At 53.8% G+C, this 56,653-nt stretch carries 58 protein-coding genes and 1 tRNA gene (2 of these 59 running past the window's edge); 34 read left to right on the top strand and 25 right to left on the bottom strand.

Going from position 1 to position 56,653, the window contains the following annotated elements; translation table 11 throughout:
• The 4 genes in view from JAO79_RS09975 to cydC are tightly spaced (each overlapping or abutting the next) and all read left to right on the top strand, a layout consistent with a single transcriptional unit that may run on beyond the window.
• On the top strand, positions 1–1,378 hold the 3' portion of the coding sequence (locus JAO79_RS09975; protein WP_199007101.1) for a cytochrome ubiquinol oxidase subunit I. The gene continues 68 nt to the left of window position 1, outside the view; 1,378 of the gene's 1,446 nt are visible here — the last part of the coding sequence; its start codon lies beyond the left edge, outside the window; its stop codon occupies positions 1,376–1,378.
• Positions 1,378–2,379: a cytochrome d ubiquinol oxidase subunit II gene (gene cydB / locus JAO79_RS09970; RefSeq protein ID WP_199007100.1), complete on the top strand. Its 1,002-nt coding sequence runs from the start codon at positions 1,378–1,380 to the stop codon at positions 2,377–2,379. The genes JAO79_RS09975 and cydB overlap by 1 nt, the downstream gene beginning before the upstream one ends.
• The gene (cydD, locus tag JAO79_RS09965; RefSeq protein ID WP_199007099.1) at positions 2,380–4,053 is read left to right on the top strand and encodes a thiol reductant ABC exporter subunit CydD; all 1,674 of its coding nucleotides are present in this window, start codon (positions 2,380–2,382) and stop codon (positions 4,051–4,053) included.
• Positions 4,046–5,647: a thiol reductant ABC exporter subunit CydC gene (cydC, locus tag JAO79_RS09960; protein ID WP_199007098.1), complete on the top strand. Its 1,602-nt coding sequence runs from the start codon at positions 4,046–4,048 to the stop codon at positions 5,645–5,647. The genes cydD and cydC overlap by 8 nt, the downstream gene beginning before the upstream one ends.
• A gap of 4 nt (positions 5,648–5,651) precedes the next feature.
• Here cydC and JAO79_RS09955 read toward each other — a convergent pair whose 3' ends face one another.
• A complete protein-coding gene (locus JAO79_RS09955) occupies positions 5,652–6,890 on the bottom strand; it encodes a saccharopine dehydrogenase family protein (protein WP_199007097.1) in 1,239 nt (412 codons plus the stop codon).
• Between the two features lie 167 nt (positions 6,891–7,057).
• Between JAO79_RS09955 and JAO79_RS09950 the strand changes: the two genes are divergently transcribed.
• Together JAO79_RS09950 and JAO79_RS09945 are read left to right on the top strand one after the other, a co-directional pair.
• Positions 7,058–7,387 carry a hypothetical protein gene (locus JAO79_RS09950; protein ID WP_199007096.1) on the top strand — a complete coding sequence of 110 codons (330 nt, stop codon included), beginning with the start codon at positions 7,058–7,060 and terminating at the stop codon, positions 7,385–7,387.
• 11 nt (positions 7,388–7,398) lie between these two features.
• Positions 7,399–7,854, top strand: coding sequence for a hypothetical protein (locus JAO79_RS09945; RefSeq protein ID WP_199007095.1), 456 nt, complete (start codon positions 7,399–7,401; stop codon positions 7,852–7,854).
• 27 nt (positions 7,855–7,881) lie between these two features.
• Here JAO79_RS09945 and JAO79_RS09940 read toward each other — a convergent pair whose 3' ends face one another.
• Both JAO79_RS09940 and JAO79_RS09935 read right to left on the bottom strand, forming a co-directional pair.
• Entirely contained in the window at positions 7,882–8,823 is a 942-nt protein-coding gene (locus JAO79_RS09940; RefSeq protein ID WP_199007094.1) for an electron transfer flavoprotein subunit alpha/FixB family protein, read from the bottom strand.
• On the bottom strand, positions 8,824–9,573 hold the full coding sequence (locus JAO79_RS09935; protein ID WP_199007093.1) for an electron transfer flavoprotein subunit beta/FixA family protein: 750 nt from the start codon (positions 9,571–9,573) through the stop codon (positions 8,824–8,826).
• Between the two features lie 331 nt (positions 9,574–9,904).
• On the opposite strand from JAO79_RS09935, the gene JAO79_RS09930 reads away from it, so the two are divergent.
• A complete protein-coding gene (locus JAO79_RS09930; protein WP_199007092.1) occupies positions 9,905–11,557 on the top strand; it encodes an electron transfer flavoprotein-ubiquinone oxidoreductase in 1,653 nt (550 codons plus the stop codon).
• A 114-nt stretch (positions 11,558–11,671) separates the two neighbouring features.
• On the opposite strand, the gene JAO79_RS09925 is transcribed toward JAO79_RS09930, so the two are convergent.
• The 7 genes from JAO79_RS09925 to JAO79_RS09895 form a co-directional block, all read right to left on the bottom strand.
• Positions 11,672–12,133 (bottom strand): FKBP-type peptidyl-prolyl cis-trans isomerase, encoded by a 462-nt coding sequence (locus tag JAO79_RS09925; protein ID WP_114333738.1) that lies wholly within the window; start codon positions 12,131–12,133, stop codon positions 11,672–11,674.
• Positions 12,134–12,332: 199 nt separating this feature from the next.
• The gene (locus tag JAO79_RS09920; RefSeq protein WP_199007091.1) at positions 12,333–12,899 is read right to left on the bottom strand and encodes a DUF1285 domain-containing protein; all 567 of its coding nucleotides are present in this window, start codon (positions 12,897–12,899) and stop codon (positions 12,333–12,335) included.
• A 33-nt stretch (positions 12,900–12,932) separates the two neighbouring features.
• Positions 12,933–13,829: a radical SAM protein gene (locus tag JAO79_RS09915; protein ID WP_199007090.1), complete on the bottom strand. Its 897-nt coding sequence runs from the start codon at positions 13,827–13,829 to the stop codon at positions 12,933–12,935.
• Positions 13,830–13,871: 42 nt separating this feature from the next.
• The gene (sixA, locus tag JAO79_RS09910) at positions 13,872–14,321 is read right to left on the bottom strand and encodes a phosphohistidine phosphatase SixA (protein ID WP_199007089.1); all 450 of its coding nucleotides are present in this window, start codon (positions 14,319–14,321) and stop codon (positions 13,872–13,874) included.
• 27 nt (positions 14,322–14,348) lie between these two features.
• Positions 14,349–15,380: an NAD(P)H-dependent glycerol-3-phosphate dehydrogenase gene (locus JAO79_RS09905; RefSeq protein WP_227664539.1), complete on the bottom strand. Its 1,032-nt coding sequence runs from the start codon at positions 15,378–15,380 to the stop codon at positions 14,349–14,351.
• An 81-nt stretch (positions 15,381–15,461) separates the two neighbouring features.
• Positions 15,462–15,953, bottom strand: coding sequence for an STAS domain-containing protein (locus JAO79_RS09900; protein WP_199007087.1), 492 nt, complete (start codon positions 15,951–15,953; stop codon positions 15,462–15,464).
• A gap of 16 nt (positions 15,954–15,969) precedes the next feature.
• Positions 15,970–17,178, bottom strand: a complete 1,209-nt coding sequence (locus JAO79_RS09895) for a PP2C family protein-serine/threonine phosphatase (RefSeq protein WP_199007086.1) — start codon at positions 17,176–17,178, stop codon at positions 15,970–15,972.
• A 114-nt stretch (positions 17,179–17,292) separates the two neighbouring features.
• Here JAO79_RS09895 and JAO79_RS09890 point away from each other — a divergent pair, with 114 nt between their 5' ends.
• Positions 17,293–18,774, top strand: coding sequence for an HD domain-containing protein (locus tag JAO79_RS09890; protein ID WP_199007085.1), 1,482 nt, complete (start codon positions 17,293–17,295; stop codon positions 18,772–18,774).
• A gap of 15 nt (positions 18,775–18,789) precedes the next feature.
• On the opposite strand, the gene JAO79_RS09885 is transcribed toward JAO79_RS09890, so the two are convergent.
• Positions 18,790–19,806 carry an NAD(P)/FAD-dependent oxidoreductase gene (locus JAO79_RS09885; RefSeq protein ID WP_199007084.1) on the bottom strand — a complete coding sequence of 339 codons (1,017 nt, stop codon included), beginning with the start codon at positions 19,804–19,806 and terminating at the stop codon, positions 18,790–18,792.
• Between the two features lie 8 nt (positions 19,807–19,814).
• On the opposite strand from JAO79_RS09885, the gene JAO79_RS09880 reads away from it, so the two are divergent.
• The 10 genes from JAO79_RS09880 (at position 19,815) to JAO79_RS09835 (ending at position 28,285) form a co-directional block, all read left to right on the top strand.
• Positions 19,815–20,777, top strand: a complete 963-nt coding sequence (locus JAO79_RS09880; protein WP_199007083.1) for an acyl-CoA desaturase — start codon at positions 19,815–19,817, stop codon at positions 20,775–20,777.
• Positions 20,774–21,244: a nuclear transport factor 2 family protein gene (locus JAO79_RS09875; protein ID WP_199007082.1), complete on the top strand. Its 471-nt coding sequence runs from the start codon at positions 20,774–20,776 to the stop codon at positions 21,242–21,244. The genes JAO79_RS09880 and JAO79_RS09875 overlap by 4 nt, the downstream gene beginning before the upstream one ends.
• Positions 21,241–22,029 (top strand): SDR family NAD(P)-dependent oxidoreductase, encoded by a 789-nt coding sequence (locus tag JAO79_RS09870; RefSeq protein ID WP_199007081.1) that lies wholly within the window; start codon positions 21,241–21,243, stop codon positions 22,027–22,029. Before JAO79_RS09875 ends, JAO79_RS09870 begins: the two co-directional genes overlap by 4 nt.
• 25 nt (positions 22,030–22,054) lie before the next feature.
• Positions 22,055–23,320, top strand: coding sequence for an NAD(P)/FAD-dependent oxidoreductase (locus JAO79_RS09865; RefSeq protein WP_199007080.1), 1,266 nt, complete (start codon positions 22,055–22,057; stop codon positions 23,318–23,320).
• 2 nt (positions 23,321–23,322) lie between these two features.
• The gene (locus tag JAO79_RS09860) at positions 23,323–24,219 is read left to right on the top strand and encodes a DUF1365 domain-containing protein (RefSeq protein WP_199007079.1); all 897 of its coding nucleotides are present in this window, start codon (positions 23,323–23,325) and stop codon (positions 24,217–24,219) included.
• Entirely contained in the window at positions 24,207–25,481 is a 1,275-nt protein-coding gene (locus JAO79_RS09855) for an SAM-dependent methyltransferase (protein ID WP_199007078.1), read from the top strand. Before JAO79_RS09860 ends, JAO79_RS09855 begins: the two co-directional genes overlap by 13 nt.
• Entirely contained in the window at positions 25,478–26,002 is a 525-nt protein-coding gene (locus JAO79_RS09850; protein WP_199007077.1) for a DUF2878 domain-containing protein, read from the top strand. The genes JAO79_RS09855 and JAO79_RS09850 overlap by 4 nt, the downstream gene beginning before the upstream one ends.
• A complete protein-coding gene (locus JAO79_RS09845; protein WP_199007076.1) occupies positions 25,999–26,736 on the top strand; it encodes a hypothetical protein in 738 nt (245 codons plus the stop codon). Before JAO79_RS09850 ends, JAO79_RS09845 begins: the two co-directional genes overlap by 4 nt.
• Positions 26,737–26,824: 88 nt before the next feature.
• Positions 26,825–27,637: an exodeoxyribonuclease III gene (gene xthA, locus JAO79_RS09840; RefSeq protein ID WP_199007075.1), complete on the top strand. Its 813-nt coding sequence runs from the start codon at positions 26,825–26,827 to the stop codon at positions 27,635–27,637.
• A gap of 18 nt (positions 27,638–27,655) precedes the next feature.
• The gene (locus JAO79_RS09835) at positions 27,656–28,285 is read left to right on the top strand and encodes a TetR/AcrR family transcriptional regulator (protein ID WP_199007074.1); all 630 of its coding nucleotides are present in this window, start codon (positions 27,656–27,658) and stop codon (positions 28,283–28,285) included.
• Positions 28,286–28,292: 7 nt separating this feature from the next.
• Here JAO79_RS09835 and JAO79_RS09830 read toward each other — a convergent pair whose 3' ends face one another.
• Entirely contained in the window at positions 28,293–28,715 is a 423-nt protein-coding gene (locus JAO79_RS09830; protein WP_199007073.1) for a phasin family protein, read from the bottom strand.
• Positions 28,716–29,066: 351 nt separating this feature from the next.
• On the opposite strand from JAO79_RS09830, the gene JAO79_RS09825 reads away from it, so the two are divergent.
• The 4 genes from JAO79_RS09825 (at position 29,067) to hemH (ending at position 31,585) form a co-directional block, all read left to right on the top strand.
• Positions 29,067–29,504 (top strand): YeeE/YedE family protein, encoded by a 438-nt coding sequence (locus tag JAO79_RS09825; protein ID WP_199007072.1) that lies wholly within the window; start codon positions 29,067–29,069, stop codon positions 29,502–29,504.
• Positions 29,505–29,508: 4 nt separating this feature from the next.
• The gene (locus JAO79_RS09820) at positions 29,509–29,937 is read left to right on the top strand and encodes a DUF6691 family protein (protein WP_199007071.1); all 429 of its coding nucleotides are present in this window, start codon (positions 29,509–29,511) and stop codon (positions 29,935–29,937) included.
• A gap of 77 nt (positions 29,938–30,014) precedes the next feature.
• Complete coding sequence (locus JAO79_RS09815) at positions 30,015–30,449, top strand: TIGR01244 family sulfur transferase (protein ID WP_199007070.1); 435 nt, start codon at positions 30,015–30,017, stop codon at positions 30,447–30,449.
• 23 nt (positions 30,450–30,472) lie between these two features.
• Entirely contained in the window at positions 30,473–31,585 is a 1,113-nt protein-coding gene (gene hemH / locus JAO79_RS09810; protein ID WP_199007069.1) for a ferrochelatase, read from the top strand.
• 28 nt (positions 31,586–31,613) lie between these two features.
• Here the strand turns inward: hemH and JAO79_RS09805 are convergent, their stop codons facing one another.
• The 8 genes from JAO79_RS09805 to glpK all read right to left on the bottom strand — a co-directional run bounded on the left by JAO79_RS09805 (position 31,614) and on the right by glpK (position 39,627).
• Entirely contained in the window at positions 31,614–31,835 is a 222-nt protein-coding gene (locus JAO79_RS09805; RefSeq protein ID WP_227664487.1) for a hypothetical protein, read from the bottom strand.
• Positions 31,836–31,968: 133 nt separating this feature from the next.
• On the bottom strand, positions 31,969–33,717 hold the full coding sequence (locus JAO79_RS09800; RefSeq protein WP_199007067.1) for an ABC transporter substrate-binding protein: 1,749 nt from the start codon (positions 33,715–33,717) through the stop codon (positions 31,969–31,971).
• 173 nt (positions 33,718–33,890) lie between these two features.
• The gene (locus tag JAO79_RS09795; protein ID WP_199007066.1) at positions 33,891–34,166 is read right to left on the bottom strand and encodes a DUF2160 domain-containing protein; all 276 of its coding nucleotides are present in this window, start codon (positions 34,164–34,166) and stop codon (positions 33,891–33,893) included.
• An 11-nt stretch (positions 34,167–34,177) separates the two neighbouring features.
• Complete coding sequence (locus JAO79_RS09790) at positions 34,178–34,984, bottom strand: carbohydrate ABC transporter permease (RefSeq protein WP_199007065.1); 807 nt, start codon at positions 34,982–34,984, stop codon at positions 34,178–34,180.
• A gap of 10 nt (positions 34,985–34,994) precedes the next feature.
• Positions 34,995–35,861 (bottom strand): carbohydrate ABC transporter permease, encoded by an 867-nt coding sequence (locus tag JAO79_RS09785; protein ID WP_199007064.1) that lies wholly within the window; start codon positions 35,859–35,861, stop codon positions 34,995–34,997.
• The gene (locus tag JAO79_RS09780) at positions 35,861–36,961 is read right to left on the bottom strand and encodes an ABC transporter ATP-binding protein (RefSeq protein WP_199007063.1); all 1,101 of its coding nucleotides are present in this window, start codon (positions 36,959–36,961) and stop codon (positions 35,861–35,863) included. Before JAO79_RS09780 ends, JAO79_RS09785 begins: the two co-directional genes overlap by 1 nt.
• Entirely contained in the window at positions 36,961–38,055 is a 1,095-nt protein-coding gene (locus tag JAO79_RS09775; protein WP_199007062.1) for an ABC transporter ATP-binding protein, read from the bottom strand. The genes JAO79_RS09780 and JAO79_RS09775 overlap by 1 nt, the downstream gene beginning before the upstream one ends.
• A 99-nt stretch (positions 38,056–38,154) precedes the next feature.
• On the bottom strand, positions 38,155–39,627 hold the full coding sequence (gene glpK / locus JAO79_RS09770) for a glycerol kinase GlpK (RefSeq protein WP_199007061.1): 1,473 nt from the start codon (positions 39,625–39,627) through the stop codon (positions 38,155–38,157).
• Positions 39,628–39,840: 213 nt separating this feature from the next.
• Here glpK and JAO79_RS09765 point away from each other — a divergent pair, with 213 nt between their 5' ends.
• Positions 39,841–40,599, top strand: a complete 759-nt coding sequence (locus tag JAO79_RS09765; RefSeq protein ID WP_199007060.1) for a DeoR/GlpR family transcriptional regulator — start codon at positions 39,841–39,843, stop codon at positions 40,597–40,599.
• 132 nt (positions 40,600–40,731) lie between these two features.
• A complete protein-coding gene (gene glpD / locus JAO79_RS09760; RefSeq protein ID WP_199007059.1) occupies positions 40,732–42,219 on the top strand; it encodes a glycerol-3-phosphate dehydrogenase in 1,488 nt (495 codons plus the stop codon).
• Positions 42,220–42,341: 122 nt separating this feature from the next.
• Here the strand turns inward: glpD and JAO79_RS09755 are convergent.
• Positions 42,342–42,432: transfer RNA gene (locus JAO79_RS09755), tRNA-Ser, on the bottom strand.
• A gap of 289 nt (positions 42,433–42,721) precedes the next feature.
• Between JAO79_RS09755 and JAO79_RS09750 the strand changes: the two genes are divergently transcribed.
• The 5 genes from JAO79_RS09750 to JAO79_RS09730 all read left to right on the top strand — a co-directional run bounded on the left by JAO79_RS09750 (position 42,722) and on the right by JAO79_RS09730 (position 44,931).
• Entirely contained in the window at positions 42,722–43,441 is a 720-nt protein-coding gene (locus tag JAO79_RS09750; protein WP_114333706.1) for a Bax inhibitor-1/YccA family protein, read from the top strand.
• A 104-nt stretch (positions 43,442–43,545) separates the two neighbouring features.
• A complete protein-coding gene (gene tusD, locus JAO79_RS09745) occupies positions 43,546–43,956 on the top strand; it encodes a sulfurtransferase complex subunit TusD (protein ID WP_199007058.1) in 411 nt (136 codons plus the stop codon).
• A gap of 1 nt (position 43,957) precedes the next feature.
• Positions 43,958–44,308, top strand: coding sequence for a DsrE family protein (locus tag JAO79_RS09740; RefSeq protein WP_199007057.1), 351 nt, complete (start codon positions 43,958–43,960; stop codon positions 44,306–44,308).
• 12 nt (positions 44,309–44,320) lie between these two features.
• Positions 44,321–44,602 (top strand): sulfurtransferase complex subunit TusB, encoded by a 282-nt coding sequence (gene tusB, locus JAO79_RS09735; protein WP_199007056.1) that lies wholly within the window; start codon positions 44,321–44,323, stop codon positions 44,600–44,602.
• A 2-nt stretch (positions 44,603–44,604) separates the two neighbouring features.
• On the top strand, positions 44,605–44,931 hold the full coding sequence (locus tag JAO79_RS09730; protein ID WP_199007055.1) for a TusE/DsrC/DsvC family sulfur relay protein: 327 nt from the start codon (positions 44,605–44,607) through the stop codon (positions 44,929–44,931).
• 39 nt (positions 44,932–44,970) lie between these two features.
• On the opposite strand, the gene JAO79_RS09725 is transcribed toward JAO79_RS09730, so the two are convergent.
• Positions 44,971–46,185 (bottom strand): DUF445 family protein, encoded by a 1,215-nt coding sequence (locus JAO79_RS09725; RefSeq protein ID WP_199007054.1) that lies wholly within the window; start codon positions 46,183–46,185, stop codon positions 44,971–44,973.
• 216 nt (positions 46,186–46,401) lie between these two features.
• Positions 46,402–46,989, bottom strand: a complete 588-nt coding sequence (gene nfuA, locus JAO79_RS09720; RefSeq protein WP_199007053.1) for a Fe-S biogenesis protein NfuA — start codon at positions 46,987–46,989, stop codon at positions 46,402–46,404.
• Positions 46,990–47,230: 241 nt separating this feature from the next.
• Here nfuA and metH point away from each other — a divergent pair, with 241 nt between their 5' ends.
• The 4 genes from metH (at position 47,231) to JAO79_RS09700 (ending at position 53,685) form a co-directional block, all read left to right on the top strand.
• Positions 47,231–50,929 carry a methionine synthase gene (gene metH, locus JAO79_RS09715; protein ID WP_199007052.1) on the top strand — a complete coding sequence of 1,233 codons (3,699 nt, stop codon included), beginning with the start codon at positions 47,231–47,233 and terminating at the stop codon, positions 50,927–50,929.
• A gap of 15 nt (positions 50,930–50,944) precedes the next feature.
• Positions 50,945–51,187 (top strand): DUF2970 domain-containing protein, encoded by a 243-nt coding sequence (locus JAO79_RS09710; RefSeq protein WP_199007051.1) that lies wholly within the window; start codon positions 50,945–50,947, stop codon positions 51,185–51,187.
• 346 nt (positions 51,188–51,533) lie between these two features.
• Entirely contained in the window at positions 51,534–53,186 is a 1,653-nt protein-coding gene (locus tag JAO79_RS09705; RefSeq protein WP_199007050.1) for a nitrite/sulfite reductase, read from the top strand.
• Positions 53,179–53,685 (top strand): DUF934 domain-containing protein, encoded by a 507-nt coding sequence (locus JAO79_RS09700; RefSeq protein ID WP_199007049.1) that lies wholly within the window; start codon positions 53,179–53,181, stop codon positions 53,683–53,685. Before JAO79_RS09705 ends, JAO79_RS09700 begins: the two co-directional genes overlap by 8 nt.
• 54 nt (positions 53,686–53,739) lie before the next feature.
• On the opposite strand, the gene sohB is transcribed toward JAO79_RS09700, so the two are convergent.
• Complete coding sequence (gene sohB, locus JAO79_RS09695) at positions 53,740–54,792, bottom strand: protease SohB (RefSeq protein ID WP_199007048.1); 1,053 nt, start codon at positions 54,790–54,792, stop codon at positions 53,740–53,742.
• 230 nt (positions 54,793–55,022) lie between these two features.
• Here sohB and JAO79_RS09690 point away from each other — a divergent pair, with 230 nt between their 5' ends.
• Positions 55,023–55,337: an SCP2 sterol-binding domain-containing protein gene (locus JAO79_RS09690; protein ID WP_199007047.1), complete on the top strand. Its 315-nt coding sequence runs from the start codon at positions 55,023–55,025 to the stop codon at positions 55,335–55,337.
• A gap of 77 nt (positions 55,338–55,414) precedes the next feature.
• Here JAO79_RS09690 and JAO79_RS09685 read toward each other — a convergent pair whose 3' ends face one another.
• Positions 55,415–56,653 carry the 3' portion of a chemotaxis protein gene (locus JAO79_RS09685; protein WP_199007046.1) on the bottom strand. The gene runs 468 nt beyond the window's last position, so 1,239 of the gene's 1,707 nt are visible here — the last part of the coding sequence; its start codon lies beyond the right edge, outside the window; its stop codon occupies positions 55,415–55,417.

Here is a 56,653-nt window from a genome sequence, read left to right as displayed (position 1 = left end):
CCCAGTGTTCTCTATCGGGCTTGCATCCTTTATCGCCCTGCTTGAAGGCCTTGGCTATAAAACCAAAAACCCGGTCTGGATCACCCTGTCCGCGTTCTGGACCAAGGTGTTTGCGGTGGTGTTCGGTATGGGAGTGGTGTCGGGCATTGTTATGTCGTTCCAATTTGGCACCAACTGGAGTAATTTCGCGCAGGCATCAGCCAACTTCCTGGGTCCTATCCTCAGCTATGAAGTGCTAACGGCGTTTTTCCTGGAAGCCGCTTTCCTCGGGGTTCTGCTGTTTGGCCGCGACAGAGTCCCGCCTGGGGCGCATCTGTTTTCCGCCATTATGGTGGCCATCGGTACGCTTATATCAACATTCTGGATTCTCTCTGCGAACAGCTGGATGCAAACGCCCGCCGGCACGGAATTCAGAGACGGTGCGTTTCACATTTTGTCGTGGGGAGATGCCATTTTTAACCCTTCCTTCAAGTTCCGCCTGATGCACATGGTGCTGGCGTCTTTCCTGACGGGTAGTTTCGTCGTTGCCGGTGTAAGCGCTTGGTACCTGCTCAAAGGGCGCGAAGTGGAAGCGAACAAGAAAGCGCTGTCCATGTGTTTGTGGCTGCTGCTATTCATCGCACCGGCGCAAGCGGTTGTGGGTGATTTTCACGGCCTGAACACGCTGGAACATCAGCCAATGAAGGTGGCAGCAATGGAAGGCCATTGGGAAACCTCCACCAATGTGCCCCTTTTGCTGTTTGCGATTCCGGATCAGGAAAACCAGACCAACCATTTCGAAATTGGCATTCCAAGCCTCGCCAGTTTGATTCTGACTCACGATATTGATGGTGAGATTCTTGGCCTGAAAGAGGTGCCGGTTGAAGAGCAACCGCCGGTCGCAATTGTGTTCTGGTCGTTCCGGATTATGGTCGGCCTTGGCATGCTGATGATTTTGTTTGCCATTACCGGTCTGATTCTGCGTAAAGGTGGCCGTTTGTATAAAGCCCGTTGGTATTTGCAGGGGCTTCGGGCCATGAGTATTGCGCCATTCATTGCAGTACTTACCGGCTGGTTTGTCACCGAAACAGGCCGTGCCCCTTGGTTGGTGTACGGCATGATGACGCAGGCTGAATCGGTGACTCCGTCTCTTACCGGTGGCATGGCTCTGTTTACATTGATTGGCTACATTCTGGTGTATGCCTCCATTTTCACTGCCGGCCTGTACTACCTGATGCGGGTTCTGTACGTGGGGCTGGAAGGCGATGGCGGTCATACCGAAGACGAGGCCGACCGCCCTGCCCGACCACTGTCTGCGGCGCACGTCCAGTTCGAATACGATTCGGAAGAGAACTCGGCAAACCCGGCGAAAACCGCCAATGAAGGAGGGCAGCAATAATGGAAGTGTTCGATTTGGCCCTCATTTGGGCGTTTATTATCGGTTTCGGAATCATCATGTACGTGCTGATGGATGGTTTCGATCTGGGCATTGGCATCCTGTTTCCCTTTGCCCCGTCGGAAGAAGACCGAGACACCATGATGAATTCAGTGGCCCCTGTCTGGGACGGTAACGAAACCTGGCTGGTGTTGGGCGGAGCCGGTTTGCTGGCTGCGTTTCCAATGGTGTACAGCATCATTCTGCCCGCCATGTACATTGGCGTGTTTTTGATGCTGGCCGGTTTGATTTTCCGGGGCGTTGCTTTTGAATTCCGGTTCAAAGCGCGTAGCTCGCGTTACCTATGGAACTGGTCATTCGCGGGTGGCTCTACTATCGCCACCTTCGCTCAGGGCGCCGTGGTTGGTGCTTACATTCAGGGCTTCAACACCGTAGACGGCGTGTACGTTGGCGGCGCACTGGATTGGTTAACGCCCTTTACCGTTTTGACGGGTTTGGGCACCCTCGCGGGCTACGCTCTGCTGGGCTCCACCTGGCTGATTCTAAAAACCGAAGGCCGTTTGCAAGACTGGGCTTATCGCATTACTACGCCGCTTTTGGTCACCGTTCTGGTGGTATTCGGCATTATCAGTGTGTGGACACCGTTCGTTGATAATATGGTTTGGGAACGCTGGTTCTCGAATCTGGGCATTATCTGGGTGCTGCCAGCCATCACGCTGCTGTGTGCGTTCCAGATCTGGCGGTCGGTGCGCAATCGGTTTGAAGGCATGCCGTTTGTGGCCACCATGGGGCTGTTTATCACCACATACCTCGGTTTGATCGTGAGCCGTTGGCCTTATGTAGTGCCACCCAACTATACCCTTTGGGATGCGGCCTCTGCCCCGGAAGCGCAGCTGTTCTTGCTGCTCGGCTTACTGTTCGTGATTCCCATCATTCTGGTTTACACCGCCTGGACCTATTGGGTATTCCGCGGCAAGGTGCGCGCCGGAGAGGGGTATCACTAAGTGGAATCGTCGGACCCGGCTCGTGTCCGGCGCTGGCTCTCGGAGTTAACCAAGAGCAGTCAGCGTTGGATACGAGCCACGGTTTTAGCCGGCGTTTGGGTTGGGCTGACAACCATTGCCCAGATGGTATTGTTGGCCTGGCTGGCCTACCAAGGGGTTATCGAGCAACAACCGGTAACCGGCCTGACTCCCGCCTATCTATTACTTATCGCAGTACTGCTGCTGCGCGCCATTGGCCAGGGCCTGCAAACCCGCTTTGCAGCGCGCTGTAGTGAAGAAGTACGCCGCGATGTGCGTCGGCAGCTTCATCGCAAGTGGCAATCCCTTGGTCCAGTAGTTTTGGCTGACGCCTCGGCAGCATCTCTTACCCGCGAATGGCTGGATCATGTAGAAGCCCTGCACGGCTACTTTGCCCGCTTCCTGCCCCAAATGATGTTGTCGGTGATTGTGCCGCTTTTGATTCTGGCGGTGGTGTTCTGGCTGGATTGGCTTGCGGGCATTTTCCTGGTGTTGTCTGCACCCCTGATTCCTTTATTTATGGCGCTGGTGGGGATGGGCGCTGAAAAGGTTAACCAGCAGCATTTCGAAACCGTCAGCCGGCTTTCAGGGCAGTTTCTCGATAAGGTACGAGGGCTGACCACCCTTCAGTTGTTCGGTCAAACGGCGCAAGCCAGCTCCACGCTTCACCATCGCTCAGATCAGTTTCGGCTGATTACGCTCAAAACCCTGAAAATTGCCTTCCTTTCGTCTGCGGTACTGGAGTTCTTTGCATCGGTTGCGATTGCCGTAATCGCCATCTACATCGGATTCGGGCTGCTAGGCTACATCTCGTTCGGGCCAAGCTCGGAGTTAACGCTGTTTTCGGGTTTGTTGATTCTGTTGCTGGCACCGGAGTTTTTCCAGCCGCTGCGTACACTGTCCCAACATTACCATGACCGGGCCGCAGCCCTTGGTGCCAGCGCCGAAATTATTGCCCGGCTTGACCAGCCCGTAACACCCACAAAAAAAACCACTTTGGCGACTGCCACCGATGCCTCGGTTATCGCGCTTCAGCACGTATCCCTCTGCTACGACGTCGGCCCTGAAGTCATCCGAAGTGTCACGCTTACGGTCAAGCAAGGTGAAACCATTGTACTGACCGGCCCCTCCGGTGGCGGAAAATCTTCGCTTTTACATATGCTGGCGGGGTTCCTTCAGCCGGACTCCGGTTCCATTTCGGTATTTGGCCAGCCTGCTGGTGAGCAGCCTTTTGGCTGGTTAGGCCAGAAAGGCTTCTGGATTCAAGGCACCTGGGCGGACAACCTACGGATGACTTGCCCGGACGCCTCAGACATTGCCATTGAAAAAGCCCTTCACCAAGTGGGCTTGGCCGATCTGGTGGAACACCGGGAACATGGTATCTACAGCGTCATTGGCGAGGATGGCCAAGGGTTATCGGGCGGTCAGGCCCGGCGTTTGAGTCTGGCGCGCATTTTTCTGGCTGACTACGATCTGGTACTTCTGGATGAACCCACCGCCGGGTTGGATGCCACCAGTGAAATTCATGTATTGGACGCGCTTCACAAACTGTCCGAAGCAGGCAAAACCCTGATTCTGTCCACTCACCATCAGGCCTTGTTCACGCTCGCCGACAGGCTACTGATCGTCAACGATGGCGAGGTAAGAGATGCGTGATCTTCGCCCCTGGTTCCATTTGATTCTACAGCGCCGTGGGCGTCTGTTTGTCGGCGCACTTTTGCTGTTAGCCACGCTGATTTCCGGCATTGCCCTGCTTGCGTTGTCCGGCTGGTTTTTGACCGAAACTGCTCTGGTGGGCTTGTTGTTTGCGGCGGGCATTCAGGCCTACATCAATTTATACGTGCCCGGTGGTGGCATTCGATTCTTCGCGGTGTCGCGCACGGTTGCCCGGTATCTGGAACGGCTTTATAACCACAATACGGTTCTGCGCTTGTTAACCGACATTCGGGTTGCGCTGTTCGATCGCATGGCCCAATCGGGGCACAGAGACAGAGGCCGCCACAAAGGCGCTCATTGGCTGTCCCGGCTCACCTCCGACGTGGATGCTCTCGATACTTTGTACCTTCGCCTTGTGGCGCCTGCGGCTTTGGCAGCGGTAGTAACATTGCTCGTGGTGGCGTTGGTTTGGCTGCTGTTCACGTGGCAAATTGCCTTAATCCTGCTGGCGATGCTGGCTACAGCTTTTTTGATTGCCAGCTGGGCTTTGTACTGCCGAACACAGACACTTGCCGGCAAATTGAATGAGCGCCAGGAACACCTGCGCAGCGAAGTCATCGAACATCTGGAAGGGTTTTCAGAGCTGACGGCTGCTGGCCGGATCGGTAAGCACGCAGCCCTCTTGAAGCGGCAATCACTAACGCTGGACAAAGACCAGGCGGTTATCGAGACCCGGACCGGCTGGCACTTAGCCTTCACTCAGTTACTGATCAATGTCAGCGCAGTGTTTGTGCTTTGGGCCGGATTTTCCTTGTTTCAAAACGGATCTGTCTCGGGCCCCGTGTTGGTCATGCTGCCCATCGTTTTGCTGGGGCTGAACGAAGTGTACGCCATGCTCCCGGATGCTTTTGGCAAACTCGGTGCAACAGTGGCCGCTGCCAGGCGGTTGAATGAGGAAATCACACCCTCGGGCGTGCAGCCGGCTAACACAGCGGCGGGCACCACACTGGCGGCATCTGATCTTTCCATCGGTCACCCCGGCAGCGCACCTGTCATGACGCACTTTTCGCTGTCGGTTCAGGCCGGCGATCGCCTCGGTATTGTTGGGGTATCTGGCAGCGGGAAATCCTCCTTGGCTGATACCTTTGCGGGCGTGATTCCAGCGCTGTCAGGCACCATAGAACGGCCCGATTGCGTCTATCTGACACAACGTACCGTGGTGTTTGAGGATACGGTGAAAGCCAATCTCCTGCTGGGTAACCCAAAGGCAACAGACGCAGATTTATGGCGAGTCTTGGAGCTGGTGGAACTGGCAGAGAGGTTTAAGCGGGAAGACGCAGCACTGGACACGTGGCTGGGCAGCGGTGGTAATCGATTATCAGGCGGAGAAGCCCGGCGTTTGGTTCTGGCCCGGGTGCTGCTATCAAGCGCTCCCTTGGTGATACTGGACGAGCCGTTTACCGGCGTAGATGCCGATACCCGGGCCCGCATCGCGCCACTGATTGACCGTTGGCTGGAAGGCCGCACGGTCATCAGTCTGGGCCATGGGCCGGAAGCACTGCTGCCTTCCGACCACATTCTGCACCTGAGTTAGGCGCTTACCGGGTTTCCAGTACTTCAAAGGTCAGGCCCGCATTGCTGGTCAGGCGCTCATGAAGTTTACCGTTCATCGCCGAAGACGGCGTCCAGAAACCGCCGGACAGTTCTTCACCGATATCCTGTGCCATACACACACCGGCTTCACCCAGCATTTTCGCGGTCGAACCGTAGCCCGGGTCGCGGTCGCCGGTCACTTTGGTGATCATGGTTTTGCCATCTTGAGTACGGCCAATAAAGCGAATGTCGTAAAAGCCGGCTTCCTGCGCTTCCGGTGTTGGGCCTTCACCAGGCTGAGGTACCAGCTTCTCGACCACCCAACGGGTTGGCTTTATCGCCGAAGCAGTCAGGAAAGCACCCAAAGCGGCTACCACACCGTAGGCCGTCAACCGGCCTTTAGTGCCCTTCCCTGTCATGATCGCTTCATCGTAGGTGAACTCTTTGCCGTAGCGAGTACCTTGTACCGCGTTCGAACGGTGAACCACTCGGGTGTTGATGGCTCCCATCACGAACGGTGCCAACCATGCGCCGAAGTCTTTGTCGTACTCAGCAGATTTCAAGTTCGGCTGCCTTACCTTTGAGCGATGCTCCGGCGGACAGATGGAGAACGGGTTGGCCAGCTCTTTACGCAATTTGGGATCGGCACCCACTTCTTTCGCGATATTGATCATGGACGCAACCGTGCCGCCCGATAGGCCACCCTTGGCCACCTTAACTCGCATACGAACGTCCTGGCACGGTTTGCCAAAGGTTTCCTCAGCATTCTTCTGAAGGAACCAAACGCCCATATCCGATGGAATCGAATCAAAACCGCAACAATGCACAATGCGCGCGCCGCTCAGTTTGGCTTGCTCTTCGTAACGTTTGATCATGCGGCTGATCCACTGGACTTCACCAGTCAAATCGCAGTAATCGGTACCGGTACTTACACAGGCTTTGATCATCGGCTCACCATACAACGCGTAGGGGCCGACCGTTGAGATCACTACTTTGGTTTGCTCGCACAGGGCAAACAACGCCGTTTCGTCGCTGGCGTCGGCAATCAGCACGGGCAAGTCCGCCGCTTCAGCACCCAACGTAGCTTTCAGATCATTCAGTTTGGCTTCGGAGCGGCCGGCAATGGCCCATTTCACACCACCGCCCACGCCATAGTTTTTGGCGAGGTAATCGGTGAGTATCTGGCCTACGAAACTGGTGGCACCAAATACAATCAGATCGTAATTTGCCTGTGTCTTAGTCATTGCGTGTCCTTGTCTTTATTGGATTTTATGATGGAAACGATGGTAACAGGTTTAATCGTGCGTGTTACTTTCATCTTTTTATGAAAACAGCGTCCTTCCGGCCAATCGTTTCGCAGTGATGCAGGTTCACACTGGTCACACCTTAACAAACACCCCGGAGGACATACGTGATTGTATTCCTGCTTGTAACGAGTTTCGTGCTGGCCTGCATGAGTGGCATTCTGCTTTGGCAACTGATGGTGCAGCGCAAAATGATTCAACAAATGCTTGAGCGTGAAAATATACCGGAGCACCAACCCGAGCCGGAGCTGGCGATCGTCCTGAAGGTGCTGGACCCTATCGGGCTGGCAAAACGGGAATCAAAAGCTGGGCGGCTGATCGGAGACCGCTTGCCAACAACAGCAACTAAAATGGTGTATCAGGAAGTTCTGAAGGAATTGACGAGCGAACTGGAAGCGCGCGAAATTGATGTTGATATGCAAATCGAATATCGCTGAGGTAACCCATCATGGTCATTTTGATAACCGCCGGAGTGTGTCTGGCTCTGAGCGCTGGTTTGCTGGCTGCGGGCTTCAGGGAATCGGCCACTACCCGCAGTCAACTTCGTATACTCAACGCCAGCCGGCTGCATGCACAAAGCGAGATCCAGCGAAAAAGAATGGAGCTGCTCGAGGTGCGTCATCGCGCCAAGCTGATGGAAGACACTGTATCCGGTGGCGCAACTGCCGTTGAAAAAGTGCACAAGGTTATTGCCAATACCACATTTGGCCTGATTGACCGGTTCGCCAAGGATGAAGAATTCAAGAACACGGCCCGAAAGGTAAAGAAGACCCATCACGAAAAAAGCGAGCAGGTGTATCAAGTGGTACGAACCACGAACCGAGCCGTACACATACTGGCCGACAGCTTGTTCATCGGCAAAGCCGAGAAACGCATTATCTCAAAAACAAAAAAGGCACCCTAGGGTGCCTTTTTTAAAGAGATCAGAAAGTTACAGAACTTTCTTCAACTCTTCTTCAAGCTGAGGAACAGCTTCGAACAGGTCCGCTACCAGACCGTAATCGGCAACCTGGAAGATCGGAGCTTCTTCGTCCTTGTTGATCGCAACGATCACTTTGGAGTCAGACATACCTGCCAAGTGCTGGATAGCACCAGAGATACCAACCGCTACGTACAGCTGAGGCGCAACGATCTTACCTGTCTGGCCTACCTGCATGTCGTTCGGTACGAAGCCTGCGTCAACTGCGGCACGGGAAGCACCTACAGCAGCGCCCATCAGGTCAGCTACTTGCTCAAGCATCTTGAAGTTTTCGCCGTTCTGCATACCACGGCCACCGGAGATGACGATGCCGGCAGAAGCCAGGTCAGGACGGTCAGAAGCTGCTTTCTCTTCACCTACGAAAGAGGACAAGCCAGCGTCTTTAACAACGTCCAGCTGTTCTACAGAAGCAGAGCCGCCTTCAGCAGCTACCGGATCAAAACCTGTCGGACGAACAGTAACAACTTTGATGCTGTCGCTTGCTTTAACAGTCGCGATGGCGTTACCCGCGTAGATCGGACGTACAAACGTGTCTTCAGACTCAACACGGATGATGTCAGAAACCTGGGCAACGTCCAGCAGCGCAGCTACGCGAGGCATGAAGTCTTTACCAGTGGTGCCGGCAGAGGTCAGGATGTGGCTGTAGCCCTTACCTACTTCTGCAACCAGCTCACTCAGGTTTTCAGCCAGGAAGTGGCCGTAGGCTGCGTTGTCAGCAACCAGAACCTTGTTTACGCCTTCGGCTTTTGCAGCGGCTTCGGCGACGGCACCTACGTTTTCACCAGCAACCAGCACGTCGATGTCACCACCGATAGCCTTGGCTGCCGCTACAACGTTCAGAGTAGCCTGCTTCAGGCTGCTGTTGTCGTGTTCAGCAATTACCAGGATGCTCATTTAGATCACCTTCGCTTCGTTCTTCAGTTTATCCACCAGTTCAGCAACATCAGCCACCTTGATACCAGCCTGACGTGCTGCAGGCGCTTCTACCTTCAGGGTGGACAGACGAGGTGCAACTTCAACACCCAGGTCTGCTGTGCTTACTGTCTCGAGGGGCTTCTTCTTCGCCTTCATGATGTTCGGCAGAGAAGCGTAGCGCGGCTCGTTCAGACGCAAGTCAGTGGTAACAACCGCAGGCAGGTTCAGAGCAACAGTCATCAGACCGCCGTCTACTTCGCGGGTTACGTTAACTTTTTCGCCGTCAACAACGACTTCTGAAGCGAAAGTACCCTGACCCATGCCGGTCAGAGCGGCCAGCATCTGGCCCGTCTGGTTGTTGTCGGAATCGATGGACTGTTTACCCAGAATAACCAGCTTCGGCTCTTCTTTCTCAACGACAGCTTTAAGCAGCTTGGCCGCTTCGAGGGATTGGACTTCTTCGTCAGTCTCGATGTGGATACCACGGTCAGCGCCCAATGCCAGAGCAGTACGAATTTGCTCCTGGGAGGCCTTCGGGCCAATGGATACAACAACGATTTCGGTGGCAACGCCTTTTTCTTTCAAACGAACCGCTTCTTCAACTGCGATTTCGCAGAACGGGTTCATTGCCATTTTGACGTTGGCGAGGTCAACACCGGTGTTGTCCGGCTTGACGCGCACCTTTACGTTGTAGTCGATAACTCGTTTTACAGCGACCAGAACCTTCATAGATTCCTCGTTCTTCTACAATGGGTTTAATGATGCACAGTACTAAAAAGAGCGCCTGCCACATAAAGCATGACAATACTGCAGGTTAAAACAGAAGGGGGAATTGCCCCATCCGACGCTCCAGGCCTGCGTTCACAGCCAATCGACCGGGTTGACCCGGCCAGGCAATGAGACGATACTAAAAATCGACTCAAAACACACGTTATTTCGGTGTATACGTACAATGCCAAAGGTGAGTGCAAATTTCAAACAAACGTTTGTTTGATTTGTCAAATGCGTTATCCTTCGGAAAATAACATTCATTAAAGCTGTATGAGATGAGGAGACCAACGTGGAACGCGAATCGATGGAATTTGATGTTCTGATCGTAGGCGGCGGCCCTGCGGGACTGTCGGCAGCCTGCCGAGTCATGCAACTGGCCCAAGAAGCCGGTGAAGAACTGACTGTTTGTGTAGTAGAAAAAGGTTCCGAGGTTGGTGCACATATCCTCGCCGGTACCGTTTTCGAGCCAACCGCCCTGAACGAACTCTTCCCTGACTGGAAAGAAAGAGGCGCGCCTCTGAACACTCCGGTTACCCGGGACGATATTTTCCTGCTGAAAGATCAGGAAAAAGCCACCAAGATTCCGAACGCGTTTGTGCCCAAGAATATGCACAACCACGGCAACTACATCATCAGCCTTGGCAACCTGTGCCGCTGGTTGGCCGAACAGGCCGAACAGCTGGGCGTAGAGGTATACCCAGGCTTCGCCGCTTCAGAAACCATCGTAGAAGATGGCCAGGTCAAAGGTATTATCACTGGCGATATGGGTGTAGCCCGTGACGGCTCCCAGAAAGACGGCTACATGCCGGGCATGGAACTGCGCGCCAAGTACACCCTGTTCACCGAAGGCTGTCGTGGTCACCTGGGCAAGCGCCTGATTAACGATTTCAAGCTCGACGAAGGCAAAGATCCACAGCATTACGGCATCGGCATCAAAGAACTGTGGGACATCGACCCGGCTAAGCACGAGCCAGGCCTGGTTGTTCACACCACTGGCTGGCCGCTGAACGAATCCGGCTCTACCGGCGGTTCTTTCCTGTATCACCTGGAAGGTGGTCAGGTGTATGTGGGTCTGATCACGGACCTGTCTTACAGCAACCCGCACCTGAGCCCGTTTGAAGAGTTCCAGCGCCTCAAGCATCACCCAGAAGTGAAGAAGTACCTGGAAGGCGGTAAACGCGTTGCTTACGGTGCTCGCGCTATCACCAAAGGCGGCTACAACGCTCTGCCGAAGATGAGCTTCCCGGGTGGTCTGCTGCTGGGCTGTGACGCCGGTACGCTGAACAGCTCCAAGATTAAAGGTTCCCACACTGCAATGAAGTCTGGCCTGCTGGGTGCTGAAGCAGTATTTGAAGCACTGAAAGAAGGCAAGAACGGCGAAGAAATCACCAGCTTCGCGAAGCGTTTCGAAGACAGCTGGTTGTACAAAGAGCTATACGCCGAGCGTAATTTTGGTCCGGCCATGCACAAGTTCGGTAACTTTGTGGGCGGTGCAATTGCGTTCTTCGAGCAGAACATTCTGCGCGGAAGCCTGCCCTTCACGTTCCGTGACACCACTCCGGATTACGCAGCCATGAAGCCTGCAGCGGACTGCAAGAAGATCAACTATCCGAAGCCGGACAACGTACTGACCTTCGATCGCTTGAGCTCAGTGTTCATCTCGAACACCAACCACGAGGAAGACCAGCCGATTCACCTGAAGCTGACCGACCCGGACATTCCGTTGCAGGTTAACCTGCCGAAGTACGACGAGCCCGCGCAGCGTTACTGCCCGGCTGGCGTATACGAGGTGGTTGAAGCCGAAGACGGAAGCGGCAAGAAGTTCCAGATTAACGCCCAGAACTGTGTTCACTGTAAGACCTGTGACATCAAGGATCCTTCGCAGAACATCACCTGGGTAACGCCGGAAGGTAGCGGCGGTCCGAACTATCCGAATATGTAATAAAATCTTCGGATATGACCAAAAAGCCGGGATCGTCCCGGCTTTTTGGCGTTTAGCAGTCACAAAAAAAACGGCTCCCGAGGGAGCCGTTTTTGATCACCCTTTCGGAAGAGATCAGTGCACGTGGCCGTGCTCTTGCTCTTCGTCAGTTGCTTCGCGAGCTTCTACAACTTCTACGTCGAAGTGCAGAGTCTCACCCGCCAGCGGGTGGTTTGCGTCTATAGTAACCGTTTCTTCGCTTACTTCAACAACACGAACAACCTGAGGGCCGCCCGGAGTCTGTGCTTGGAACTGCATGCCCGGCTCGATGGTGTCTACACCTTCGAAAGCGGAGCGAGGAACAGGCTGGATCAGCTCTTCGTTAACTTCGCCGTAGCCTTCAGCAGGCGCTACAGACACTTTAACCTGATCGCCAGCGTTCTTTTCGTTCAGTGCGCTTTCCAGTCCACCGATGATGTTCTGTGCACCTTCCAGGTAAGACAGAGGCTCACGGCCTTCTACACGGGAGGAGTCAAGCTGCTCTCCCTGGTCGTTGGTAAGCGTGTAATGGATGGTGACAACACGTGGTTGGGCCATGTGATCTCCTTGCAAGTCGCAGTGACTATGTATTTAAAATGGAGGTAATCGAAAGGAACGTGAACAGATGCACTGCACAGAGGGACTAACGACCACCGGCCTCGTTAGAGAGCCTGGCTCGATAACAAGAAAGAAACCACAGTTTAACAAGTGACAGACTGCGTTTTCTACCTTCTTTATGGAGACGCCTCGGGGCTTTTCAACCGCCCTGCCCGATTTTCCAGAAATTTCCGTGGCTCATTACACCAAGGGTGGTAATTCCGTCGATTTCACGCTCTTCAGCAACCGCAACCAAATCGTAGAATGCGCTGGTTTGCAGGCGTGCTTCAACACCATGACGCACAGTAATGATCGGCCTTGGCTCATCAGAATCCGGATAGCTTTCAACCTTTAAAACATGGTCGTTGCCAATCTCGAGAGTTTCGCCCATGTTGGTGGTCAAACTCAGAATCTGACCTTCGCCCTCCTCGGTGGCCGTCAAAGTATGTGCCAGCAAGGGGGTATCCTCAACTTGAATGCGCCATTTTTCTACGGGGGTAAGCAAGTAATAGTGGCCATCGTCTTCGCGGCGCAAAATCGTCGAAAACAACTTCACAATCGCTTCCCGCTCGATGGGGTTGCCCTTGAAAACCCACTGACCATCACGAGTGATCACCAAATCCATGTCACCTGAGAGCTCAGGGTGCCATTTATCCAGCGGTGGCAGGCTGCGCTCTTTCGAGTGCTCGCTAACAACTTTGGCAATGTCTTCTGGCTTTGTGCTCACGGGCGAACTCCTTTTGCTTGAAAACGGAAAGTATCAAAGGCCCCGCATAGACTCCGGCCTTAACGGCACGGCACCCGGCTTTGTGATAGCGAGGTTTACCTGATCCAGCAAACGCTGTTTGTCTTGCCCTAGCGTACCTTTCAGCACCAGATAGTTTGAGGCGTGATCGCTTCGGAAGGTGGTGTTTTCTAACTCCAGATGCTCAAGAAACACCTGGATTTCCTCAAACAAACCTTGCTGGTCTAAAGGTTCGAAATCGTCTCCAAACCCTTCGCGGAACCGCTCCTCACCCTGCGGGAAGCTCACCACCAATGTGGAGAGGAAATCCGGCTGTGTTTCGTTGCACAAGGTTGCGGTGTTGATAGCGTGTTGGCGCGACAAGGTTCTGCCACCTAGCCCGTTAAGCACCATTACAGAGCTGGTTAAACCCGCTTGCTTGATTTTCTCCAGTGCGGAACGGGTAGATTCCCAGGTTTCACCTTTGTTGATACGGCGCAACACTTCGTCATCGCCGGATTCCATACCAACGTACAAAATTCCTAACCCGGCCTCACGCAGCGCCACCAAGTCTTCGACGGACTTCTTGGCGAGGTTTCGCGGTAGACAATAGCTGGACACCCGTTGAAGCCCCGGAAACGCGCCTTTCAACTCATGGAGGATTTCGAGTAACCGCCGGGTCGGCAGCACCATGGCATCGCCATCAGCCAGAAACACCCTGGGCACGCTGCCAAATGCTTTGGCAGCTTTTTCGATGTCCGCCCGAACATCCGCGGGCTTTCTGGCCCGGAATTTCTTCTGGGGCTGGGTATACATCTCGCAGAACGTGCACTGGTTCCATGAGCAACCATTGGTGACAGGCAAAATAAGAGACCTTGCCTCACTCGGCGGCCGGAAGACCGGCTCAATGTATTCGATCGGGAAACTGTACATAACGGCTCAGTTAACGTGAGAAAAAGATAGCAGTATCAATAATCAGGGCAAGAACTGCGTTTTCAAGGTGGCGCAGTCCGGCCCGGCAACAGGCATGTCGAGCACCACAGCCTGAGCGGTCATAAACGGCATACCGTTACGATGCCCTTCTGATAACAAGGTGGTGAGGCTGCCCACCAAGGGCATGTGAGACACCAGCATCAGCGGCGACTCCTTGTTTTCGAGCAGCGCATCCAGACACCGGCCAGGATCATCGTCTGGCGTGATGAACGACTTCTCCTGCACAGGAACGCCCAGTATGTCAGCAACAATGGCTGCGGTCTGGCGAGCGCGGATGTAGGGGCTACACCAAATGACACCGGGCTTTGAATCGGATTTGGCGATTTGCTCTGCTACATTGGCGGCTTGCTTTCGCCCCACCTCGGTCAGCTCCCGCTCATGATCAAGGGAGTGTCTGCCTGCCTCACCGTGGCGCATGATGATCAGTTGCATAACAATCTCCTCGTTCAGTTGACGTGATTACTGAGCCACCGTACGAGGCAAAATGAACTCTACATCCGAATTCTGAACAGCGTTCATCAGATTCTTGATGACCGCCTCAATCGGGGCACCGTTGTAGAGAATCTCGTACAGCCCGCGCACCAGCGGCATGTGGATTCCGATCGCCTCGGATTTTTCCCGTACTAACTTCAGAGTATAGATGCCCTCAGCCACCTGCCCCAGTTCTTCGGCTGCCTCATCCAGTTTTTTACCCGTGCCTACAGCGTAACCCACACGGAAGTTGCGGCTTTTGCTGGAGGTACAGGTTGCGATCAGGTCGCCCACACCGGCCAGGCCCATGAACGTCATAGGATTTGCCCCCAGGCTCACTGCGAACCGGCTCATTTCCGCCAGCCCACGGGTAATTAGCATCGCTTTGGCGTTTTCACCGAGGTTCTGTGCAGATGCCAGGCCGGCCACTATGGCGTAGATGTTTTTCAGAGCGCCCGCCAGCTCAACGCCGTAGACATCAACATTGGCGTAAACGCGGAAATAATCACAACCGAGCAATTGCTGAACGGTTTGTCGAACCTCCGGATCCTTCGCGGCGATAACCGTTGCTGTCAACTCACGATTCACAATCTCAGCAGCCAAATTTGGGCCACTCAACACACCAGACCGGCAGCGCGGGATTTCTTCAAGCAGGATTTCACTCATCAGCTTGAAGCCTTGCTGCTCAATGCCTTTGGTCAGGCTGACAACGATCTGTTCGTCTTTGAAGGCGCTGCTGTTATCGCGAACCACCGAACGGAACGCCTTGGAGGGAATGGCCACAAAAACCACATCAGCGTTATTCACGGCCCCGGCAAAGTCGGTAGTGGGCAGGATCTCGCCTTCAAGGACGATACCGGGCATGTAACGGCCATTCATGCGCGTTGTACGGATTTCTTCAACCTGACCCTCATCGCGCATCCAGAAATGCACGGTATGGCCGTTTTCACCGAGAACCTTGGCCATAGCAGTTCCGAAACTGCCGCCACCAAGGACTGCAACGTTTTGCGTTTTCGCCAAATCAGATTTCGGCGTTACGTTTTCTGGCATAGTCTTTCCGTAGGTTCGTGTTAGGCATGACCCGGCGCCAAAGAATATCGATCAGCCAGGTTCTTCACACTCCAGAGCCCGAACGAGATTCTTGAACTCTTCCCGGTTTTTGCTGTTCATGCCCATTAATACTCTATGAGCGTCCAGCACTTTCTCGCGTACTTGTTGTTCGCTCGCTTTCAGGACAGGGATTTCTTCAAGATCTTCAATTCGGGAAGCCGGCTCGCGGACAATGATAAAAATCTTGTCGAAGCCCATAGACGAGATGATGCGAGTCACATCAGGGTTGGTGGAGATCAGAGTCGGAAGAAAATGGCTCTGTTTGTACGCTGCCAACGCAATTTTGGCCAGCAGCCCGAGCGTTGTGCTATCGACTATCTCGGTTTCCGTGAGATCGATGACGACGGTTTTGAAGTCTGGGTCCCGAGTGATGGACTCAACGAGATTATCCAGCGTCGAACACAGGTTCAGCCGAATTTCTCCGATAAACTTCAGGACGTATATTCCCTGCTTATCTGCTTGCAGGATTTTATAACCAGCCATTTTTTTCACAGTGCCACTAAGTCGACGACGTTTGATCTGAACCAGTTAACTGGTCAGTTACCGATACTATCGCTATATCGTCAGGCAGCTCCGAGATACTTTTTAATCCCAAGGCCTCGCTCAGCGATGCGATAGTGTGACTACCTCCTGATACGAGTTCAAGTAGCGTTCGTTCCTTTTCATCGAGACTTTTGTCGGGAATGACCTCCAAAATGCCGTCAGAGAACAATAAAAGACGGAAGGGGCGATCCAGTTTCACCTCGTACAACTCCCATTCGGGGTCTTCAAACAACCCTACTGGCAGGCCACTGCCTTCGAGAAACCGGGTCTCGCCGTCTTCAAACGACAATATCGGCATCGGAAAGTGCGCACCCACTGCGTAACTAAGGGTTCGTTCTGACAAAGTAATAATGCCGACAAATACGGTGACGTGTTTCCCGAGCCCTGTGTCCATCAACTCAGAATTTATACGCTCGAGAATCCGCCGCGGATGCATGATGTCATCGCTGGATTGCCTGCGCAGATTACGCTTCAGGCGGTTGGTGAGGTTCTTGAGTAAAACGGTGACAAAGGCCGAACTGGCACCGTGGCCCGACACGTCGGCGATATACACCAGCACCTTGTCTTTTGTAAGGCGGATATAATCCAGAAAATCGCCGCTCAGATACAAAGACGGCTTGATCAGGTAATCGGCCTGCAGCCCGCATATCTCTTGATTATGTTCGGGCAGCATCTTCAGCTGGACTTTACGGCCTGCGTTTTGGTCAGCCCGTAGTTCGGCAATGCCACTGCGCAGATCCCGGTTTGCCTCCTCCAGCTCTTCCCTATAGAGCTTGTTGAGTCGATTGACCCGAATACGATCAAACAGTTTTTCGATAACGTCATCGAGCGCATCTTTGCTGGAAGAGCAGGGTTTGAGCACAATGTCTTCGGCGCCTGCACGCAGCAACTCTACCACTTGAGCGCTGGACGTACTTTGGGTATACGCGATGATGGGCGTATAGCTGTCGGCCGCGTCAAGGCGACGGCAAAGATCGTCTATAACGGTGGGAGCCAGGTCGGCAAAAATGGCGTCGGGCATGTTCGCGGCGAACAAACTGCGGGCCGTGCCAATGTCCGGACAAACGCTCACATAGAAGCCTCTGGCATCCAGGTATCGTGACAGGTCAGAACGGGCCTGCTCATTGGCGTCGATGATTAAAATGCGCTCGGTGCGCGAGGTCATGTTAGTTGCCCTAAACTACCAGCGGTAAAAGAAAAACAGGCGTTATAAGGTCTATTCTGGCATGACCTTGTGATATAACAAGGCCATACTGATCTTTTTGGGGGATTTGTAACCATGCGACGTGCCGTCAACGACCTTCTGGGTGCCTACGACAAACTGATCATGGACCCGGTCCATGGCGGGATTCCGCTTTACCGGCACGAAATTCAGGTTATTGACCACCCACTGTTCCAGCGTTTACGCAACATCTGCCAGAACGACATCCTCAGTTTGGTGTTCCCGGGCGCTACCCACTCCCGCTTCCTGCACAGCGTTGGCGTGATGCATGTCGGCACCCGTATGTTTCGCGCCATGATTGATGCCTATCTGCGGGAGCGTCAGCTCAGCGAGCAAACCGAACTGAGCCTCAATCAACTGGACGCCATCGATTATCTTGCCAAGATTATTCGCCTGGGATGCCTGTTGCACGACAGCGGCCACTCCAGTTTTTCGCACCAGTTCACTCAGGCCCGACGTATTCGCGAACTCATGTCACGCCCAGAACGTTTTCGTGAGCTGTGGCGAGGCGAAGACTTCAGTCGTTATCACCCCGAGGAACCGGATGAGCTGGAACACGAACACTACTCGGTGCGGGTCGCTCACGAAGTACTCTCGTCCGTCGATCTGGAGGCTGCGGGCCTGCATGCCGAAGACATCATCGGCATTATGGAAACCACTCAGGTAACGCCGAGTGATACCTTCTGCCGCCATGCCCACACCTTCCTGAACTTCATCGCGGGCGATCAGGCATTGGTGGAATCCAGCGGGGAGCACAAGGTGCCGGCGCTGGTTATGGGGCTGCTTTCATCCATTGTCTCTGGCGAAATCGATGCAGACCGCGCCGATTATATGCTGCGGGACGGGTTCCACAGTTCCGTCACTATCGGTGGCTTTAACCTGGATCACTTGCTGAGCAACTTACGCTTTGGCTGGGATGTTTCAGAGCCGTGGATGGGGCTGGCCATCACCCACAAAGGCTTGGGAGCCTTGGAGGATTTCGTTTACAGCCGCTATCAGATGTACCGCAAAGTGTACGGTCACAAAACGGCGCTCGGGTTTGACTGGCTTCTGCGTGAAGCCATCAACGAAGTGTTGGAAGATGCCGAGAGTTTCGAGTGGATTGATACCTGCCTCAGCGATATGAGTTTTTTCGCTGAACTGACCGACAGTTTCTTCTGGGAGGCCTTCCGAAAGGTTGCCCGTAAACAGCCCAAGAGCTACTCGTTTTTGATTGTGAACCGGGTAAAGCTCAGTCATCTCGATACCCGGGAAAATTTGAGCCAGGCCGAGATTCAGGCTCATAGCCAGTGGCTGGCACAGGAACTTGGCTTGTCGGCTGACGATGTGGTGACCTGCACGATGAAGGCTCGATTCTCGAACATTCAGGACAACTTCAACGGCATCAAGGTGCTGGATAAAGACCCGATTAGCCGAAAGCGCTCACTGCGCAAGATTACCGATGTGAGCGCCTTCTTCTCGAAATTCGGGGACGGAACCATCATCCATTTTTACCGCCAGCCTGACGTTGCGGCTAAAGCGCCAGACCTCTCAGAATAACCCGAGCACCAGAGCTTAATCCGCCAGCATGGCTTCCGTCAGCAGGCTGGCGCTGTCCCAAGCCCCTTCAACTCGGCCACCAACCAGCCAATCACCGGCGATCCCCACGCCTTGGCTAGGGTCCCACAAGAAACCGGGGCGAATACTTGATGCAGATCGAGCGTACAACCAGCGGTGTGCCACCGAATCTGTGGGCTCACCATCCAAGCCGGTCAGCTGTTTAAACTCCGCCAGCAAAGCGCTACTCACGTGTTCCGGGCTGGCATCGACGTTGGCATCGGTCCACTCAGGCGTTGCGTGAAGAACCCACCACTGGCCGTCATCGTTCCGCTCCGGCTTTGAGGAGTTGTTTGCCACCCAATAAAGCACGTCGGAATCCGGGCGCATCGCATCAAACCGAGCCGCAGGGGCATTCCTGAAATGCACTGCGACAGCCCAACACGGCAGAATATCGCCGCCGGGCGCTCGGGTTTCCTCCAGCAAAGATGCCAAGCCACTGGCTTTCAGCAGATCCTGTGTTTGAGCAGGAGGCGCGGTTACCACCACTTGATCAAATTCCCCGTGATCTTCATCCTCGGTACAGATTAACCGCCAACGCGAACCTGAGCGGTTCATTTGGGCAATCCGAACCTGCGTGGTGAGCTCCACATGCGCTGAAAGCCCACGGGTAATCGCGGTCATTCTGGGGGTACCGACGTAACGAGTCTCGTCCGGGAACGACTGCCAGCTTTTATCCGCTTTCTGGAACCCGAAGCTCGCAGGCCACCGGGCGAACGAGTCTGAGCCCGCATGGTTCTCGAGGAAAGTCAGGAACCCGGGGTTCCGGCTTGTGAAATATTGCGCACCGATATCGACCGCTCCGTCTGCTACTCTTTTTGAAGACATACGACCACCAGGCCCCCGGCTTTTTTCGAACACCCGGACACGATGGCCTGATTTGCCAAGCAAAATCGCTGCGGTTAAGCCCGCCAGACCTGATCCGATAACAGCAACGCTGCGTATAGCTGAGGTATCTAAAGTTTGACTTTCCATGGCTGTTTATGACCCGAGTAAATGATTTGTTTACAAACATTCTAAGATGGTTCGACTCTGAAGCGGGTTTGGATCACCTCGACACGCAGTGCCGCCGGTTCAATATCATCAGAGTGCTGCCGTTTTTAGCTCTACACGCGGCCTGCTTCTTGGCAATCTACACCGGAACCAGTGCGTTTGCCGTTGGCTTTGCCATCACCTTTTTTCTTCTTCGGATGTTTTCGATTACCGCTTTTTATCACAGGTACTTTGCGCATAAATCGTTCAAAACCAGCCGCGCTGCGCAATTAGTTTTCGCCGTTCTGGGCGCCAGCTCCGCCCAGCGGGGTCCCCTTTGGTGGGCTGCTCACCATCGTCATCATCACCAGCACTCCGATCACCCTGAAGACCTTCATTCTCCCCATCATGGCGGATTCTGGTGGTCACACGTAGGATGGTTCACTTGCGACGCCGGATTTGTTATGGATGAACGGCGCATCCGGGACTGGCTCAAGTTCCCGGAACTCCGCTTTATCAATCGTTTCGACTCGCTGATTCCTGCGGTCTTTGCCGTCCTGATTTTTCTTCTAGGCGAAGCGCTGGCGAAATGGGCGCCCGGCCTCGGCACTGATGGTTTTCAGCTTCTCGTTTGGGGCTTCTTCATTTCAACCGTTGCATTGTTCCACGCCACCGTATCCATCAACTCGTTGTCTCATGTTTGGGGCAAACGCCGGTTCGACACCAATGACGAAAGCCGCAACAACTTCTGGTTAGCCCTAATCACCTTAGGTGAAGGCTGGCACAACAATCACCATCGCTGGCCCCAATCTGCTCGCCAGGGTTTTCGCTGGTACGAGATAGACATCACCTGGTATGGCCTGTGGATGCTTTCGAAAGCCGGCATCATCTGGGATCTGGCACCAATTCCTCCTCACATCGTTGCAGAAACGCTGGCCACTGACCAAAACCGATCAAGGATGCCAAAGCAATGACTCCTCCAAACAACGTTGTTGAAGTTGGCTCCAAAGAAAAAGCCATGCAGATAACGCTTAACGCCTTTTGCCGCCTGTACAACAAGCTGGACAAAGGCCACCTCAATGAATTGGCGGCGGTATACGCCGAAGACATCGAATTCCAGGACCCCTTCGGACAAGTGGTTGGGCTCGACGCCCTGACAGAATACATGGCAGGCGCCTACCAGAACGTCATCCGGTGCCAGTTCCGGTTTGGAGAACCGGTTATCCAATATCCGCGTTGTTGTATCCCGTGGGTGATGGAACTCAGTCACAAGCGTATTCAGCGCGGAAAGCCGGTTTACGTTGAAGGTATGAGCCACTTAATCATCCGCAACGGCAAGGTAAGCACTCATCGGGACTATTTCGATGCCGGAGAGCTGCTGTACGAACACCTGCCTTTGATTGGAGCCCCGATACGATGGGTCAAGAGGCACGCCGGATGAGCACGCGCGTTCTGAATAAATCCAACATTTGGCTGACCGGCGCGTCTTCTGGTATCGGCGAGGCGTTGGTTCGTGAGCTGGCTAAACACGGGCACAAACTGGTGATCACGGGTCGGCGCCAACAACCTCTGGATGAGCTGGCCGGGATTTGGCCAGAGCAGATCCATACCGCTGTCGCTGACACCACCAGTCGCGATCAACTTGCCGCACTATCCGGCACCCTGAATCATTTTGGCGATCTCGACACGGTGATTCTCAATGCAGGCACGTGCGAGTACGTAGACATAGCGGATTACGACAGCGCGATTATCGAGGCCAACCTGACCACCAATGTGCTTGGCACCGCCCGCTGTCTGGATATTGCCCTGCCCGCTTTGAGAGCAACTCGCGCCAAAGGTAAACCGGCCCGCGTGGTGATTGTAAGCTCTTCTGCCTGGTGGTTTCCGTTCAGTCGTGCCGAAGGCTATGGCGCATCAAAGGCCGCACTTACCTACCTTGCTCAATCACTCCGCGCAGATCTGGCCGCGGAGGGCATCGAAGTGGTGGTGGTGTCGCCCGGGTTCGTGAAAACGCCCTTAACCGATCGAAACGACTTCCCGATGCCGTTTATGGTCAGCGCTGAAGAAGCCGCACACCGAATCCATCAAGGCCTCGCCAAAGGTAAACGGGAAATAGCTTTTCCCCGCCGCTTCACCTGGACCTTAAAAGCGCTGAACTGCCTACCGCAAACAATGATTGATCGCATGGCCGCTTCAATGGCGCGAAAGACCGACACCCCCTCTTGAATAGCTCTTTAAAGGAAATGCATTGATGAAGCAGGAACGCCAACGGATTGCAGTAATCGGAGCCGGAGTATCTGGCTTGACCGCCGCCTGGTTGCTTAGTGAACACCACGATGTTGAACTTTTTGAAGCGGCGGATTACGCCGGCGGTCATACCAATACCGAATACGTAAAACTCGGAGAAAAAACCTGGCCGGTGAACACCGGTTTCATTGTCTTTAATGATTGGACCTACCCTAACTTCATCAAACTGATGGATCGTCTTGGCGTGGCCTCGGAAGTCAGCACCATGAGCTTCAGTGTGGACTCCCACGCCACTGGCCTTCAATACAACGGCACCAGTCTGAACACCTTGTTCGCGCAGCGCCGGAATCTGTTCAATCTCAAATTCCTGACGATGGTTCGGGAGATTCTTCGCTTCAACAAAGAATCCCGTGCCGATCTGGCAGATGGCCAAATACCCGAAGGCGAAACCTTGGGCGAGTATTTAAACCGAAACCGATACAGCCATTACTTCCGCAAGCACTACATTGTGCCGATGGGCGCAGCGATTTGGTCTGCACCAGAGCTGGTCCTGGAACAATTCCCGATTCGCTTTTTCCTTCAGTTCTTCAACAACCACGGCATGTTGTCTGTAGATGACCGACCAACCTGGCGGGTTATCTCCGGGGGCTCTGCCACTTATGTCACACGGATGATGGAACGACTTGGCGACAAAACGCATCTAAACAGCCCGGTGTCGAATATCCAACGTGATGACAACGGCGTTACTTTGGTGTCGAATGGTAAAACCCATCGATTTGATCAGGTTGTTCTGGCCTGCCACAGCGATCAGGCGTTGACGATGCTGAGTGACCCTACCGAGAAAGAACAGGACATTCTAAGCGCGATCGGCTACCAGAAAAACGACGTTGTGCTCCATACCGACGACAGCGTTCTGCCGTCAAACCGGCTGGCCTGGGCGGCCTGGAATTACATGGTACCGGAACACAGCACCCAGCCGGTGTCGGTTACCTACAACATGAACATCCTCCAGAACTTTGACGACGCCCCGGAAACCTTTTGCGTCACCCTGAATCGCAGCCGCGACATCGCCCCTGAAAAAGTCATCAAACGCTTTGAGTACGACCATCCGGTTTTCACGCTGGACGCTGTCGCCGCCCAAGGGCGGTATCACGAAATTGGCGCGCACAACCGCACCCATTTTTGCGGTGCTTATTGGTTTAACGGGTTTCATGAAGATGGGGTGCGTAGCGCGTTACGGGTCGCGAAAGCCTTTGGTGTGGAGCTCTGAACATGACCAGCCAGTGGCTAGAAGGCACTATAAGGCATAGACGTAAGCTACCGACTGAACACGAGTTTATTTACAAGATTGGCATGCTGGCGCTGGACATTGACGAGTGGAACACAGTGACAAGCATCAGCCCTGTTTTCTCACTTGAGCGGTTTAACTGGCTGGCGCTGAGGCGCAAAGATTACCTGGATCCAGACGAGCCGAATTTGCGCAAAGCAGTCGATCAACGGGTTTGGGAGGCCACCGGCTGGCGGCCGGATGGTCCCGTGCAGCTGATCACCCACCCCCGCTATCTTGGCCACATTTTCAATCCGGTGAGTTTTTATCTGTGCTACGAACAGGGCCAACATCCGGATAAAGGCGACGCTCCCAAAGTCATCCTGGCTCAGATCACCAACACCCCTTGGAAAGAAAGGCATGTGTATTGCCTGGAATGCCAGCAACCTGCCACTACTTCAGAGCAATGGCATACCGAGCGTTTCGCCTTCAACAAGCGCTTCCATGTGTCGCCGTTCAACGGAATGAATCAGCATTATAAATGGCTGTTCAGCTTTCGGGGTTCCGAACTGCGCATCCACATGAACATCGAGCAGGCACAACAGAAGCATTTTGATGCCACGTTGGTGGTCCAACGGACCGCTCTGGATCGTATAACCCTTCACCGAAGCTTGCGGCGTTTTCCGTTGGAATCCCTTAAAGGGGTGGCGGGGATTTACTGGAATGCATTGAAGCTGAAACTCAAAGGTGCGCCCTTTTATACGCATCCAGACAAACTGGGCACCCAAGAACAGGATTTCCGCAAAGGCTCAGACGATCAGGGTACCGACATCACTGAGCCTCATCTTTTGGCACAACCCGATACAACATCAACAGGAAGGGTAACCTCATGGAGAACGTGAACACCTCCACCAACAAATCAGGCCTTGCAACGGAACGGTTGCCTTGGGTAAGCCGGATTGCCAGGCAGTTGGTTTGTCGCCAGCTGGCTCAACTTGCAAAAGGCACTTTACGTATCCGGGAGCCTAACTTCGAGGACCAGATTTTTGGCGATGGTGATCCCAGTTACCCGATAGCCGAGCTGGCTATCCACAACCACAGCACTTGGCGGGATCTAGTGACCGGCGGCAGCGTGGGTGCGGCAGAATCCTTCGTGGCAGGCGACTGGAGCTCGCCGGACCTGGTCGCATTGCTGCGGTTCTTTACCCGTAATCTCGACACCATGAATGCCTTCGAGGACAAATTCAGCTGGGTGAGCAAACCCGCGCTGAAAGGTTTGCACTGGCTGAACCGAAACACTCCAGAAGGCTCCCGCAAAAACATCAGTGCTCACTATGATCTGGGCAACGATCTGTTCAGTCAGTTTCTTGACCCAACCATGATGTATTCCTCGGCTATCTACCCTCGGCCGGAAGCGACGCTCGACGAAGCAGCGATCCACAAGCTCGACGTAATCTGCCAGAAACTGAATTTGCGGCCTGATGACCAAGTTATGGAAATCGGCACCGGCTGGGGTGGCTTTGCGATTCACGCGGCAAAACACTACGGCTGCCATGTCACCACCACAACCATATCCCGGGAACAGCTGGAACTGGCTCAGGCGCGCGTGAAAGCCGAGGGCCTTGAAGATAGGATCACCCTGTTATTCGATGACTACCGGGATCTGTCCGGCCAATTCGATAAACTGGTTTCCATCGAGATGATAGAAGCCGTTGGGCCGGAGTTTCTTGACAGCTATCTGAGCCAGATCAGCGCCTTACTCAAGCCCGATGGAATCGCATTGGTGCAAGCCATCAATATGCCCGAGCAGCGCTATGAGCGGGCCTTGAACAATGTAGACTTTATTCAACGGTATATTTTTCCGGGCAGTTTCATCCCCTCCTTTGGCGCTATTCTGGGCTCAATGAGCCGAGGGTCAGACCTGGTGCTCACGCAGGTGGACGACTTCGGTTTCCACTACGCCCGCACATTGCATGACTGGTGCGAACGCTTTATGGCCAAGCGCGAAGTTTTGGCGCAACAAGGCTATGACAGCCAATTCCAACGCTTATGGCAGTTCTATTTCGCTTACTGCGAAGCGGGCTTCAGCGAACGCGCCATTGGTGTCGCCCACATCGTAATGGCCAAACCTGCCAACAAGCACAGCACCCGTGCCGTTTCATGATCACCTCTGCCACCGGGCGGAATACGCTCAATTTTGTGCTGTTCCAGACCGGTTGGCTGGTGTGTGTACTCTACCCCGGCCTGACAGCGACGGCTCTGGTCTTGCTGTTTCTAGCCATTCATCTGTTGCTGGTGAGCACACAGCGTGGCGCCGAATTGCGATTCATCGCGACAGGAATCCTGCTTGGCAGCCTGATGGATTCGCTGTGGCTGCAAACTGGTATACTTGGCATCGAAGGCCAGAACAGCATCAACATCACGCCGGTATGGCTAATCGCCATCTGGGCCCTGTTCATGACGACCCTGTGTCATTCCCTCGGCTGGGTTGCGAAACGGGCATGGCTTCCATTTGTACTCGCGCCGTTCGCCGGCTCGTTTGCCTATTGGTCAGCCAGCAAACTCGGCGCGGTGACACTACCCATCCAAGCCTTTTCTCTGGTCGCCATCGGTGCCGGCTGGCTGGTGCTCTTCCCGTTGCTGCTGCGTATTCGCAAACATCTGGTTCCGGAGCAGGCGTCATGAATCGTTGGGCTCTTTTAATCGCCCTGCTGTTATCCGCCGGGCCGATAGCCGCCGCTACCTTTGAATTCACCGGAACCGCCCTTGCGATTGACACTCAAAATCAGCTTTACGAAGAACGGCACCAAGTTAACGGGACCTGTTCAGTTGCCGGATTCCAACCTCGTGAGCACCGGGTGACCTACCATAAAGGCCCTAACGACCGCAGGTTTGCGGTCAAAACGCTGGATTACGGTCAACACCCTGACCGACCCAGCGTGGTTTTCCGGCAGCCGGATTTCGAAGAATCGCTGGAAATCCGCTTTACTGACGCGAACCAACTGACCATCAACTGGCAACCCCCATCGGAACGCCCAAAAACCTTCGAGGTAACCTCCCCCCCTCGTTTGGTGATTGACGCAGGATTTGATCAATTTGTCAGGGCAAACTGGCAAGCAGTGGCAGCCGGCGAGTCGATTTCGTTTCGGTTTCTTGCCCCCACTCGCGGGGATCATTACGGATTTGTACTCGAGCCGGCCCCCACTGCGGAGATAGATGCCGATGTGGTGATACAGATTCGCCCGACCAGTCTCGTATTGCGTTTTCTGGTTGACCCGATCATCCTGGGTTACAACGAAAACGGCGCATTAACGCACTACCAGGGCTTGACCAACATTCGCGCCAACCAGGAAACAAACCACACCGCGCTCATCCGCTACCGTATCAGCCAGTACCCCGATTGCGACCTGACTTCTTAAAGCCCCAGGCTGCGGCCACTCGGCCAAACTGTTATCCCCCGCCGGTATGGTAAACTCCGGGCCAAACTGATTCGGAGATTCCAAAACCATGATGTTCGTGTCGTTCAACGTCAACAGTATCCGCACCCGCTTGCACCAACTGGAGGCTGTGATTGAACAGCTGAACCCTGATTTCATCGGGCTTCAGGAAACCAAGGTTCGAGATGAAGAATTCCCCGAGGAGGCTATCCGGCAACTCGGCTATCACGTGCATTTCCATGGTCAGAAGACCCACTACGGCGTTGCGCTGTTGTCCAAGCAGGCTCCCGATGAAGTAGTGAAAGGTTACGCAACCGATGATGAAGACGCGCAGCGCAGGCTCATTACCGGGCATTTCACGGTAAACGGCGAACCGCTTACCGTTATTAATGGCTACTTTCCACAAGGCGAAAACAGAGACCATCCCACCAAGTTCCCGGCTAAGCAGAAGTTCTACGCCGATCTGATGGATTTGCTGGATGAGCTGAACAAACGCCCGGGCCACGTGGTTTTGATGGGGGATATGAACATTTCTCCAACCGACAAAGACATTGGCATTGGCCCGGACAACGCCAAGCGCTGGCTACGGTCCGGTAAATGCAGCTTCCTTCCGGAAGAGCGGGAATGGTTAAGCCAGGTTGAAGCTCGCGGATTTACCGACGTGTTCCGGCACTTGAACCCTGACGAAGCGGATACCTTCAGCTGGTTCGATTACCGTAGCAAAGGCTTCGAACGCGAGCCCAAACGAGGCCTTCGTATCGATCTGGTGATGGCCAGTGATAGCCTGTTGCCCAAAGCCAAGGACGCCGGTGTGAGTTATGAGATCCGGGCAATGGAGCGCCCGTCTGACCACTGCCCGATCTGGGCCAGCTTCGAACTCTGATAGGCCAAACGATCCGTCATGAAGAAAATAAAAACCAGGGACAGGATACTCAACACCAGCTTGCAGCTGTTCAACAGCTTGGGTGAGCCGAATGTCACCACCCTGTTGATCTCCGATGAGCTGGATATCAGCCCGGGCAACCTTTACTACCACTTCAAGAGTAAAGGCGACATTGTTGATGAGCTCTTCGAAAGCTTTGAAGCGGAAATGCTGGATTTGCTCGCCGTGCCCGACGATGCGGAAGTGCCACTGGACCAGTTCAGCTTCTTTCTGCATCTGTTGTTCGAGGCGGTGGCCCGTTATCGCTTCATGTACCAAGACCTGGTGAACGTACTGTCGCGGTACGATCAGCTGCAAGTTCGTTTTCGACGGATACTCAAAAAGAAAACTCTGGCGTTTGAGTCGCTGTGCAACAGCTTCAAACGACAGGGCTTGATGATCATCGAACCTGCGGAGTTGGACGCTCTGTGCCAGCAGCTGACATTAACCGTTTGCTATTGGAGCAGTTTCGACACGCTATCGCATTTGGATGATCGGGAGTTCGTCGATCCCGGTAAAGGGGTGTATCAGATTTTGCACCTGATACTGCCCCACCTTACCGATGACGACAAAGAAGAGGTCAAGCTGATCAGCGAGACGTATCTGTAAGCGTTTCCTATTCTTCTTCGTCTTTACCGCTAGCTGAATCGCCGCGAAGCTTGGCCAGCTCGGCTTCCAGATATTCAATTCGGCTTTCCAACGCCTGAATGTCTTCCTTGCGGTGGATACCCAGTCGACGTAACGCGCCTGAAACGCGCTGATCGAACATATGCTCAAGCTTGTCCCAGGTGCCTGTGGCGCGCTCGCGCACTTCACCCACCCGGTCTTCTACTGTGCGAATCTGCTTGCCAACAACGCCACGGGTTTTGGATTCGAGCTGCTCACCTTCCTGAACCAGCCGCTCGAAAAATTTGCCGGCATCTTCCTCGGCTTTGGTATAGGCACCAAGCCCCGCCAACCAGATCTGACGTGCAGAGTCCTTGATCTTTCCCGGAAGCTGCGGATCTGTCTCGGGTGTTTGGTCATCGTGCTCAGACATGAGTACCTCTTAAATACGGGCCGTAGGGTTAGTTACGCATTATATTACAGCCATCTTTTGATTGCAGTGGTTGTGCTATCAGCGCTGAAACCCGCATAACGGCGGGCTTCAATATAAAGAACGGCGGCATATGAAGAAATGTTTTCAAAGGAATCCGGTCAAAGCTTGAGTTGTATGAAATATGGTCAATACTTCTCAATACCGGTGTCCCCGTTGATGCCGGTTTGTCTGGAAGTCTTTCATGGATACTACTCGCACGCCTCTGCCCGGCCTCCCAAGCCGGGCTTTTTTTATCCTTATTTCCTGTTATTATATGCTTATTCCAAAACGTACATTTAGCAGGAATTACTCATGATAGACATTGCCTGGAATGACTTTACTCCGGTCAGCGCGTTGGCTGGCGGTATTCTGGTAGGCCTTGCTGCCGCCAGCTTCCTTTTATTTAACGGCCGCATCGCCGGTATTAGCGGAATTCTCGGTGGACTACTCACGCCGGTCCGAAACGACATGCTCTGGCGCATGGCTTTTCTTGGCGGCTTGATCGGCACCCCCATCGTTTGGAGGCTGTTCGCCGAACTGCCTGCCATCGAAGTTAACGCCGGTTTTCCGGCCATTATCGTTGCCGGTCTTTTAGTGGGCATCGGCACGCGTTACGGCTCCGGCTGCACCAGCGGTCACGGCGTGTGCGGCCTTTCACGGCTATCGCCGCGTTCGCTGGTTGCTACCCTGAGCTTCATGGCTACGGGTTTTATTACCGTTTACATTATTCGCCACCTGATCGGAGCCTGATTCCATGAAATACAACCTTACCGCTTTAGTTTCCGGCTTGATTTTCGGTTTGGGGCTGATCATTTCCGGCTTGGCTAACCCGGCCAAAGTGCTTGGTTTCCTCGATTTAGCCGGCCTGTGGGATCCATCACTCGCACTGGTTATGGGCGGCGCGGTTCTGGTGGGCTTGGTCGCTTTTACCGTCGCGAAAAAGCGCACGCTATCGCTGCTGGGATTCAACATGAAACTGCCGACAAGCACCAGAATTGACAAGCGACTGGTGGGCGGTAGCCTGCTGTTCGGCGTGGGCTGGGGCATTGCCGGTTTTTGCCCGGGGCCAGCATTGGTTGCCGTTGGTGCCGGTGAAATTAAAGGGATAGTCTTTGTCGCGTCCATGGTGGCAGGTATGATGCTGTTTGAACTTATCGAACGGAAACGCGCACAATCTGCCTAAGGTATATCCTGCGATTACGCTCGTATCTGTGCCGGGCTTGTTACTGGCCCGGCTTGTCCAACCTTTGGAGACGTCCAGTGGATATCAGAAAAATTGACGACAACATTTCTGTCGCTCCCCAGATTGCCATCGAAGATATCGCGGAAATTGCCCGCCTGGGCTTCAAAACGCTGATCGCAAACCGCCCCGATGGCGAAGAATTTGGTCAACCGCCAATGATGGACATCAAAGCAACGGCCGAGGAGCATGGGTTAAAGTGGGTGTATCTGCCAGTTGCTTCCGGCCATATTACCGATGAAGATGTGGATGCGTTCGCCCCTATGTTCAAAGAGGCAGAAAAGCCTGCACTGGCGTTTTGCCGATCAGGTACACGCAGTACCGTATTATGGGCCCTGAGTTCCGCGCGAGAACAGGAGCCTCAGGATTTGCTCTCGAAAGCCTATCAAGCGGGCTATGATCTCACCGGACTGATTGGTCGTATGCATACGCAGCAGCAAAACCACCAAAATTAACACCCGACAACCGGAAAGCTTCAATGCCATACCAAGGGACTGATAATTTCAGCCACACCCAGGCCGAACGGCTGGGCGTTCTTGTCACGAATCTGGGCACACCCGATGCCCCTACCCCCTCAGCGTTAAGAAAGTACCTGGCTGAGTTTTTATGGGACCCGCGAGTTGTGGAAGTACCCCGCCCACTGTGGTGGCTGATACTGCACGGTGTAATCCTGCGTATTCGCCCCCGGCGCAGTGCCAAAGCCTATGCGGGTGTGTGGTCTCCGGAAGGGTCCCCACTATTGGTGCATACCGCCAAGCAAGCCGAAGGCATTCGGGAGGCCTTGCAGGCCAAGTACGGAAGCAACGTTGTGGTGGGCTTTGCCATGCGTTACGGCAACCCTTCGATCCCCCGCGTTCTGGATGAGATGCAACAGCAGGGCGTTAACAAATTGCTGGTTCTTCCCTTGTACCCGCAGTATTCCGCATCAACCTCGGCTTCAACCTTTGATGCGGTTTCAAAAGACTTTATGGGGCGCCGCTGGCTTCCAGACTTCCGCTTTGTGTCCCATTACCATGATTTTCCGCCCTATATCGAGGCGATGGCTCAGCATATTGAAGCACATTGGGCCGAACACGGGCGCAAGCAAAAGCTGATTCTTTCTTATCATGGCATTCCGCTGAAGTACCTGCTGAAAGGCGATCCGTATCACTGTGAGTGCCACAAAACGTCGCGGTTGCTGGCGGAACGACTGGGGCTGAAAAGCGACGAATACCTCACCACATTTCAGTCGCGCTTTGGCCGTGAGGAATGGTTGCAGCCCTACACCGATGAAACGCTCAAATCACTCCCTGAGAGCGGCGTGAAATCCATCGATGTGTTCTGCCCTGGCTTTTCAGCAGATTGCCTGGAAACCGTTGAGGAAATCGATGAGGAAAACCGGGAGTACTTTATGGAAGCGGGCGGTGAAGCGTTTGCTTACATCCCCTGCCTGAATGCCACTCCGGGGCACATAGACGCGCTGGTGGAGCTTATCGACGAGAACATCAAAGGCTGGGCTGTACCCTCGAACGACAGCGAACAGCTTGAAGCCCGGGCGAAACGGGCAAAAGCTCGCAAACAGGCCACGTTTCCGGGCCGTACCGACCTTTAGGCGCTCTTAACGCCAAAGGCCGCCAGACTCATTCGGGGTGGCGGCCTTTGGTAACTTCAGTCTTCGCGACTTCTCCTTTCTGCTCTGTATCCGGCAACGCCTGGCAAAACGTACACTCCTCCGTATCCACAGCCGCCCCGCCCGACTCTACATAACGAATCCGATGGCTGGCATTGCCGCGGTTAGCCGATACCGAGAATCGACGATTCTTGCGCTGGTCCTGCCCGGTAACCTTCTCGTTATTCGCCATAAAACACCTCATAGATTCGTGCACCGTTAGGGTCACGCAAAAGCAGTGCGTGGGCAATACGAGGATAGACGGACCGCGCCGCGAGGTAAGAGGATCTGCCCACCTCAGGAAAGTGGGCAGATCGGGTCAGAGATCAGCTTTTACGAGCGTCCTCCCAGGTTTTCAGCAGCTCCTTATAAGGCACCGTTTTGCCCTGCACTTTTTCGTTCTCCAGCTTCGGCTTAGGGGCACCGGGCTGATCCAACCAGTATTGAGGGTCGCGAGGTTCATTCAACTTCGGACCGCAATTGGGCATAACATTGGCCCGCTCCAAACGCTGCATCACGCGGTCCTGAGCATCCGCCAAGCCATTAAGCGCCTCCTGAGGTGTTGCTTCGCCACTGGCAGCCTGCGCAATGAACTGCCACCAGAGCTGTGCCAGTTTCGGATAATCCGGCACGTTGGTACCGGTTGGCGTCCACTGGACGCGCGCGGGGCTGCGATAGAACTCGACAAGACCACCGAGTTTCGGAGCCATTTCCGTCATGTAGTCGGAATTGATATCGGAGTCACGAATCGGCGTAAGCCCTGCAATGGTTTTTTCCAGAGAGACGGTCTTGGAAACCGTGAACTGTGCGTACAGCCACGCAGCCAAGCGACGCTTCTCTGGAGTCGAGTTCAGGAACGTCCAGGAACCCACGTCCTGATACCCGAGTTTCATACCCTCTTCCCAGTACGGACCTCTCGGTGAAGGGGCCATACGCCATTTGGGTGTGCCGTCTTCGTTGACCACGGGCAAGCCATCTTCAATCATGCTTGCGGTAAACGCGGTGTACCAAAATACCTGCTGTGCAATATTTCCCTGAGCTGGAACGGGACCAGACTCAGAAAAGGTCATGCCGGTCGCTTCGGGCGGTGCGTACTTCTCCATCCAATCGACATATTTGGTGGTTGCGTATACCGCCGCTGGCCCGTTGGTCGCGCCGCCGCGCGAAACATTCGAGCCAACCGGATGGCAGTCCTCAACCCGAATGCCCCATTCGTCTACAGGCAATCCGTTTGGCAACCCCTTGTCGCCGGCACCCGCCATAGAGAACCAGGCATCGGTAAAGCGCCAGCCCAGAGACGGGTCTTTTTTACCGTAATCCATGTGCCCATAGACTTTCTCACCGTCGATCTCTTTCACGTGTACGGTAAAGAACTCGGCGATGTCTTCATACGCCGACCAGTTGATCGGAACCCCCAAGGCGTATCCATAGCGCTCTTTGAACTGTTTCTTGAGGTCGTCTCTTTCGAACCAGTCCGCGCGGAACCAATACAGGTTGGCAAATTGCTGGCTCGGCAACTGGTAGAGTTTCCCGTCTGGACCGGTGGTGAAATCCAGCCCGATAAAGTCGTCCAAATCCAATGTGGGTAGCGTAAGATCTTTACCTGCGCCGTTCATGATGTCTTCGACTGCCACCACCTTGCCGTAGCGCACGTGGGTGCCGATCAAATCGGAGTCGTTCACATAACCGTCGTAAATATTACGGCCAGACTGCATCTGGGTTTGCAGCTTCTCGATAACATCGCCTTCCTGAATCAAGGTGTGGTTAAGCTTGATGCCAGTGATGTCGGAAAATGCCTTGGCCAGAACGTTAGATTCGTATTCATGAGTCGCGATAGTTTCAGAAACCACGTTGATTTCCATACCCCTGAAATCTTTTGCGGCTTCGGTGAACCACGCCATCTCTTCGAGTTGCTGTTCTTTGGTCAGGGTCGATCGTTTGAATTCGTTCGTCACCCACTTTTCAGCGGCGTCTGAATATTGATCCGCATAAGCTTGCAGGCTGAGCCCCATCGCGGCTGCGGCAATAGCCGCGCTGAGTAACAGGGCTCCGGGATGTTTTTTATTCTTGGACATATCCGACCTCATTTACTGGTGTTAGTAAGAGAGCGCCACAAACCGCACTCGGGATTTCATTACATTTCAGTGACTCCATGAAAACCGTGCTCGTATCAACCAAATGATCGTTTTCAAACACTCATTACAAGCTAGTTCGCAAACGAACCTTTTACAAATTCGGCAACCTTTCCTCACCCCCAGCGCAACAGCACCAACGCCCACAGGACCGACACTCCAAGTGCAATCCACAAGCTGATGTCACTGACTGCCAGAAACGCCAGATGGATATAAGCCGCGGATAGCAACCCGATGAAGAGTCGGTCGCCCCGTGTTGTTTCAATTGGCAGAAAGCCTTTGCGCTCGGTGCACGGGGAGACAATTTCGTAAACCGTCATCACCGCCAGAATGGCGGCAATCACCGCAAAAAAAATAGCGACGCTGGGTGTCCAGTTCATCCACGCAATCATGGGTTATCTCCTTAAACGCGCCCGAGCGCGAAGCCTTTGGCCACGTGATTCCGAACAAACCAGATCACCAGTAAGCCCGGAATAATGGTAAGCACACCGGCCGCTGCCAGAACGCCCCAATCAATACCGCTGGCACCAATGGTACGAGTCATGATGGCGCCGATGGGCTGTGCATCCACACTGGTCAACGTCCGTGCCAGCAGCAGCTCAACCCAGGAGAACATGAACGCAAAAAACGCCGTTACCCCGATGCCAGAGCGGATCATGGGAAGAAACACCTTCACGAAGAACTTCGGGAAGCTGTAACCATCGATGTACGCCATCTCGTCGTATTCCCGGGGCACCCCTTTCATGAAGCCTTCCAGAATCCAAACCGCCAGCGGCACATTGAATAGACAATGCGCCAAGGCCACCGCAATGTGGGTGTCGAATAAACCTATGGATGAATACAGCTGGAAGAACGGCAGCAGGAACACCGCCGGAGGTGCCATACGATTGCTGAGCAACCAGAAAAACAGGTGTTTGTCGCCCAGAAACTTGTAACGACTGAAGGCATAGGCGGCGGGAAGCGCCACCAGCAGGGTGATAATGACGTTAATGGTTACATAGGCCATGGAGTTCAGATAGCCGTTGTACCAACTCGGATCGGTGAAAATCACCACGTAGTTCTCAAGAGTGAAATTCTCCGGCCACATGGTCAGTCCACCGAGAATTTCCTGATTGGTTTTGAACGACATATTCAGCAGCCAGTACACAGGCGTTAGCAGCAAAATTATAAACACAGTGATCGCGACATTTTTCGAGCGGGCTTGTTTCATCACACTCTCCTTATTGTTCTTTGTCGGCGTGCGTGATTGCGGTGAAGAACAACCACGAAATCAGCAATACAATCAGGAAGTAGATCAGCGAGAAGGCCGCTGCTCGGCCAAGATCAAACTGCCCGATCGCCATGGTGGTCAAGGTCTGGCTCAGGAAGGTGGTCGAGCTACCCGGCCCGCCGCCGGTCAGCACGAAGGGTTCGGTGTAAATCATAAAACTGTCCATGAACCGCAACAGCACCGCAATAATCAGCACACTTTTGAGCCGTGGCAGCTGGATGTAACGGAACACAGCCCATTTGGAAGCCCGGTCGATTTCCGCAGCCTGATAGAAGGCTTCAGGAATCGCGCGAAGGCCGGAATAACACAGCAAAGCCACTAGTGGTGTCCAATGCCAGACATCCATTAGCAACACCGTTAGCCAGGCATCGACGGTGCTACCAGTGTAGTTGTAGTCAACGCCCATCTGGTTAATGCCCCAGCCAAACAACCCTATGTCACCACGCGCAAAAATCTGCCAAATGGTGCCCACCACGTTCCAGGGAATCAGCAGCGGAATGGCGACCAGAATCAAACACAGGGAACCTTTGATACCGGACTTCGGCATCATCAGTGCCACACCAATACCCAGCGGAATCTGGATCAACAACACGGCGCCTGAAAACAAAAACTGGCGCAGCAACGAATCCTGAAGACGCTCATCGGTCAGAACCTCTTTGAACCATTCCGTACCCACAAAGTACGCCTGCCCCGGCCCGAAGATGTCCTGCACGGAGTAGTTGACTACCGTCATCAGTGGGATAAGCGCCGAAAATGCCACTAACAGAAATACGGGCAGTACCAACCACCAGGCTCGATTGTTCGGGATCTTATCCATCACGATTGCTCCTGTATCAGGAATTCATCGACATACAGCATGGTCCATTCCGGCGGCATGGTAAGGTGAACACGGCTGCCGATCTGCGCCTCGAAATCCTCATCGACTCTTACTTTCAATATCTGGGATTCCAGACCCACATCAACGATCTTGTAGGTGCCCAAGTCCTCCATATCCAACACCTCAGACTCATAAGAATTAACTTCAGGTTTAAGCCCTAACTTTATGAACTCAGGTCTAATACCGATCTTTATGTTGGTTGAATTGAGGCGCTGTAACTGCGCTAGCCGCCAGCCCTCCAAGGCCACTTCGGTAGAGCCAAAACGAACGCCCGAAGCGCACTTTTCAACGTTGATCAGGTTCATGCCGGGACTGCCGATGAAGTAGCCAACGAAGGTGTGATTAGGTTGCTCGAACAACTCGGTCGGCGTGCCAAACTGTACGATCTGGCCGTCGTACATCACCGCAATCTTATCCGCAAAGGTGGACGCCTCCAGCTGATCGTGGGTGACATAAACCATGGTGATATCGAATTGCTCATGGATTTGTTTGAGCTTTCGGCGCAACTTCCACTTCAGCTGCGGGTCGATGACCGTTAGGGGTTCATCAAACAGGATGGCCGACACATCTTCCCGGACCAGTCCTCGACCCATCGACACTTTCTGTTTCTCATCGGCCGTGAGGTTCTTGGCTTTTTTATGCAGCTTGTCTTCAATCTCGAGAACTTCAGCGATCTCCTGCACGCGTTCTTTGATACGCGCCGCAGGAACTTTGTTGTTCTTCAACGGAAACGCGAGGTTTTGGTATACCGTCATCGAGTCGTAAATCACCGGAAACTGAAACACCTGCGCGATATTCCGGTCCCGTGGTGAGAGCGCGTTGACCCGTTTGCCATCAAACAAAACTTCTCCTTCCGATGGCTGAACCAGGCCTGAAATAATATTCAGCATCGTACTCTTGCCGCATCCAGAGGGCCCTAGGAGCGCATACGCACCGCCTTTTTGCCACACGTGATCAAGTTGACGAATTGCGTAATCCTCAGGGCCAGACGGCGATTTACTGTAGCTGTGCGCCAGGGACTTCAGGTGAATTTCGGCCATTAAGCGCCCCTCCCCGAATGCTGAGATGGTGTGTGCACCAACTGTTCATGAGTATCGAATACGAACAGTTTGTTGACCGGCAAATACACGCGAATGGGTGCGCCTGTGTGGTACTGGTGTACGCCCATCGATTGGGTAACCATGTCGAAATGACGGCTCTCGACATGCATGAAGGTTTCAGAACCGCTGATTTCACTGAGTGCCACTTCCACGGGGATCTCAAGATCGTCATCGTTGGCGGGTTTCAGAGCAATATGGCTGGGGCGGATACCGAACCAGTATTCGCCGGGCTTTAAATTGGCGAGTTCCTGAGTCAGGGCGTGGCGGGTATCTTCATCGAACGACAGTTCCGTATCAGAAACACGGCCACGAATGAGGTTCATCGGGGGTTCGCTGAACAGTTGGGCAGCCAGCGTATTCACCGGCTTGCGGTATACCTCCATCACTGGGCCACTCTGTACCACACGGCCTTCGTGAAGCAATGTGGTGGTTCCCCCCAAAGCCAAGGCTTCGTTCGCTTCAGTGGTTGCGTAAACCGCAATACACTGGCGTTCTCGGAACAAATCCCGCAATTCGGCCCTCAGCTCTTCGCGCAACTTGTAGTCGAGGTTGACAAGCGGTTCATCGAAAAGCACCAGAGTCGCATCTTTCACCAAGGCTCTCGCCATGGCTGTGCGTTGCTGTTGGCCTCCGGAGAGCTCCAGGGGAAACCGCTTTAACAACGGCTCGATGCGCAGCATCGCTGCGGTTTCTTTGACTCGCCGATCAATCTCCGATTCCTGCATCTTCGCCAAGCGCAGTGGTGAAGCAATGTTCTCGTAAACCGAGAGATTCGGGTAATTAATGAACTGCTGATAGATCATCGAAATGTTGCGGCGCTGGACGCTCTGACCGGTCACATCGTTACCGTTAAAGATCAACCGGCCTTCAGTCGGCTTGTCCAGCCCCGCCATCAAACGCATCAACGAGGTTTTACCTGCGAGCGTCCGCCCCAATAGTACGTTGAACGAGCCAGCCTCAAACGTCAGGTTGGCATTCCGAATGTAATCGACACCATCGACCATTCGGGAAAGGTTCTCGAGCGTTAAGGACATGTGTCTTCCTTGTTGTTCTTGTGAAAACGTGTCCGGGCTCTGTCATCCAGTGCAAGCTGCAGTGGTGTTGGGGCTTAAATCCGTTAAGCCCCGGCCCGTCTACAGCTTTTGCACAGCATTGATCCAGCCCTCGTACAAACGATCGCGATGCTCTTTTGTCATCACAGGCTCAAACCTGCGATCGCAGCGCCATAAATCCGATAAATCGTCCAGCGATTGATACACCCCGGCTTTCAGTCCGGCTAGGTATGCAACACCCAATGCTGTGGTTTCAACCAGCGACGGGCGATCCACCGTTGCTCCGAGTATGTCGGCGAGGAACTGCAGCACCCAACTGTTGGCAACCATTCCTCCGTCTACCCGAAGTGTGGTCGGGCGGATACCGTCTTTCTCCATCGCCTTCTGCAAATCCTTGGTCTGATAACACACAGACTGCAGGCCTGCCGTAACAATCTCTTTGATTCCGGTGTCCCGCGTTAAACCAAAGATAGCCCCTCGTGCGTCAGGATCCCAGTAAGGTGCGCCAAGTCCAGTAAATGCAGGTACCAGATACACACCGTGGTCAACGGGCGTTCCCTGTGCCAGTGGTTCGGTATCGCAGGCTTTGTTGATTAGCTGCAGGCCATCCCGCAACCACTGAATCGCGGCTCCGGCAATAAAGATACTGCCTTCCAGGGCGTAGGTGGTTTTGCCATTCAAACGATACGCCACGGTGGTCAGCAGCCGGTGTTCCGAGCGCAGCGCCTTTTCGCCGGTATTGAGCATCAGAAAACAACCGGTGCCGTAGGTGCTCTTGGCCATACCCACTTCAAAACAAGTTTGCCCGAACAGCGCGGCCTGCTGGTCACCGGCGATACCGTACACACAGGTTCCGTTCAGCGCGCCACCTTCGGTGATTTCACCGAAGTCATCGGATGAGTCCATCACCTCAGGCAACAGCGATTCGGGAATGCCGAACATCTCGAGCAGATCCTGGTCCCACTCCTGGGTGTGAATGTTAAACAGCAGCGTCCGACTGGCATTCGTGGCATCGGTGCGATGTACCCGGCCACCGGTGAGTCGCCACAAAATGAAGGTATCCACGGTGCCAAAGGCCAGTTCTCCCCTTTCCGCGCGCTCCCTGACACCCGATACGTTTTCGAGAATCCAGCGAATCTTTGTAGCCGAAAAATAAGGGTCAATCAGAAGCCCGGTTTTACCGTGCACCCAGGGCTCATGGGAGCTCAACTTGAGTGACTTGCAGTAATCAGCGGTTCGCCGGTCTTGCCAAACAATAGCGTTGTAGACCGGTTTCCCGGTTTTTCGATCCCAGATGATGGTTGTTTCACGCTGATTGGTGATACCGACCCCAAGTACTTCATCGTCTGGACCAAACTCCTCCGCCATCACGGCATCGCAGGTGCGCTTCACCGTTGACCAAAGATCCTCCGGGTCGTGTTCAACCCATCCGCTGTCCGGAAAATGCTGAGGGAATTCCTCTTGTCGAACGGCATGAATATTTCCGTCCAGATCAAAAAGAATCGCCCGCGAGCTGGTGGTTCCTTGATCGATGGAAAGTAGATACTGACTCATGTGCTTTCGGCCTCGGCTTCATTTTTGTTCGCATTTTTGCTTTTTTGAAAAAGAAATACCAAGAATTTTGACTCATCCCCCTTATATAGCAGTCAATTTGATTCCCCACCCACCGGTTAAGCTGCACAAAACCGTTAAAACAACTAAACTTTGCCTGCATTTTCGTTTTCACGCGAAATCGAACAGTCAACAGCCAGTTTTGGAGGGGTTTGAATGGCACAGCGGCACCGACAGGAACTCATCCTGGAGTTGATCCAGGAAAACGGTTTCGTCACCACTGATCAGTTAGTCGAACAGTTTCAGGTTACGCCGCAGACCATACGCCGAGATTTAAACGAGTTGGCCAAGCATAAAAAATTGCGGCGACACCATGGCGGTGCGGGAATCGACTCGAGCACCGTAAATACCGCCTATCAAGCCCGGAAGATCATGGACCTGGAAGCGAAGGAGCGGATTGCCGAGGCCATGGTCAAGCTCATTCCCGATAATTCCTCGCTGTTCATCAATATCGGCACTACCACGGAAACCATCGCCAAGGCCCTGCTGGCGAAAAACGGCTTACAGGTGGTCACCAACAACCTGCATGTTGCCTCGATTCTGTCAGCCAAAGAGGATTTTCGCGTGATCATCGCCGGCGGTGAAGTCAGAAGCCGGGATGGCGGCATTGTCGGCGAGGCCACCCGTGATTTCATCAACCAGTTCAAAATGGATTTCGGCATTATCGGGATCAGTGGCATCCATAATGACGGTTCGCTTCTGGATTTTGATTATCGCGAAGTCCGTGTGGCCCAAGCCATCATCGCCAATTCCAGCCAAACATTGCTGGCGGCAGATCACTCCAAGTTTGGCCGAAACGCTATGGTAAGACTAGGCAGCATCACGCAAGCCGACCACGTGTTCACTGACGAAAAACCACCTGAAGAAATTTCGAAAATGCTCACAGAGCACAACGTGACCCTGCACTTGGTTTAACCCGCCGCTTTTCTTTCTCGAAAACAACCATCAACCCAGGCTTTCGTTTTCTTTCCTATTTTCCTTTACGAACATCTTAGACTTTCGCATAATGTCTGAACCAATCCACTTAGCGTCGGGAGAGCATCAGACATGTCAGCAGAACACCCCCACTATGATGTCGTAGTTGTCGGCGGCGGCATCAACGGTACAGGCATCGCGATGGATGCCGCCGGCCGCGGTTTAAATGTTCTGCTGTGCGAAATGAATGACCTGGCCTCTGCCACCTCGTCGAACAGCAGCAAACTGATTCACGGCGGACTGCGCTACCTGGAGCACTACGAGTTTCGGTTGGTCCAGAAGGCACTGGCGGAGCGGGAGTCATTGCTGCGTAACTCACCCCACATCATGCACCCGATGCGCTTCCGCCTGCCCCATCGTTCGCATCTGCGCCCCGCGTGGATGATTCGGACGGGGCTGTTTCTATACGACCATCTGGCCAAGCGTGAAATGCTCCCCGGCTCTCGCTCAATCCGCTTTGATGGCTCCGGGCCGCTGAAACCTGAAATGACCCGGGGCTTCGAATACTCTGACGGCTGGGTGGACGATGCCAGACTGGTTGTTCTGACCGCCAAAAAAGCGGAGCAAGCCGGCGCTACCATCATGACCCGCACCAAATGCGTCAACGCAAAGCGGGGCGCGAATGAGTGGCAGGTAACGCTCCGAAATACCCTCACACAAGACGAGGAAATGGTAACCGCAAACGCGATTGTGAACGCGTCTGGCCCTTGGGTCAGCGCTTTGTTCGGTGAAGCACTTTCCATGCAAGCACCCAAGATGATTCGCATGGTAAAGGGCAGCCACATCGTGGTGCCTCGACTGAATCAAGAAGACGAGGCCTACATCCTCCAAAACGAAGACGAACGCATTGTTTTCGTGATCCCCTATGAAGACAACTTCTCCTTGGTGGGCACCACCGACGTTGAATACGAAGGAGACCCGTCGAAAGCGAAAATTTCTCCGGAAGAAACGGACTACTTACTCGGTGTCGTCAACGATCATTTCAAACGACAACTAGAGCCTGCAGACGTTGTCTGGTCGTATTCCGGTGTGCGCCCATTGATGGACGGCGAAGAAGAGAACGCCCAGAAAGCGTCGCGGGATTACACCTTTGAGGTGAGCGCAGAAAAAGGCCAGGCACCCCTGATCTCGGTGTTCGGTGGCAAAATCACTACTTACCGAAAGTTGGCCGAAGCAGCCACCGACAGGCTGTGCAATTTTTTCGAAACTGCCGGAAAACGCTGGACGAAAACTGCCGCCCTGCCCGGAGGCGATTTCGATAATCAGGCCAACCTGATCAGCGCGCTCAAAGAAGAGTATCCGTGGCTACCTAACCCAATCGCCCGCCGCTACGCGCGAACCTACGGCACCCTATCCCGCACCCTCCTTCAAGATTGCGAGTGCATCGAGGATTTGGGCAAGCACTTCCTTGGAACGCTCTACGAGCGTGAGGTGAGCTATCTGGTGCAAAACGAGTGGGCCATCACGTCAGACGACATTTTATGGCGTCGTACCAAGCAAGGGCTGTATGCCAAAGCGGGGGATGTTGAAGCGCTCGACGCGTTTCTGGCAATAAAATAAATAAATTCGTTTGCTTCAGGGCGTTTAACACAACGCTCTGTAGCAAGCGTGCGCATAAAAATTTCTGAGAATATGATTTCGAGAGGAGGAAAATCTGGAACTTACTGATAAGAAAGAAGAAATGGCGGTGGGCCAGGGATTCGAACCCCGGGAAGGCTATTAACCTTCGGCGGTTTTCAAGACCGCTGCATTCAGCCGCTCTGCCAGCCCACCGCATCTTTCTTGCCGTCATCTCGACAGCGGTGTGCATGATACCGGAATCGCTTATGCTGTCAACGGTCTATAACGAAATTCCTGAAATTTCCGTTCATTTTCTTCAGGTTGGTCAACGATTCACCAATACCAACAAGGTGAAGGAAGTGTAATGAACTTCTCCACCTTCTTTATTGTCAGAAATGATTGAAAGTTGCGAATACAACCTTATTATGGGCTACAGGTTAAAGGGAAGACGTTAGGCTTAGCAGCCCGCCCTTCCCGCCGTTTGATAAATTCGGAGACGAGAATGGATAACAGGCAATACAACGTTCAAAGCCAGGGTGGCATTCAGGTCGCGCGCGGCAGCGCTACCGGCGCCATCAGCCCAGAGGCCACCAAGGTTCTACGTAACACTTACACCCTGCTGGCAATGACACTTCTGTTCAGCGCTGTCATGGCAGGCGTTTCCATGAGCATTGGATTGAGCCAAGGCGTTAGCCTGGTTTGCAGCCTGGGCGCACTGGCATTGGTATGGCTGGTTCTGCCTCGCACAGCGAACAGCGCTGCCGGTATCGGTGTCGTGTTTGCCTTCACCGGCCTGCTGGGACTCTCACTGGGCCCCATCCTGATGCACTACCTGCAGTTTGCTAACGGCAGCCAGATCGTTATGCAGGCGCTGGGCGGCACCGCTGTTGTCTTCCTGGGCTTGTCCGGCTACGTGCTGACCACCAAGAAAGACTTCAGTTTCATGCGCGGCATGTTGGTAGCCGGAATGATGGTGGTTATCGTTGGCATGCTGGGCGCCTTCGTAGCCAGCTTGTTCGGCGTTCAGGTCACTGCGTTCAGCCTGGCCATGAGTGCAGCCATCGTGTTCCTGATGTCTGGCTTCATTCTTTACGACACCAGCCGTATCGTTAATGGCGGTGAGACCAACTACATCATGGCAACTACCGGGCTGTATCTGAACATCTACAACCTGTTCGTCAGCCTGCTGCACCTGATTGGCGCCTTCACCGGCGAAGACTGATTCACTCCGCTGAACCAGCCTCCAGAAACCCCGGCACTTTGCCGGGGTTTCTGCTTTAGGTACACTGCCCTACTGCAATCTATCCATTACCAGAACCCCGACACATGCCCAATTCGCTTGCCTATACTTTGGTTATCACTGGTGCACCATGGACCACTCAGGCACCTCAGACAGCCTTGCTGTTCGCGCGAGCCGCGGTTTCGGCCGGACACAAGATCGACCGAGTGTTCCTGTACGGCGATGGCGTTCACCTCGCTTCCAGCTTAAACGCGCCGCCTTCGGACGAAACGCACTGGTCGCAGCAATGGGCAGACTTTCTGACACAGCACGGCATTCCCGCGACTGCTTGCATTGCCTCCGCCTTGCGCCGAGGGCTTGTAAACGAAACGGAGCAGGCTCGCTACGAGCTTCCAGCCAACAACCTTCGCGCTCCGTTCGAGATTGCAGGGCTGGGCGAATGGGTGGAAGGCAGTAAAGCCGGCGACAGAACGATTTACTTCCATGGGGGAAGCTAACGTGACCACACTGATCGTGATCGACCAGGCCCCCTACGGCTCTTGGTCAGGGCGGGAAGCACTGGACATGGCCTTTTCACTGGCTGCATTTGATCAGCCAGCTGCAATGCTGTTTACCGGGCCGGGCGTCAATTGGCTTCGCAAAGGACAGCAACCGGACGAACTTGGCCAAAAGTCGGCTGAAAAAAACCTCTCTGCGGCACCGCTGTTCGGCATCGAGGCACTGATCGCTGATGAGCGTGCCTGCCAACAATACGGCCTGAGCTCAGAAACCATGCTGTCTGGCGTAGAGCTATCCAGCAACATCCAAGAGCTACTGAACGGCCACACTCACGTGGTATTCGCAAGCTAGCGAGCAGATATTATGAACCCCCACCCTACGCTTCATATCCTGAACAAAACGCCAGAGCACCCACGATACGAGTTGTGCATGCAAGCATTGCTGCCTTCTGACACCCTGGTGCTCATCGAGAACGGCGTGCTCAGCATTGCTGGCGCCCAACTGAACGCCCCCTGCAAGCTGTACGGACTAAAAGCCGATATCGCCGCCAGAGCGCTCGACACGCTCTACGATTCGAGCAATACAGTGGATTTTGAGGGACTGGTTCAGCTCACACAGAAACATGAAAAGGTTATCAGCTGGTAAACATGAGCATCGCAAATCTACCCGACCGAAATAACGAAGGCTTTCTGGAAAACGCCAACGACTGGACATCGGTTGTTGCCGAAAAAATTGCCGCCGAAGATCAAATCGAGCTAAGCGATAATCACTGGGAAATCATCGAGTTTCTGAGGGATTTTTATAAAGCACACGAGATGTCGCCCCCATCCAATCGGCTATTCGTTAAAGCCGTTAAAGATGCATTGGGCGAGCAAAAAGGTAACAGCATTTATCTGATGCAATTGTTCCCGGGCACACCGGCAAAAACAGCCTGCAAGATAGCCGGATTACCTCGCCCTACGAACTGCCTGTGAGCCGCTTAAGGGCGCGCCAGCATGGGGGCTTACGGCGCCCTAAAAACCAAAGGCCACCAATGGGAGGTAGGCCATGCCCAGCACTTGCACTAATCCTGCCGCAGCACCGAAAAGACCGCCAACCATCATCAGCTGAAGTTCCTCTTCACGAAACGCCGGGCGTAATATGTCCTGGAACTCCTCGGGCTTTAATGCCTTCATTTGCTCGGACAGCACATTGGCCACCGCCGGTGCCCGCTCCTTCTTAAAGTTCGGGTCGGCAAAGACATCTTTTGTGGCGATCACCGCCTTGTCGTTCATCACACGCTTCAGATCGGTATACCCCTCAAGCCCTACACTGACTTGAGCCGCCATCTTCAGTACGAGTGATTCGTCCAGCATTGGCCGCAGATGCTTCTGCAAAATGGCCCGGGTTCGACTGGCACGGTCACCATTCACCATCGCATCAGCGACCTGCTCTACCGTAATCAGCTCCTCGGCGACGAGCCTGGCCCAAACATCGCTGATTTCATCCTGACGGCGCAGAAACAACCCCTGGATCTTCCAGAACAGAAATCGACGCGGCTTCAACGGCGCAAAGATAAGATTAATGGCCAGCCAGTTGGTTATGAAACCTATGAAGAAGCCACCCACAGGTAAAGCCCACGGCTCCGGATACCGAACCCACAGTGGTAACAAAGCAGCGCCGAGCAAGGCGCCAATCAATGCGCCGCGATTCACCACAGATCTTAACTCCACCGCACCGGCTTCTTTAAATATCCGGTTCATGAGATCCGGGTGGGCTTGCAGCTGGCGACTCAACAGAGCTTTCAGGTCAACGAGGCTGTCGAGATCATCACCAATATCATCAACCAGCTCTTCGATCCGCGAAGGCAACTGCTCGCGAGCCCAGCGATAGATTCTGGCGCGCACAAAAAGCGGCAGGTTGTCCCAAAGCACAGGTTGCACTTCGTACATCATGGAATCGATATACTCATCCAGCCTCGGAGACACCAGATCAACCACGTGCTCGACAATTTTGTGGGGTTCAAGCTTGCGGTAAACGGAGTTCAGATCACCAAACTGCTGCAGCGTTTGGTCGATACAAATGTGGGCCATTTTTTCCGCTTTGCGCGGGATCACACCTTGCCAACCGAGAACACCTATTCCAACAAACCGAACGGGATAGAATGACATTTGAATGGCAAGCCAATTAGTGACCCAACCGACAAGCGCAGCCACTGCAGGCACCAACAGAAGAGAATATTCAGACAAGCGCAACCCCAAGCATCATCCCCGCCGCTCTGCGGGTTATTATTCGAGTTAAGCGGCACAATACCGCATTCAATGTGAACCCATATGACAATAGTATGAAACAGCCATGCTCAGGGCACATTGGCCGCATTGCCAGCCAGAAGGCGTGATACTGGCAGGAAGCGGCTGTTACCGCTTCCTGTTCAAGGAGGGAAACGCGACTACGCGGGGCAGGAATTACTGGTAATAGGCGTTTTCGGTCTGCGTGTGGTCCGTTACGTCACGCACCGCGGTAATTTCGGGCACACGTTCTTTCAATGTTTTCTCGACGCCCTGCTTCAAGGTAAGACTAACCGCAGAGCAGCCTTGGCAACCACCGCCAAAACGCAGTACTGCAACGGATTCGTCAACGATCTCAACCAATGACACATCACCACCGTGAGCCGCCAGGTTCGGGTTGATTTCGGATGCCAGCACGTACTGGACCCGCTCGGGCAGTGGCGCATCGTCAGAAACCTGCGGAACTTTCGCATTCGGTGCCTTGATCGTTAGCTGACCACCCATCTGGTCCTTGGAATAGTCAACGAAGGCATCTTCCAGAAACGGCACCGAGTTGTGATCCAGATAAAGCATGAATTTTTCCAGATCTTTTGCTTCATCCGTCGGCACCACCTCGTTCGGCGGGCAATATGCCAGACACGTTTCCGCATTTCGGGTACCCGGCTGGGTTACGAAAATGCGAACCCCCATGCCTTCAACATCCTGCTTTTCAATCAAGCTTGCGAGATAATCTCGTGCGGAATCTGTCACAGTTACCACGGCCATGCTTCCTACCTGTTTTCAAATGTAGCTTCCATTTTAAGAGACTTGGCTCAAAGTTGAAAGACCAAGTAAAACGGTCAAGCATTCCGGAGGTAACGAATTTCCCCTATTGCCGCCGCCATCACTCCTAATTTTCAGTCACTTGATAATGATCATCTGTACTAAGACCTTCTGTTGCATTTTTGCTATGATCCCGCCGCACTACCTTTATTAGATGTTATTCATGACACCGGAAGATTTACCTATGACCGATCGCAGCAGCCGTCTGGAACAGCTCCATCTCGCCCTTAAAGAACGCATTCTTGTTCTCGATGGCGCCATGGGTACCATGATCCAGAACCAGAAACTGGATGAAGCCGACTTTCGGGGCGATCGGTTCAAAGACTTTGCACATGATGTACAGGGTAACAACGACCTGTTGAACCTGACTCAACCCGCCCTGCTCCGCAATATCCACGCGGACTATCTGGACGCGGGCGCAGACATCATCGAGACAAACACGTTCAACTCTACGCAACTGTCTCAAGCAGATTACGGCATGGAGTCTCTGGCGCGGGAACTGAACGTAGAGTCTGCCAGAATCGCCCGCCAAATAGCCGACGAATACACCAAGAAGACGCCCAACAAACCCCGATTTGTCGCGGGTGCAGTGGGCCCGACATCCCGCACAGCCTCTTTGTCGCCAGACGTAAACAACCCCGGTTTCCGCAACGTCGATTTCCAGACCCTGGTTGATAATTATTACGAAGCGGTATCAGGTCTGGTTGAAGGCGGCTCAGACATTATTCTGATCGAAACCATCTTCGACACCCTGAACGCGAAGGCCGCCATTTACGCCACTCAACAGTACTTCGAAGACAGTGGCATAGAGCTGCCGATCATGATCTCCGGCACCATTACCGATGCTTCCGGCCGTACCTTGTCGGGTCAGACCACGGAAGCTTTTTATAATTCCATCGCTCACGCCAAACCTATCTCTGTCGGCCTGAACTGCGCATTGGGTGCAGACGCTCTGCGCCCTTACGTGGAAGAGCTGGCCAACAAGGCTGAAACCTATGTGTCAGCCCATCCCAACGCCGGCCTGCCCAACGAGTTCGGTGAATACGATCAAACACCGGAAGAAATGGCCGAGATCATCGAAGGTTTTGCCCGGGATGGCTTCCTGAACATCATCGGTGGCTGCTGTGGCTCCAGCCCCGAACACATTGAAGCGATTGTAAATGCGGTCGCCAAGTACCCGGCCCGTAAAATACCAGACCGCCCGAAATCCCTTCGACTGTCTGGCCTGGAGCCGTTTACCGGTGACGAGAACACCCTGTTCATCAACGTGGGCGAGCGTACCAACGTTACCGGCTCTAAACGCTTCCTGCGCCTGATTAAGGAAGAACAGTACGAAGAGGCCTTGAGTGTTGCACGCGACCAGGTTGAAAACGGTGCTCAGATCATCGACATCAACATGGACGAAGGCATGCTGGACTCGAAGGAAGTGATGGTCACTTTCCTCAATCTGGTAGCCTCAGAACCGGACATTTCCCGTGTCCCCATCATGATCGACTCGTCGAAGTGGGACGTGATCGAAGCTGGTTTGCGCTGTATTCAGGGCAAGGCCGTGGTCAACTCTATCAGCCTTAAAGAGGGCGAAGAGGAATTTATCAAGCGCGCCCGCGATTGCATGCGTTACGGTGCGGCAGTTGTCGTGATGGCGTTTGACGAAGATGGCCAGGCTGATACGTTCGAGCGAAAGACCGAGATCTGTAAGCGGTCTTACGACACTCTGGTGGGCATTGGCTTCAATCCGGCCGACATTATCTTCGACCCCAACATCTTCGCCATTGCGACGGGCATCGAAGAACACAACAACTACGCCGTCGATTTCATTAACGCCACGCGTTGGATTAAAGAGAACCTGCCTCATGCGTCGATCTCCGGCGGCGTGAGCAACGTTTCATTCTCGTTCCGCGGCAACGATGCCGTACGTGAAGCCATTCACTCTGTATTCCTGTACCACGCGATCAAAGCCGGCATGAACATGGGTATCGTAAACCCGGGTCAGCTGGTGATTTACGATGAGATTGAGCCCGACCTGAAAGAGCTGGTTGAGGATGTTGTTCTTAACCGTCGCGAAGACTCCACCGACCGACTGCTCGAAGCCGCCGAGAAATTCAAAAGCAAAGGTGGCAAGGCTCAGGAAGAGGACCTTTCCTGGCGCGAACTGCCAGTGCAAAAACGCCTTGAGCACGCGCTGGTAAAAGGTATCACCACCTACATTATCGAAGACACCGAGGCCTGCCGGCTTGAAGCCGACCGCCCGATTCACGTGATCGAAGGTCCGCTTATGGACGGAATGAACGTGGTCGGCGACCTGTTTGGCGACGGCAAGATGTTCCTCCCACAGGTGGTCAAAAGCGCGCGAGTGATGAAACAAGCCGTTGCTCACCTCATTCCGTTTATCGAAGCGGAGAAAGACGAGAACCAGCAGGCCAAGGGTAAGATCCTGATGGCCACGGTAAAAGGCGATGTTCACGATATCGGCAAGAACATTGTCGGCGTGGTCCTCCAGTGCAACAACTATGAAGTGATCGATCTGGGCGTCATGGTGCCCTGTGAAAAGATCCTGGAAACCGCCAAAAAAGAAAACGTGGACATCATCGGTTTAAGCGGCTTGATTACTCCGTCCCTCGATGAAATGGTTCACGTAGCGCGCGAGATGCAACGCCTCGACTTCCATTTGCCGCTGATGATTGGTGGCGCTACCACCTCGAAAGCGCACACAGCGGTCAAAATTGAGCCGCATTATAAAAACGACATCGCCCTGTATGTTTCCGATGCGTCCCGTTGCGTTAACGTTGCATCGCAACTGCTCAGCAAAACCGCCAAGCCCGCGCTGGTCGAAGCTGCCCGTAAGGAGTACGAAGAAGTGCGTGAGCGCCGCAAGAACCGTGGCGACCGCACAAAGCTCGTTACTTTGGAGGAAGCCCGTGCACGAGCGCCCGAGATTGACTTTGAGAACTATGAGCCACCGCGCCCGAAGTTCACCGGCGTGCGCGTTTTTGACGATTACGATCTCGCCGAACTGGTAGACTACATCGACTGGACGCCTTTCTTTATTGCATGGGACATCTCGGGCAAATACCCGGCCATTTTCGATGATCCCAAGCGAGGTGAAGCTGCCCGCACTCTGTATGACGACGCACAAGTCATCCTCAAGCAGATGATCGAACAGAAGCGAGTCACTGCACGCGCTGTGGTTGGATTCTGGCCCGCAAGTCGTCGAGGTGACGATATTGTGGTCTACACGGATGAATCGCGCACAGAAGAGCTCACTACCCTGCATCACCTGCGACAACAGGATGACAAGGCGCCCGGCAAGCCGATGATGGCTCTGTCAGACTTTGTCGCTCCGGAAGATTCCCACAAGCAGGATTACGTTGGCGGGTTCGCTGTGACAACCGGTATCGGCGCTGACGAATACTCGAAAGAGTACAAAGACAAAAACGACGACTACAACGCCATCATGGTGCAAGCCTTGGCCGATCGCCTGGCTGAAGCCTTTGCCGAACGAATGCACGAGCGGGTTCGGAAAGAATTCTGGGGCTACGCCAGCGAAGAGCAAATGGCGAACGAAGACCTGATCAAAGAACGCTACCGTGGCATTCGCCCTGCTCCCGGTTATCCGGCGTGCCCGGACCACACCGAGAAAGCAACCTTGTTCAAGTTGCTGGAAGCAACCGACAACATTGAGCTCCAGTTAACAGAACACTTCGCCATGTACCCGACTGCGGCCGTCTCCGGCTGGTACTTTGCCCATCCGGAATCAAAGTATTTTCCGATTGGCAGAATTGGCGTTGATCAGGTTGAAGACTATGCTGAGCGTAAAGGCATTTCAAAAGCTGAAGCGGAACGCTGGCTGATGCCGAGCCTGGCGTACGATCCTGCGGAATAGATCAGGGAATCCCCCATGACACACCTTGCTGAAAACAAAAACAAACACAGCGAAAACGAAAAACCCCGGGGGCCCGGGGTTTTAAAAATCACACAGAGCATTCTCGCCGGTGCGTTTGGTGTTCAATCGAACAAACATCGGCAGGAGGATTTTTCCAGCCACAGCCCTGCACCTTTCATTATCACGGGCCTGATCTTCACTGGCCTGTTTGTGGGTGGATTGATCCTGGTGGTCAACCTGGTACTGTCTGGCCAATAGAAATTATTGGCCAGATACCCAAAGAACCGCGAACCCCACCACAAGAACAACCAAGACAACGGCGGCCATGGAATCTACAACACTGTCGGAACGATCTGACTGCTTCATGCGGACCTCACTCGTATAACATCATTGTTTTTATCAGGTTGCTGCTGAAATTAAAGCAGATAACTGACATTCGTCCAGCCCGCTCGTAGCCCTTATCACCTGAATCGATAAAGATATTTTGAAATAATCGTTTTGAGAATAAAAACTCGCTGGTATCCTTCGCATCAGGAATAAGGCGCAATGAAAAATTGCCGTCATAACTATTAGCTTCTGATGTTAGCAGGCAGGACGTTCCACTATGTACGTTTATGATGAACACGACCGACAAATTGCCGCAGAGCGCGTCGCCCAGTTTCGGGACCAGACCGAACGCGCCTTGGCGGGCGAACTTTCCGAAGAGGAATTTCTGCCTCTTCGCTTGCAGAACGGTCTCTATGTCCAACGCCTAGCACCCATGCTGCGTATCTGCGTACCCTACGGCATGCTCCGTTCCGAGCAGTTACGGCGTTTAGCCCGAGTGACCCGTGACTACGATAAAGGCTATGCCCACGTCACCACCCGGACGAATATTCAGCTGAACTGGCCGCGCCTGGAAGATGTACCGGACATTCTTGCCGAGCTGGCCGAAGTTGAAATGCACGCCAACCAGACCAGCGGTAACTGCATTCGCAACACCACCACAGACCAGTTTTCCGGCGTTCAGAAAGACGAAATCGCAGACCCGCGCCCGTACTGCGAGATTATCCGCCAGTGGTCAACGTTCCATCCGGAATTTGCGTTCCTGCCTCGTAAGTTCAAAATCGCGGTAAACGCGTCGGAGCATACCGACCGTGCCGCGATTCAGGTCCACGATATTGGTCTGCAAATGGTTCGCAACGATCAAGGCGAACTGGGCTTCCGAGTTCACGTAGGCGGCGGCTTGGGCCGCACCCCTATGGTCGGCCCTGTGATCCGTGAATTCCTGCCGGAGCTCGATTTGCTTACGTATCTTGAAGCCGTTGTGCGGGTGTATAACCGCTACGGTCGTCGGGACAACAAATTCAAAGCCCGCATCAAGATTCTGGTCAAAGCGCTGAGCCCTGCGGGTTTCGCCGAAAAAGTCGAAGCGGAATGGGAACAGATCAAAGATTCTCCGACGCGTCTTACCTCGGACGAGATTGATCGCGTTAAGGGTTACTTCACCGAGCCGGCTTACGAAAGCCTGGAAGACGCCACAGACACTTTGAGCCAGCAACGGTTCGAGAATAAAGAATTTGATCGCTGGCTGACCCACAACGTGGGCGAGCACAAAAAGCCAGGCTATGCCATCGTCACACTGACGCTGAAGAAAACCGGTACCCCGCCTGGCGACATGACCGACCGCCAACTTGAACAAATCGCGGACCTGGCAGACGAGTATAGCTTTGGTGAAGCTCGTGCGACCCACGAACAGAACATGGTACTGGCCGATGTACGCCAAGACCGCTTGTTCGAACTCTGGCAGGCCATCACAGGCATGGGCTTTGCCACTGCCAACCTGAACACGCTCACGGACATGATTTGCTGCCCGGGTGGTGACTACTGCGCGCTGGCAAACGCAAAATCAATTCCGGTTGCCGATGCCATCCAGCGCCAGTTTGACGATTTGGATTATCTCTATGATCTGGGCCCGATCGACTTGAACATTTCTGGCTGCATGAACGCGTGTGGACATCACCACGTGGGCCACATCGGCATCCTGGGTGTCGATAAAAAAGGTGCCGAGTTCTACCAGGTAAGCTTGGGCGGCTCATCCCAGCACGATGCAAATATCGGTAAGATTCTTGGGCCGTCGTTTGCCCGGGAAGACATGCCGGCCGTTGTTTCAAAGATCATTGATGTGTTCGTAGAGAACCGGACTGAAGAAGAGACTTTCCTGGATACCTATCGCCGGGTTGGTCTGAATCCATTCAAGGAGCGGGTTTATGCCTGATGTTATTGCCGCTGACGGCACTATTCGTAACGATAACTGGGTAGTGGTTGCCCGCCCGGCCGAAGGCGACTCTCTGGATATCCCGGAGGGCCAGCCGGCGCTGATTCCCGCTGATCTGTGGCTAGCAGGCTACGAGCATTTCGCGGGTCGTGCTGATATCGGCGTGTGGTTCGACAGTCATGACGAACCGGAACTGCTGGAAGGCAAGGTAAATGAACTGCCGTTGATTGCAGTGAACTTTCCTCGTTTCGTCGATGGCCGTGGTTACAGCATTGGCCGCCTACTGCGCCAGCGTTTCGGCTATACGGGTGAATTGCGAGCAATCGGTGACGTACTGCTGGACCAGCTTCAGTTCATGAAGCGCTGCGGCTTTGATTCTTATGTGCTTCGCGCCGACAAGGATATCACCAAAGCCGCACGCTGCCTGAATTTCTTCTCTGAGACCTATCAGGCCGCCGTAGACAACGATGTACCGCTGTTCCGCCGTCGGGCGTCTTAATCTGTCTGCATTGAGCAGGTGCCAACGACATCGTTGGCACCTCTACCCTACCGATTATTGAATCTTCTGATTCCTGAAAGCGCTTAACACCTTCCACACCGAGCGTTCCAGTGCCGTACTGGTCGCAATTCCAATCTTTTCCGCCAGCGTTCGTTTTTGCTGGAATGAGACGGTAACAACTTCTCCGCGTTCGCAGGCCTCGATGAGATATTCGTCCGAAGTTTTAATGTCATCGATCAGATTTACATCCAACGCCCGCTTGCCGAACCAAATGTCGCCGTTCGCGACGGCTTTGATGTCAAGATCTGGCCTGCGCTCGCTGACATACTCTTTAAACAGTCCGTGAGTATCTTCCAGATCTTCCAAAAACTTCTGCCGCCCCTTTTCCGTGTTTTCACCAAACATGGTGAGCGTGCGCTTGTGCTCACCTGCGGTCAGGACTTCAAAATCAACGTTGTTTTTCTCGAGCAACCGATGAAAGTTCGGCAGTTGGGCAACAACACCAATTGACCCGATCACCGCGAACGGCGATGCGAGGATTTTGTCGGCAACGCAAGCCATCATGTAACCACCGCTGGCCGCCACTTTATCGACACAGGCCGTCAGTCGTACGCCTTTGCTCCGGATGCGGTCAAGCTGAGCTGATGCCAGCCCATAAGCATGAACAAGGCCGCCGCCGCTCTCGAGGCGAACCACAACTTCGTCTTTCTCCGGGTCTGCAACGCTCAGAACTGCGCTTACTGAGCGACGCAGTGTGTCTGTGTCACTGGCTTTGATGTCGCCGTCGAAGTCGATTACATAGATTCGGGATTTCGGCTGGCTCTCGTCTTCGGCTTTATGCTTTTCGGCTTTTTTCTTCGCCTTTTCTTCTTTTTTCTTTTTTTTGTTCCAGGCCTTGTATTCGTCATCCGACATTAATTTGGTCTGGATTGACTCTTTCAGGTTCCGGTATTTGTCGTTCAGGTTTCTGACTTTCAGCTCGCCTTCGTCGTCGTCCGAATCGTTATGCTTACTTGCAGACACGATGACAGCGACCAGAATAATTGCGGCCACAACAAAGGTTGCAACTTTTGCGAGGAACAATCCGTACTCACTAATAAATTCCAAAATGCATTCTCCAGTGCTCTTTATGCAAACCCCAGAGTTTACTCTGTCGCACCTTAACTGATAAGCCCGAACAAATTAAAACAAGCGTTCGATCAAGCTTGACATGATCCCTCTGTAACCATAAAGTCGAATACTGAGGTCGGCGATACCCAGCTAAGACAGACTCAGTTTCGCTCGGGTTGTTGATCCGCCACGACTAGATATGACAAACACTATAAAGGGTATAACTAATGTCTGTTGAACAGATTTTTGAGAAGCTGGAAAAGAACTTCAACGCAGACGCAGCACAGGGCTTGGACCTGGTGTTCCAGTTTGATATCGAAGACGACAAGCCATACAACCTGGAAATCAAAGACGGCTCTTGCAAGTTGAACGAAGGCACTCACGAAGATCCTTCTGTTACCCTGATCATGAACTCTGAAACTCTGCAAGGCATCGTTTCTGGCGAAACTGACGGCATGCAAGCATTCATGGCTGGTCAGCTGCGCGCCGAAGGCGACATGATGCTGGCTACCAAGCTGGGTGAACTGTTCGACATGGGCTAAGACCTATTCGAAAGTTCCACAAAAAAACCTGCGCTAATCGCAGGTTTTTTTGTGTCTCAACATGGGCTAACCCGGCGCTATAAGCCAACGTCAGCCAGCGAGGTTTCCGCCAGATTCAGCAAGCCGACGTTGCTATCCTCCCGCCGACCAATGCCCTCAATATAGTATTCAAGTGACGTGAGCGCATCTGCCAGCGCCTCCAGCACCGAACTCGATGGTGCCTCCTTTGCGTCCAGCAACTCATTCTGAATGGAGTCCGCGATCCTCGCGATAACGTTGGCCGCTGCGGGATCACTCACCATGATGAGCCCTCCCCATATGCTTCTCAGCGTGCCGGGCAGGTTTGCGAGATGCAGCTTGTCATAGTCAGATTCGATGAATGCTGTGATTGCCCGCTTCGCCAAGGTCAAAGCGCCGCGAGCCTCCTCAGTCACCACCAGGATCGCTTCCTGCAGGTACACTGATTCTTCGCTGCGGCCATTACTGCTCGCCAGCGCATCGGTTTCAGAGGTAATGCCCCGAGTTACGATTTGCATAACAGCGTCTTCAACGCCCAGAACCGAATCCGCCAGCTGGTACAACTCTTCTTCGGCCGGCAAACGGTTTTCTTCTTCCCACGCCCGAAGCTTTCTGGCTTCGCCGCGGGAAATGCCCGCCAGGCGATTGAGGTCGAGCATAACCAGCGTGTTACCAAGACGCTCAAGTGCATCCGCAATAGAGGCAAGTTCAGCAAGGTCTGGTTCGATGCCACGCTCGATAATGTCCAGCTTATCTTTGAGCTGACTCAGCTCTTCAAGCAACGCTTCAGACAACGACTTCAGAACATCGCTGCCCGGACCATACAGCCGGCGTGCGTGCGCCTGCATCATGGAGTCAGGAAAGTCTGACGGCTGAAGCTTGTAGCTTTGCAGAACCCGGGTGATTTCAGGGTTTGCCGAACCACTGCGGTAAAGCAGATACAACAGGTCTTTTACAACGGAATCCGGAGCGTCTTTGGCGGTGGCAACGCGCCCCACGTAAACAATTTCACGGGTGTAGCGCTCCAAACGCATCAATAAGCGCTTTCGAGCCTTACTGAACCCCATTGCCCTATCCAGCATGGCATCCGCGGTGATTGCCACCAAACACCACATCTGGCCCATGGGTGCATTCTGGCAAAGTCGGGCAAAACCGCGGGCTGCACGAGCAATGAGCTTCTTACTGATCTCTTCGTTTTGTTCCCGGAGTATCCCCAGCAAAGCGACCTGAAACGTCAAGCGCATACGACGCGCCAGCATTTCGTATTCAAGGTCGTCATCTACACTCGGACGGAGCGA

The sequence above is a fragment of the Marinobacter litoralis genome (assembly GCF_016427555.1).
Classification (GTDB): domain Bacteria; phylum Pseudomonadota; class Gammaproteobacteria; order Pseudomonadales; family Oleiphilaceae; genus Marinobacter; species Marinobacter litoralis_A.
This window is presented reverse-complemented; position numbering and strand designations above follow the sequence as displayed.

Excerpts from the sequence above, each read along its gene's own strand:
- cydB (WP_199007100.1), top strand. The coding sequence starts at position 1,378 with ATGGAAGTGTTCGATTTGGCCCTCATTTGGGCGTTTATTATCGGTTTC.
- cydC (WP_199007098.1), top strand. The coding sequence starts at position 4,046 with ATGCGTGATCTTCGCCCCTGGTTCCATTTGATTCTACAGCGCCGTGGG.
- JAO79_RS09955 (WP_199007097.1), bottom strand. The coding sequence starts at position 6,890 with ATGACTAAGACACAGGCAAATTACGATCTGATTGTATTTGGTGCCACC.
- JAO79_RS09945 (WP_199007095.1), top strand. The coding sequence starts at position 7,399 with ATGGTCATTTTGATAACCGCCGGAGTGTGTCTGGCTCTGAGCGCTGGT.
- JAO79_RS09940 (WP_199007094.1), bottom strand. The coding sequence starts at position 8,823 with ATGAGCATCCTGGTAATTGCTGAACACGACAACAGCAGCCTGAAGCAG.
- JAO79_RS09935 (WP_199007093.1), bottom strand. The coding sequence starts at position 9,573 with ATGAAGGTTCTGGTCGCTGTAAAACGAGTTATCGACTACAACGTAAAG.
- JAO79_RS09925 (WP_114333738.1), bottom strand. The coding sequence starts at position 12,133 with ATGGCCCAACCACGTGTTGTCACCATCCATTACACGCTTACCAACGAC.
- JAO79_RS09915 (WP_199007090.1), bottom strand. The coding sequence starts at position 13,829 with ATGTACAGTTTCCCGATCGAATACATTGAGCCGGTCTTCCGGCCGCCG.
- sixA (WP_199007089.1), bottom strand. The coding sequence starts at position 14,321 with ATGCAACTGATCATCATGCGCCACGGTGAGGCAGGCAGACACTCCCTT.
- JAO79_RS09900 (WP_199007087.1), bottom strand. The coding sequence starts at position 15,953 with ATGGCTGGTTATAAAATCCTGCAAGCAGATAAGCAGGGAATATACGTC.
- JAO79_RS09895 (WP_199007086.1), bottom strand. The coding sequence starts at position 17,178 with ATGACCTCGCGCACCGAGCGCATTTTAATCATCGACGCCAATGAGCAG.
- JAO79_RS09890 (WP_199007085.1), top strand. The coding sequence starts at position 17,293 with ATGCGACGTGCCGTCAACGACCTTCTGGGTGCCTACGACAAACTGATC.
- JAO79_RS09885 (WP_199007084.1), bottom strand. The coding sequence starts at position 19,806 with ATGGAAAGTCAAACTTTAGATACCTCAGCTATACGCAGCGTTGCTGTT.
- JAO79_RS09880 (WP_199007083.1), top strand. The coding sequence starts at position 19,815 with ATGACCCGAGTAAATGATTTGTTTACAAACATTCTAAGATGGTTCGAC.
- JAO79_RS09875 (WP_199007082.1), top strand. The coding sequence starts at position 20,774 with ATGACTCCTCCAAACAACGTTGTTGAAGTTGGCTCCAAAGAAAAAGCC.
- JAO79_RS09870 (WP_199007081.1), top strand. The coding sequence starts at position 21,241 with ATGAGCACGCGCGTTCTGAATAAATCCAACATTTGGCTGACCGGCGCG.
- JAO79_RS09865 (WP_199007080.1), top strand. The coding sequence starts at position 22,055 with ATGAAGCAGGAACGCCAACGGATTGCAGTAATCGGAGCCGGAGTATCT.
- JAO79_RS09860 (WP_199007079.1), top strand. The coding sequence starts at position 23,323 with ATGACCAGCCAGTGGCTAGAAGGCACTATAAGGCATAGACGTAAGCTA.
- JAO79_RS09855 (WP_199007078.1), top strand. The coding sequence starts at position 24,207 with ATGGAGAACGTGAACACCTCCACCAACAAATCAGGCCTTGCAACGGAA.
- JAO79_RS09850 (WP_199007077.1), top strand. The coding sequence starts at position 25,478 with ATGATCACCTCTGCCACCGGGCGGAATACGCTCAATTTTGTGCTGTTC.
- JAO79_RS09845 (WP_199007076.1), top strand. The coding sequence starts at position 25,999 with ATGAATCGTTGGGCTCTTTTAATCGCCCTGCTGTTATCCGCCGGGCCG.
- xthA (WP_199007075.1), top strand. The coding sequence starts at position 26,825 with ATGATGTTCGTGTCGTTCAACGTCAACAGTATCCGCACCCGCTTGCAC.
- JAO79_RS09835 (WP_199007074.1), top strand. The coding sequence starts at position 27,656 with ATGAAGAAAATAAAAACCAGGGACAGGATACTCAACACCAGCTTGCAG.
- JAO79_RS09830 (WP_199007073.1), bottom strand. The coding sequence starts at position 28,715 with ATGTCTGAGCACGATGACCAAACACCCGAGACAGATCCGCAGCTTCCG.
- JAO79_RS09825 (WP_199007072.1), top strand. The coding sequence starts at position 29,067 with ATGATAGACATTGCCTGGAATGACTTTACTCCGGTCAGCGCGTTGGCT.
- JAO79_RS09820 (WP_199007071.1), top strand. The coding sequence starts at position 29,509 with ATGAAATACAACCTTACCGCTTTAGTTTCCGGCTTGATTTTCGGTTTG.
- hemH (WP_199007069.1), top strand. The coding sequence starts at position 30,473 with ATGCCATACCAAGGGACTGATAATTTCAGCCACACCCAGGCCGAACGG.
- JAO79_RS09805 (WP_227664487.1), bottom strand. The coding sequence starts at position 31,835 with ATGGCGAATAACGAGAAGGTTACCGGGCAGGACCAGCGCAAGAATCGT.
- JAO79_RS09800 (WP_199007067.1), bottom strand. The coding sequence starts at position 33,717 with ATGTCCAAGAATAAAAAACATCCCGGAGCCCTGTTACTCAGCGCGGCT.
- JAO79_RS09795 (WP_199007066.1), bottom strand. The coding sequence starts at position 34,166 with ATGATTGCGTGGATGAACTGGACACCCAGCGTCGCTATTTTTTTTGCG.
- JAO79_RS09790 (WP_199007065.1), bottom strand. The coding sequence starts at position 34,984 with ATGAAACAAGCCCGCTCGAAAAATGTCGCGATCACTGTGTTTATAATT.
- JAO79_RS09785 (WP_199007064.1), bottom strand. The coding sequence starts at position 35,861 with ATGGATAAGATCCCGAACAATCGAGCCTGGTGGTTGGTACTGCCCGTA.
- JAO79_RS09780 (WP_199007063.1), bottom strand. The coding sequence starts at position 36,961 with ATGGCCGAAATTCACCTGAAGTCCCTGGCGCACAGCTACAGTAAATCG.
- JAO79_RS09775 (WP_199007062.1), bottom strand. The coding sequence starts at position 38,055 with ATGTCCTTAACGCTCGAGAACCTTTCCCGAATGGTCGATGGTGTCGAT.
- glpK (WP_199007061.1), bottom strand. The coding sequence starts at position 39,627 with ATGAGTCAGTATCTACTTTCCATCGATCAAGGAACCACCAGCTCGCGG.
- JAO79_RS09765 (WP_199007060.1), top strand. The coding sequence starts at position 39,841 with ATGGCACAGCGGCACCGACAGGAACTCATCCTGGAGTTGATCCAGGAA.
- glpD (WP_199007059.1), top strand. The coding sequence starts at position 40,732 with ATGTCAGCAGAACACCCCCACTATGATGTCGTAGTTGTCGGCGGCGGC.
- JAO79_RS09750 (WP_114333706.1), top strand. The coding sequence starts at position 42,722 with ATGGATAACAGGCAATACAACGTTCAAAGCCAGGGTGGCATTCAGGTC.
- tusD (WP_199007058.1), top strand. The coding sequence starts at position 43,546 with ATGCCCAATTCGCTTGCCTATACTTTGGTTATCACTGGTGCACCATGG.
- tusB (WP_199007056.1), top strand. The coding sequence starts at position 44,321 with ATGAACCCCCACCCTACGCTTCATATCCTGAACAAAACGCCAGAGCAC.
- JAO79_RS09730 (WP_199007055.1), top strand. The coding sequence starts at position 44,605 with ATGAGCATCGCAAATCTACCCGACCGAAATAACGAAGGCTTTCTGGAA.
- nfuA (WP_199007053.1), bottom strand. The coding sequence starts at position 46,989 with ATGGCCGTGGTAACTGTGACAGATTCCGCACGAGATTATCTCGCAAGC.
- metH (WP_199007052.1), top strand. The coding sequence starts at position 47,231 with ATGACCGATCGCAGCAGCCGTCTGGAACAGCTCCATCTCGCCCTTAAA.
- JAO79_RS09710 (WP_199007051.1), top strand. The coding sequence starts at position 50,945 with ATGACACACCTTGCTGAAAACAAAAACAAACACAGCGAAAACGAAAAA.
- JAO79_RS09705 (WP_199007050.1), top strand. The coding sequence starts at position 51,534 with ATGTACGTTTATGATGAACACGACCGACAAATTGCCGCAGAGCGCGTC.
- JAO79_RS09700 (WP_199007049.1), top strand. The coding sequence starts at position 53,179 with ATGCCTGATGTTATTGCCGCTGACGGCACTATTCGTAACGATAACTGG.
- JAO79_RS09690 (WP_199007047.1), top strand. The coding sequence starts at position 55,023 with ATGTCTGTTGAACAGATTTTTGAGAAGCTGGAAAAGAACTTCAACGCA.